Source organism: Enterobacter cloacae complex sp. IR53041 (genome assembly GCF_049238285.1).
Classification (GTDB): Bacteria; Pseudomonadota; Gammaproteobacteria; order Enterobacterales; family Enterobacteriaceae; genus Enterobacter; species Enterobacter roggenkampii.
Genome location: NZ_JBMKHB010000003.1, coordinates 55,355 through 112,112, shown reverse-complemented (window position 1 = coordinate 112,112; position 56,758 = coordinate 55,355). Strand labels below are relative to the sequence as shown.

The following is a 56,758-nucleotide window of genomic DNA, read 5'->3' as shown; positions in this document are numbered from 1 at the left end:
CACGCCCCAGGTACGCTGACGGGAGATACACCAGTCAGGACGGTTAGCCACCATGGATTCGATACGCGCCTGGCCCCAGTCCGGGATCCACTGCACGCCTTTGATCTCTTTCAGAGACTGCTCGCGCAGGCCCTTCTGATCCATGCTGACGAACCACTGCGGGGTCGCACGGAAGATGATCGGGGTCTTGTGACGCCAGCAGCACGGATAGCTGTGCTGCATTTTTTCAACGTGCAGCAGCGCGCCGCTGGTGCGCAGCATGTCGACGATAATGTCGTTCGCTTTGAAGACGTTGATACCGTCCAGCGCCGGGTAGGTGCCAGGCAGGTAAGAACCATCCGGGCCAACCGGGTTAGCGATTTCAAGACCGTACTTCAGGCTGATGTTGTAGTCGTCTGGACCGTGGCCACCGGCGGTATGTACCGCACCGGTACCCGCTTCCAGCGTCACGTGGTCGCCGAGGATCGCCGGAACGTCGAAGTCCAGGAACGGGTGTTTGAAGCGCATCAGCTCCAGGGCGTCACCTTTCACGGTGCCCAGCACGGTGTAGTCAGTGATATGCGCGCGCTTCAGCACGCTTTCAACCAGATCTTTCGCCAGGATAACCGCCTGACCGTCAATCTGCACCAGCGCGTATTCGAACTCACCGGACAGGGAGATCGCACGGTTGGCAGGCAGAGTCCACGGGGTAGTGGTCCAGATCACCAGAGAGATCGGGCCGTTTACCGAGGCGACGCCAAATTTGGCTTTCACCGCATCCTGATCCACCGCGTGGAAGGCCACGTCGATAGACGGAGAGGTTTTGTCGTAATACTCCACTTCCGCTTCTGCCAGTGCAGAACGGCAGTCCACGCACCAGTGCACCGGCTTAGCGCCTTTATGCAGGTGGCCGTTACCGATGATTTTGCCCAGCGCACGGATAATGTTGGCTTCCGTTTTGAAGTCCATGGTCAGGTACGGGTGCGACCAGTCGCCCAGTACGCCCAGACGGATGAAGTCAGCACGCTGACCGTCAACCTGCGTGGCTGCGTATTCGCGGCACTTCGCACGGAACTCGGCGGCGGTGAATTTCTCACCTGGTTTGCCGAACTCTTGCTCGACTTTCAGCTCGATTGGCAGACCGTGGCAGTCCCAGCCCGGAACGTAAGGCGAGTCATAGCCCGCGAGTCCTTTGGACTTCACGATAATGTCTTTCAGAATCTTGTTAACCGAGTGACCAATATGAATGCTGCCATTCGCATAGGGAGGGCCATCATGCAGAATGAAGGTTTTTTTGCCTTTTTTGGCTGCACGAATGATGCCGTACAGGTCATCATCGGTCCAACGCGCCAGCATTCCCGGTTCGCGCTTGGCGAGATCGCCGCGCATCGGGAACCCTGTTTCCGGCAAATTCAGGGTTGATTTATAGTCACTCATCAGATTCTCGGTTCCGTATTTATCACGTAGGCAGTTAAGCCGGGTTCAAAGCCCAAAAAACTCGCGGGCTGTTAATTCATCTCGCGCAATTTGCGCTTTGAGTTCATCCAGCGAACCAAATCGCTGCTCGTTGCGTATTTTTTTACGCAGTATTACATCTATATGGCGACCATACAGGTCCATTACAACGTCCAGCAGGTGCACTTCTAACTGTTGACGCACACCGGCGACGGTCGGACGCGTGCCAATGTTGGCGACGCCGTAAAACGGCTTATCGCCCAGTCCTGCCACTTCCACCGCATAGACCCCTTTAACCGGGGAAACCTGACGACGCAGCGGTATATTCGCCGTCGGGAAACCTATCGTGCGGCCCAGCGCATCGCCATGGACCACGCGGCCAGAGATGGTGAACGGATGCCCCAGCAGGGTTTCTGCCGTATCCAGTTCATCATCGGCCAGTGCCCGGCGTACCGCCGTGCTGCTGACGCGCACGCCGCCTTCACAGAAGGTCATCGCGCTGGTGACGTCAAAACCGTACTCCAGACCAGCCTTCTGTAATAGCAAGAAATCGCCCTGACGACCAGCGCCAAAGCGGAAATCATCGCCCACGGCAAGAAACTGCACGCCAAGACGCTTAACCAGCAGGTCGCTGACGAAATTTTGTGCTGTCAGCGCGGCAAAGCGGCGATCGAAACGTACGCACAATACGTAGTCCACGCCGGACTCAGCCAGATAGCGCAACTTCTCGCGCAGGCGTGTAAGACGGGCGGGAGATTTATCGCCCGCGAACAGCTCCAGCGGCTGCGGTTCGAAAATCATCACTACAACGGGCAGGCCGCGAGCCTCCCCTTCTTTACGCAATCCCTGCAACAGCGCCTGATGACCACGATGCACGCCGTCGAAATTACCAATGGTCAGCACGCACCCGTGCGGGGCTCTGCTGAGATTATGTATGCCGCGTATCAGCTTCATGTCTGGCTCAAAACAGTGAAAATCGCCAAAGTATACCTTGTACAGCGGTTAAGGTTAACCGGCGATTGTTCGTGCAAAACAGAAAGCCGTAATGATTTCATCAGGCTGACCTTTCGCAGCGAAAAAATCTGCTCGCGAACTGCGATTTTTATGCCGAAAAGCTGTATTCACGAACAACAAGCTGGTAGAATCCTGCGCCATCACTACGTAACGTAGCGTCGCCACATTAACGGCGCTTATTTGCACAAATCCATTGACAAAAGAAGGTATAGAGGGCATATTCCTCGGCCTTTGAATTGTCCACATAGATCATATTTGGGAGTTGGACCTTGGCTAATATCAAATCAGCTAAGAAACGTGCCGTACAGTCTGAGAAGGCTCGTAAGCACAACGCAAGCCGTCGCTCTATGATGCGTACCTTCATCAAGAAAGTATACGCAGCTATCGAAGCTGGCGACAAAGCTGCTGCGCAGAACGCATTTAACGAAATGCAACCAATCGTGGATCGTCAGGCTGCTAAAGGTCTGATCCACAAAAACAAAGCAGCGCGTCATAAAGCAAACCTGACCGCGCAGATCAACAAACTGGCTTAATCGCCGCTTGTTGTTGCTTGTTTTAAAAGAACCCGCTTAACGCGGGTTTTTTTATGTCTTCAGATTACCGGTGGCGTAAACAGCGCCGAGTAGTCACGGTTACAGATTCGCTGCACCGCAGGGTGCTGAATCATTCTTTCGGCAAATATGGCGTGATACTCCTCCATCACGTTATCCACTCTGCCTATCTCCGTAATCTTGTCATCCGAATAGAGATCGTGCGCGTAGAGCGTCGGCGCAACAAAGATGGCGTTATGCGCTTCACCAAAGGCTTTCATCAGCGCCGCATCGTCAAACTCACCGAGGATTTCCACCTTCAGCCCCTGGGAATTAAACCAGTTCAGCAGCTTGCGTCCGAGCATGGAACGCCTTCCCGGCACCAGCAGGCGACGTTCTTCCAGGCAGGCCGGGAAGGGTTTCTCCGGCGGCGGATTAATGCACCAGAAGCTCACGCCGCATTCACCAATCTTCACCGAGAACAGGCCTTCCTGCTGCGTGGAGTCAATCGGGCAGTCCGAGATAATCATGTCCAGCTTGTGCTGGCTTAGCTGTTCCAGCAGCATTTCGTGAGTGGATTCAAAGCAGCGAAGATGAATTTGTTCATCTTCAACCACCGCCGCGTCCAGCACGCCGCTCACCAGCCGTTTGGACAGCGCATCCGCCACGCCAACATCAAAGAGCAGGTTCGACTCTTTGCGATAGTTAACGATATCCAGCATCTCCTGGCTCAGGGTGAACATCTTGTCCGCGTAGCGGAAAACCAGTTCACCCAGTTCGCTGGGTTCAATCCCGCGCCCCTTACGCTTGAACAGCTTGCCCTGCAAACGCTCTTCCAGCGCCTTAATTTGCCCGGTGATAGTTTGCGGCGTCAGGTAGAGCGCCTCTGCTGCCCCGACCACCGATCCCTGTTTATAGACGTGCCAGAAGTAGTAAAGATGGTTGTAATTCAAATGAGACATCGCGTCTTCTCTCCCTGAGTGTGTATCGGGAGAAGGCTCGCCTCCTCCCGGTGTTCCGTTATGCCTGGACGGCCTGTCCGGACAATTTTACCTTCAGCAAGGTATAACCGATTACCGCGGCCAGTAATGACCCGATAAGAATGCCGAGTTTCGCCCAGACGATCAGCTCAGGCGCATGCGCGCCAAACGCCAGCGTCGAGATAAAGATCGACATCGTAAACCCGATACCACACAGCACGCCGACGGCCATAATCTGCTTAAACGTGGTGCCGTGCGGCAATGACGCCAGCTTCAGTTTCGTCGCCAGCCAGCAGAAAAGACTAATACCCAGCGGCTTACCGATAAACAGCCCGGCAATAATGCCCAGCGGCAGCACGGACGTTAGCCCGTCCAGCGTCACCCCGCCGAGGGAAACGCCCGCGTTGGCAAACGCAAACAGCGGCAGGATCATAAAGGCGACCCACGGGTGCAGCACATGCTCCAGCTGTTTGGCAGGCGACTTGCCGTCCTGCGGCTTCAGCGGCACGAAGAAGCCGACGATCACCCCAGCCAGCGTGGCATGCACGCCTGATTTCAGCACCGCCGTCCACAGCACCATCCCCACGAGGATGTAGATACCGATGCGGCGCACATTAAAGATGTTCAGCAGCGCCAGCACCGCAATCGCCCCGGCAGCCACGCTCAGAGACAGGATCGACAGATCGCTGGTGTAGAACAGCGCGATAATCACAATGGCGCCAAGGTCATCAATAATCGCCAGCGCCATCAGGAAGATTTTCAGGGCTACCGGCACGCGGCTTCCCAGCAAGGCCAGCACCCCGAGCGCAAAAGCGATATCCGTCGCAGCCGGGATTGCCCAGCCGTGACGTGCGATCGGATCCTGCCAGGTGAACGCCAGAAAGAGCAGCGCCGGCACCACCATCCCGCCGAGCGCAGCAATGACCGGGAACGCCGCACGCTGGCGGCTGGCAAGCGAACCCAGCACCAGCTCGCGCTTAACCTCAAGCCCCACAAGCAGGAAGAACACCGCCATCAGCGCATCGTTGATCCACAGCAGCATGTTCTTGTTGATTTCCAGCGCCCCGACCTTCAGTTCAACGGGCGTTTCCAGAAAAGCATGATACAGATCGCGGGTCATTCCGACGTTGGCCAGTACCATCGCGGCCGCAGCAGCCATAATCAGGATCACGCCGCCGGATGCCTCACTGCTAAAGAAACGGTGTAGTAATTTCACTTTAGTTCTCTCTTTTACAACAATACCTCGATAAAACCATAATACCAAGCCAGATAGCTCGGCAAAAACAGATTAATATTGAGTATAGGTTCAGTTTAACCGAGCAATACCGATAAAAAGAAAAAGCCCGGAATCGCTTCCGGGCTTTTGCGGATGAAAACCAGCTAGTCGATTAGCGGGTCAAATCATCGAAGAATTTTTTGACACCATCGAAGAAGCTTTTGGAGCGCGGGCTGTTTTTCTCGCCCGTCGGGCCACCGAAGCTCTCCTGCAACTCTTTCAGCAGCTGTTTCTGCTTGTCGTTCAGGCCAACCGGCGTTTCCACGACGACGCGGCACAGCAGATCGCCCTGTGCACCACCACGAACGGATTTAACGCCTTTACCGCGCATGCGGAATAGCTTACCGGTCTGGGTCTCGCCCGGGATCTTCAGATTGACGCGACCATCCAGCGTCGGTACTTCGATTTCGCCACCGAGTGCCGCCATCGCGAAGTTGATCGGCACTTCACAGTACAGGTTGTTCCCTTCACGCTCGAAAATCGCGTGCTGTTTCACCTGCACCTGAACGTACAGATCGCCTGCCGGTGCGCCGTGTTCACCTGCTTCACCTTCGCCCGCCAGACGGATGCGGTCGCCCGTATCGACGCCAGCTGGGATCTTAACGGACAGGGTCTTGGTTTTCTCAACGCGACCGTGGCCGTGGCACTTGGTGCACGGATCTTTAATCAGCGTACCGCGACCATGACAGTGCGGACAGGCCTGCTGTACCGCGAAAAAGCCCTGACGCATCTGCACCTGGCCGGAACCGTGACAGGTTGGACAGGTCTGCGGCTGCGTACCCGCTTTCGCACCGCTGCCATGGCAGACGTCACACTCTTCCAGCGTCGGAATACGGATCTCTTTGGTGACGCCGCGAACGGCCTCTTCCAGCGTCAGATCCATGTTGTAGCGCAGATCCGCGCCGCGCGCCGCGCGCTGACGACCACGACCGCCGCCGAAGATGTCGCCAAACACATCGCCAAAGATATCGCTGAAGTCAGCGCCGCCGCCAAAGCCGCCGCCACCGAATCCACCGCCGCCCATGCCGCCCTGTTCAAAGGCTGCGTGACCGTACTGGTCATAGGCCGCACGTTTTTGTGCATCGGTCAGGACTTCATAGGCTTCTTTGATCTCTTTAAATTTGGCTTCAGCCTCTTTGTCACCCTGATTACGGTCCGGGTGGAATTTCATGGCCAGGCGCTTATACGCCTTTTTGATTTCACGCTCTTCCGCAGTTTTCGGAACGCCTAAAATCTCGTAATAGTCTTGCTTTGCCATTGGTTTTTTTAAGCCCCTTAACATGCGAGCACGGGCGTGGAGAGTTCTCCTACGCCCGTGCCGATTAATTACCCTGCATCAGGGCGATTATTTTTTATCTTTAACTTCTTCGAACTCAGCGTCGACAACGTCGTCGTCTTTCGCATTGTTCGCCGAAGCGTCAGCGCCCGCCTGCTGTTGAGCGTGCTGCTGCTGAGCGATTTCCATTAGCTTCTGAGAAGCCTGTGCCAGTTCCTGCATCTTCGCTTCGATGTCCGCTTTATCTTCACCTTTCAGTGAGGATTCCAGCGCACTCAGTGCAGCTTCGATAGCAGTCTTGTCTTCCGCTGGCAGTTTATCGCCTGCTTCTTCAACCTGCTTACGGGTGCTGTGCAGCAGATGGTCACCCTGGTTACGGGTCTGAACCAGCTCTTCGAACTTACGGTCGGATTCCGCGTTAGCTTCGGCATCGCGAACCATTTTTTCGATTTCCGCTTCGTTCAGACCAGAAGATGCCTTGATGGTGATCTTCTGCTCTTTACCGCTGTTTTTGTCTTTCGCAGACACGTGCAGGATACCGTCAGCATCGATGTCGAAGGTGACTTCGATCTGTGGCATGCCGCGCGGTGCCGGGTTAATACCGTCCAGGTTGAACTGACCCAGAGATTTGTTATCCGCCGCACGCTTACGCTCACCCTGCAGCACATGGATGGTTACCGCAGACTGGTTGTCTTCAGCGGTAGAGAACACCTGGCTGTGCTTGGTTGGGATGGTGGTGTTTTTGTTGATGAGCGCAGTCATCACACCGCCCATGGTTTCGATACCCAGAGACAGCGGGGTAACGTCCAGCAGCAGTACGTCTTTCACTTCACCGGTCAGTACGCCACCCTGAACCGCAGCACCAATTGCCACTGCTTCGTCCGGGTTAACGTCTTTACGTGGCTCTTTACCAAAGAACTCAGCCACTTTCTTCTGCACCATTGGCATACGGGTCTGGCCACCAACGAGGATAACGTCGTTGATATCAGACACGGACAGGCCAGCGTCCTGCAGAGCAACTTTCAGCGGCTCGATAGAACGGTTCACCAGGTCTTCTACCAGGCTTTCCAGTTTCGCACGGGTCACTTTGATGTTCATGTGTTTAGGACCGGTCGCGTCTGCAGTGATGTACGGCAGGTTCACGTCGGTCTGCTGAGCGGAAGACAGTTCGATCTTCGCTTTCTCAGCGGCTTCTTTCAGGCGCTGCATAGCCAGCGGATCGTTACGCAGGTCAATGCCCTGATCTTTCTTAAACTCGTCAACGAGGTAGTTGATCAGACGGGTATCGAAGTCTTCACCACCCAGGTGGGTATCACCGTTGGTTGCCAGAACTTCGAAGGTCTTTTCGCCGTCAACTTCGTCGATTTCGATAATAGAGATATCGAAGGTACCACCACCCAGGTCGTAAACCGCGATAGTACGGTTGCCGACTTCTTTATCCAGACCGTAAGCCAGAGCAGCCGCGGTTGGTTCGTTGATGATACGTTTTACTTCCAGACCTGCGATACGGCCAGCATCTTTGGTTGCCTGACGCTGAGCATCGTTGAAGTATGCAGGAACGGTGATAACAGCTTCAGTTACCGGCTCACCCAGGTAATCTTCCGCGGTTTTCTTCATTTTTTTCAGCACTTCAGCAGAAATCTGCGGTGGTGCCGTTTTGGTGCCTTTCACATCAAGCCATGCATCGCCGTTATCTGCCGCGATGATTTTGTAAGGCATGATGGAAACGTCACGCTGAACTTCTTCGTCCTGGAAGCGGCGACCGATCAGGCGTTTAATCGCAAACAGAGTGTTTTGCGGGTTTGTCACTGCCTGACGTTTAGCCGGCTGACCAACCAGAGTTTCACCGTCCTGGGTATAAGCAATGATAGAAGGCGTGGTGCGATCGCCCTCGGCGTTCTCCAGCACGCGTGCAGTAGTGCCATCCATAATCGCTACACAAGAGTTGGTAGTACCCAGGTCGATACCAATAATTTTACCCATCTAAACGTCTCCACTAAAAATTCAGTCAACATGTGGTTGTGTACCTGTAATAAGGGCAGAACGTGCTTTTTCAACTGCCCAGATTTGATTTTTTTCAGGTCCACACACTGCGGTTGACTACAAGATGGGGTCGCGACGGCATCCATCAAGGGGCAAGCATAAAAAAAATTTTAATTTCACCCTGATGAGATCATAGACGTCATCGATTGCGCCCATTATGATGCCGCGCCCCGTCAGGGAGAACTGACGCGGGTTTAACCATTTCACCATATTAATGATGATTTTTTTGAGGACTTATGGGCAACACTAAGTTGGCTAATCCGGCTCCGCTGGGCCTGATGGGTTTTGGCATGACCACTATTCTGCTGAACCTGCACAATATCGGGATGTTCCCGATGGATGGCATCATCCTGGCGATGGGCATTTTTTATGGCGGTATCGCGCAAATCTTTGCGGGCCTGCTGGAATATAAGAAAGGCAATACCTTCGGCTTAACCGCCTTCACCTCTTACGGTTCTTTCTGGCTGACCCTGGTCGCCATTCTGCTGCTGCCTAAAATGGGCATGGCAGACGCGGCAAACGCCCACTTCCTGGGCGTCTACCTGGGCCTGTGGGGCGTCTTCACCCTGTTCATGTTCTTCGGTACCCTGAAAGGCAACCGCATGCTGCAGTTCGTCTTCCTGAGCCTGACCGTGCTGTTTGCCCTGCTGGCAATCGGTCACCTGGTGGATAACGAAGGCATCGTTCACGTTGCCGGCTGGATTGGTCTGGTTTGCGGCGCAAGCGCTATCTACCTGGCAATGGGTGAAGTGCTGAACGAGCAGTTTGACCGCACCGTGCTACCGATTGGTGAAAAACACTGATCCCTCTGTCGTGCCCGCCTCGCGGGCACGACATCCCCCCGCTTGACGAAGCCAAAATCCCAATACCAGCCCCATCACCGACAGCGCCAGCACGTACCAGGCCGGAGCCATGGGAGAGACGCTCATCAGGACCGTCACCGCAATCGGCGTCAGCCCACCGAAAATGGCATACGACACGTTGTAGGAAAATGAGATCCCGGTGAAGCGAACCTCCGGCGGGAACGCGCGCACCATGACGTAAGGCACCGCCCCGACAACGCCCACGCACAGCCCTACCACGCCGTACAGCAGGAACAACTGTTCAGGATGGCTGCCAGCCAGATGGTAAAACGCCCAGCTTGAAGCGGCCAGTAACAGGCTGCCGACAATAAAGGTAACGCTGGCCCCGAAACGATCTGCCGCCAGCCCGGCGGCCAGACAGCCAAAGCAGAGCATGATTGTCGCAATACTGTTTGCCTGTAGCGTCACGGCTGGGGCGAAACCGTACTGCTTTTGCAGCCACACCGGAGACATCAATATCACCACCACAATCCCGGCCGAGAGTAGCCAGGTGAGCAGCATCGACACCACCACCGCCTTTTTATGACGTACCACAACCGCCTTCACCGGCAGCTCCTGCGCCAGCGCTTTACGCTGCTGCATTTCGAGGAAAATCGGTGTCTCCTGCAGCCAGCGGCGCAGGTACATCGCCACCAGGCCAAACGCCCCACCCAGCAGGAACGGAATACGCCAGCCCCAGTCGTGTACGGCCTGCTGCGTCATGCTGGTATTCACAATGGTGGCGACCACCGAGCCGAGCAGGATCCCGACCGTCAGCCCCGCGGTTAAGGTTCCACAGGCGATACCAATCCGGCGCGCCGGAACATGCTCTGCGACAAACACCCACGCGCCCGGCACTTCACCGCCAATCGCCGCGCCCTGAAGCACGCGCATCAGCAACAGCAGCAGCGGCGCGAGAATGCCCATCGAGGCATAGGTGGGCAGCAGACCAATGGCCAGCGTGGGGACCGCCATCAGCAGGATGCTGAGGGTAAACATCTTTTTACGCCCGACCAGATCGCCAAAGTGGGCCATGATAATGCCGCCCAGCGGACGCGCCAGATACCCGGCAGCAAAAATGCCGAAGGTTTGCACCTGACGCAGCCACTCCGGTATATCTGCCGGGAAGAAGAGCTCCCCCACTACGGCAGCGAAGAAGACGAAGATAATGAAATCGTAAAACTCCAGCGCACCGCCTAAGGCCGCGAGCGTGAGGGTTTTGTAGTCCTGTCGATTCAGAGGTCGGGTGTTATGTGACATAGCGAACCATTATGCGTGTATTGTGGATTTATTTTTACAGCAATCGTAAAGAAAAAATTACTATACCGTAAAACCGTTACCACGCTATCGCCGCTTCAGCTTATGTCACATATTGATTAATTTCAGGAGATTGTTTCGCGACGCGCGTTTTTAGGACGAAAAGCTGCTACCACTTTCTCATCGGTTTCGACATACGGGCCATCAAGCAGCTGTATACAATACGGTACACTTGCAAAGATGCCGTGAACGATGACGCTGCCGTCTTCCGCTTTTAGCCCTTCCAGCGTCTCTTTGATCGACTTCGGCTGGCCCGGCAGGTTCAGAATCAACGCCTGCTTGCGGATCACCCCTACCTGGCGGGAAAGAATGGCTGTCGGGACAAAGTGTAGACTGATCTGGCGCATCTGTTCGCCGAAGCCCGGCATTTCACGATCGGCAATCGCCAACGTCGCGTCCGGCGTCACATCACGGCGCGCGGGCCCGGTTCCGCCGGTGGTTAACACCAGGTGACAGCTCATCTCATCCACCAGCTCACACAGGGTCTGCTCGATAATCGGCTGTTCGTCGGGAATCAGGCGAGTCTGGATCTCAAACGGGGTAGTCAGTGCACTGGCCAGCCACGCTTCCAGAGCGGGGATGCCTTTATCCTGGTAAACACCGCTGGAGGCGCGGTCAGAAATCGACACTAAGCCGATGCGTAAGGTATTCATATCCATTCCATTCAAAGAGTACTGATTAAAGGGAATGATACACGCAGAGAGGAAATTCAGACAGGGTACGAAAGCAGTCGCGTGACCGGGAGCCCGGTCACGCGGAATGATTACAGCAGGTCGCCGATCATTTTTTCCAGTTTTTCCTGGTCAACAGCAAACTTACGGATACCGTCCGCCAGTTTGTCTACGGCCATTGGATCCTGGTTGTGCTGCCACAGGAACTCGGATTCAGTGATGCGCTCTGGGCGTGCTTTCACTTCACCGGTGTAGGACAGTTTACGCTCCAGAGTACCTTCGCTTTCTGCCAGCTCTTTCAGCAGCGCTGGCGCGATGGTCAGGCGGTCACAGCCAGCCAGCTCGATGATTTCACCGACGTTACGGAAGCTTGCGCCCATAACCACAGTCTCATAGCCATGCTGTTTGTAGTATTCGTAGATTTCAGTCACAGAAATCACGCCTGGATCTTCAGCCGGTGCGTACTCTTTCTTATTGGTGTTGGCTTTGTACCAGTCCAGAATACGGCCCACGAACGGAGAAATCAGGTATACGCCAGCTTCTGCACATGCACGCGCCTGTGCGAAGGAGAACAGCAGGGTCAGGTTACAGTTGATACCCTCTTTTTCCAGCTGCTCTGCCGCGCGGATACCCTGCCAGGTAGAAGCCAGTTTGATCAGGATACGATCGTTGCTGATGCCCGCATCGTTGTACAGTTTGATCAGACGTTTTGCTTTCGCGATAGACGCTTCGGTGTCGTAGGAGAGACGCGCGTCCACTTCGGTAGAGATACGGCCCGGAACCAGTTTCAGGATCTCCAGACCGATGTTCACGGCCAGTTTATCAGTAGCGTCCACAACCTGCTGCGCGCGGTCGTTGCTCTGAGCTTTAGCCCAGGTCACAGCCTCGTCAATCAGTTTGCGATACTCAGGGATCTGTGCGGCGTTAAGGATCAGAGAAGGGTTAGTTGTGGCATCCTGCGGCTGGTACAGCTTCATTGCCGCGATATCTCCGGTGTCAGCTACGACAGTGGTGAACTGACGAAGGGAGGTCAATTTATCCGTCATGATAGTGTTTCTCTTTTAACGTGCCCTGGATAATTCACGCTACCGACAGCATGCCTGCAGCGGAAAAATGACAGGTTTACTTGTTAGGGGGATGTAACCGGTCTGCCCTGATGATAACACGACGGAGGGGTAGCGCAACCGCAGACAGTGCGCTTAGGCAGAGTATGATAAACTCAGAATATTAACAGGCTGCTAAGCAACAGCATGCCCAATCAGTGGTAGCGCTTACATATTCACGTTGGCATCAACAAGAGGGACGTTAATGCCTGATTTCTTTTTCTTTATTAACGAAGTCCTCTGGGGTTCGATAATGATTTACCTGCTTCTGGGAGCAGGTATTTGGTTTACGCTACGCAGTGGGTTTATCCAGTTTCGCTATATTCGCAAGTTTGGCAGAAGTCTGAAAAACAGCGTCACGCCCCAGCCGGGCGGATTAACGTCGTTTCAGGCGCTCTGTACCAGCCTTGCGGCACGCCTGGGCAGCGGGAATCTGGCGGGGGTAGCACTGGCCATCAGCGCCGGTGGGCCAGGCGCGGTCTTCTGGATGTGGATGACGGCACTTCTCGGTATGGCTACCTCCTTTGCCGAAAGTTCGCTTGCGCAACTCTACAAAGAGAAAGATAAGCGCGGCCAGTTTCGCGGTGGTCCAGCCTGGTACATGGCGCGTGGCCTGGGGATGCGCTGGATGGGCGTCCTGTTCTCGCTTTTTTTACTGCTCGCGTACGGTCTTATTTTTAATACCGTCCAGGCGAACTCGGTCGCCCATGCCATGCGCTATGCCTTCTCCTGCCCCGAGTGGCTCGCGGGTCTCGCTTTAGCTTCGATCGTTCTGCTTACCATTTCATTCGGTCTCAAGGGTATCGCTCGCCTGATGCAGTGGCTGGTGCCCATTATGGCGCTGCTCTGGGTTGCCGCGAGCCTGTTCGTCGCCGCACTGCATCTCGACCAGGTGCCGGGCGTGCTTGCCACTATCGTCAAAAGCGCCTTTGGCTGGCGCGAAGTGGCATCCGGCGCGCTGGGCTACACCTTCAGCCAGGCGCTGATGGCGGGTTTTCAGCGGGGCATGTTCTCCAATGAAGCCGGTATGGGGTCAACCCCCAATGCGGCAGCCGCCGCCTCTTCCTGGCCGCCACACCCGGCCGCACAAGGTATTGTGCAGATGATTGGCGTCTTTACCGATACCATTATTATCTGTTCCGCCAGCGCCATGATTTTGCTGCTGGCAGGCCCCGTACCCCACGCGTCGGGAACCGTCGGGATAAAGCTTCTCCAGCAGGCGCTGGTGACCCTGACCGGCGGCTGGGGAGCCGGATTTGTTTCTCTCATCCTGATCTTGTTTGCCTTCAGCTCGATTGTGGTGAATTACCTCTACGCCGAAAATAACCTTATTTTCCTGAAACTCGACTCCCGCGCCGCGATCGGAACCCTGCGTCTTGGGGTTATCCTGATGGTGGTAGCAGGCTCCCTGCTCAGTATGCCGCTGGTCTGGCAGCTGGCCGATATCATTATGGCGCTGATGGCGATCACGAACCTCACGGCGATCCTGCTGCTCTCGCCCGTGGTGACCCTGATTGCCAGAGACTATCTGCGTCAGCGCAAACTCGGCGTTCCGCCGGTCTTTGATCCCGCCCGCTATCCCGATATCAAGGCGCAGCTTGCCCCCGGCACGTGGGATGATTTGCCACGGCAATAACAGCTATCGATCAATTCAGGGCGATTTTTTGCTAAAGTCGCTCTAAATTTCCTGCAAGGACTGGATATGCTGATTCTGATTTCACCTGCAAAAACGCTCGACTACCAGAGCCCGCTCGCCACCGAGCGCTATACCCAGCCTGAACTGCTGGACTACTCGCAACAGCTGATCCGCGAAGCGCGTAAGCTCTCAGCGCCGCAAATCGCCTCACTGATGAGCATCAGCGACAAGCTGGCCGATTTGAACGCGACCCGCTTTCACGAGTGGCACCCGGATTTCACCCCGGCTAACGCTCGCCAGGCGATTCTGGCGTTTAAAGGCGATGTGTACACCGGCCTGCAGGCGGAAGATTTTAGCGAAGCCGATTTTGATTTTGCCCAGCAGCATCTGCGCATGCTGTCGGGCCTGTACGGCGTACTGCGCCCGCTGGATCTGATGCAGCCTTATCGTCTGGAGATGGGGATTCGCCTGGAGAATGCCAAAGGCAAAGATCTGTACCATTTCTGGGGCGATATCATTACCGATAAGCTGAATGCGGCGCTGCGCGCGCAGGGCGATAACGTGGTGATTAACCTGGCATCCGATGAATACTACAAGTCGGTGAAGCCGAAAAAGCTGGATGCCGACATCATCAAGCCGGTATTCCTCGACGAGAAAAACGGCAAGTTCAAAGTGATCAGCTTCTACGCCAAGAAAGCGCGCGGTCTGATGAGCCGCTACATTATCCAGAACCGCCTGACGAAGCCGGAGCAGCTAACCGCCTTCAACAGCGAAGGCTATTTCTTTGACGAAGAAGCGTCAGGGAAAGGCGAGCTGGTGTTTAAGCGCCACGAGCAGTAAAAACAACCCCCGCCAGCTGGCGGGGGTTGCATTAGTGGTGTTTCCAGTCCGGGCCCGGACGACGATCGTCATGGCGACGATCGTCATGATGATGGTCACGCTCGCGATGCTCATCGTGGGGACGCCAGCGGTTATCGCGCCAGTCATAATGCGCCTTCCACCAGTCATGGTCGCGCCAGCGGCCACCGTCCCAGTAGTGCCCGTTATTATCCCGGTCGCCAATCTGCAGTTTGACCGCGGGTACGAGGGTGATTTCGGATGCCTGTACCGCCATGGGAGCGACCAGCATCAGTGAAAGCGCAATCAGCATAGGTTTCAGTGTAGACATCGGTGACTCCTTATTATCTTTGCCCAACGTGGGCCGATGTAAGGAGAGTACGCGAGGGGAACGGGGGATGTTATTCTCTGCAATCCTAAACGCTAAGTGACCGCATTTATTGGGAATTTCTGCTTTTTCCCTGCTATTTTTCTCCTTAATTTCTTCACAAAAAAAGCCGGGTGGCGCTGCGCCTTACCCGGCCTATGTTCTGAGCCGTTGTCGTCGTTGTAGGCCCGGTAAGGCGTAGCCGCCACCGGGCAACACAATCCCGCACGCGTCATCATCAGTTGTAGGTCGGGTAAGGCGTAGCCGCACCCGACAAAAATCACGCGCGGGTCATCATCAGCTTACGCAGCGCCGCAAAGTCCGCCGGCAGCTCATGGGACAGCAGCGGCAGATCGGCACGCTCGGCCAGTTCTTTCGGCAGCGGCAGCGTTTCGCCCAGGATCGCCTCCACGCTCTCTTTGAACTTCGCCGGATGTGCGGTCCCCAGGAACAGGCCGTATTCACCCGGGTTAAGCTGGTCGCGCAGCGCACGGTAAGCAATCGCCGCGTGCGGTTCAGAGGTATACCCCACCGCCTTCAGCTCGCGCATGGTGGATTTGGTGGTCTCATCCGTCACCGCAGCATAGCCCAGGTCACCCAGGCGCCAGATCTTACGGCGGAACAGCTCTTCCACCCGCGGCCAGTTGTTCGGCTGAGACACATCCATCGCATTGGAGAGGGTCGCCTGCGTGGCGTTCGGCGCCCACTTCCCGTCTTTCAGGAAGCGCGGCACGGTGTCGTTGGCGTTGGTGGCGGCGATAAAGCGTTTCACCGGCAGCCCCAGGGATTTCGCCAGCAGGCCCGCCGTCAGGTCACCGAAGTTACCGCTCGGCACGGAGATCACCAGCTGATTGCGCGCGTCCTGCGGCAGCTGCGCCACCGCTTCGAAGTAGTAGCAGATCTGCGCCAGCAGACGGCTGATGTTGATGGAGTTGGCGGAGTTCAGACCCAGCGCCACCTTCAGCTCTTCGTCGTCGAAGGCCTGCTTGACCAGCGCCTGACAGGCATCGAAATCGCCGTCAATTGCCACGGTTTCAATGTTGCCGCCGAGGGTGCAGAACAGTTTCTCCTGCAGCGGGCTGATTTTGCCTTTCGGATAGAGGATCACCACGCGGACGTTTTTCAGGCCGTAGAACGCGTGGGCTACCGCCGCGCCGGTATCCCCGGAGGTCGCGGTCAGGATGGTCACCGGCTTGTCGCCACTGATGTGGGTCAGCATCTGCGCCATAAAGCGGCCGCCGAAGTCTTTGAACGCCAGCGTCGGGCCGTGGAACAGCTCCAGGCAGCCAACATCGGGCTCAACCTGCTGAACCGGCGCCGGGAACGCGAATGCCGCGCGTACGCGCTCTTCCAGCAGCTCCTGCGGAATTTCATCGCCGATAAACGCGGACAGAATTTTGGTGCTGCGGGTGACAAAATCCTGCTTCAGCAGGTCATCAATCTCGGTCAGCTGGAATTCCGGCAGGTCATGCGGGAAAAACAGCCCCTGATTTTTGCCCAGTCCCTGAGTCACCGCCTGCGCGAAGCTGACCTGCTCGTTATGATCTTTAAGGTTGTAGAGTTTCATTAATTATCCCAGTACTCGTGCGCCAGCCGTGTCCAGACGGCAAATATGAACAAAGCCTTCCTGATTTTGCAGGTAGTGTTTAGAGAGCCAGTCCGCCACGCGCTGCGCAGTGTCAGGCTTGTCGCACAGGGCGAACAGCGTCGGGCCGGAGCCGGAGATGCCGCACGCCTGCGCGCCGATATCCATGGACGCCTGTCGCGCCTCGTTAAAGCCGGGCAGCAGCTTCGTGCGGTACGGCTCGGCAATGACGTCCTTCATCAGTTTGGCCGCCAGCTGCGGCTGACGGGTGTAGCAGGCGTGGATAAAGCCCGCCAGATGACGCCCGTGGGCGATACAGTCCTGACGGCGATACTGCGCGGGCAGGATCGCACGCGCTTCCGCGGTTGATACCTTGATACCCGGATAGGCCAGCACCCACAGCCACTCATCAAACCCTGGCACCTGCTGGCTGATGATGCCATTTTCTTCGATCATCAGCTGCATGCCGCCGAGGAAGCATGGCGCGACGTTGTCATAATGAATGCTGCCGGAGATACGCCCTTCCAGCTCGCCCATTAAGGCAAGCAGGCGGTTGTTGTTCAGCGGCTTGCCGCAGTGCTCGTTCATCGCCACCAGCGCGGCGACCACCGAGCAGGCGCTGGAACCCAGCCCGGAGCCAATCGGCATACTTTTTTCCAGCGTCATGGCAACCGGCACGTTTTTACCGATCTCCTGACAGAAACGCTCCCAGCACTGATAGACGATATTCTCGCGTGGCTCAGACGGCAGTTTGCTGGCGAAGCGGCCTACGTTATTCAGGCTGAAGCTGTCTGCCGCTTCCACCGTCACCGTATCGCCCAGCAGCGAACCGTCCACCGGCGTCACCGCCGCACCCAGCACGTCAAATCCGACGCTCATATTCGCGCTGGAAGCCGGGGCATAAACTTTGACCATGTTAAACTCCTAACTTCCATGACAGGGTACGCAGCAGATCGGCAAAGACACCCGCCGCCGTAACATCGTTCCCTGCGCCATAGCCGCGAAGCACCAGCGGCAGTGGCTGATAATAGTGGCTGTAAAACGCGAGGGCGTTTTCGCCGTTTTTGACTTTGTACAGCGGGTCGTTGCCATCCACTTCGGCAATCTTCACCCGGCACACGCCATCTTCTTCAATGTTGCCAACATAGCGCAATACCTTACCTTCATCACGGGCTTTCGCCACGCGGGCGGCAAACGCGTCGTCAAGCTGCGGCAGCCTGGCCATAAAGGCGCTGACGTCACCGCTGCTGTCAAATTCTGCCGGCAGGACCGGCTCAATCACAATATCGGAAAGCTCAAGCTCACGGCCCGTTTCGCGCGCGAGGATCAGCAGCTTGCGCGCCACGTCCATACCGGAAAGGTCGTCACGCGGATCCGGCTCGGTATAGCCCAGCTCGCGCGCGGCGCGGGTGGCCTCCGAGAGGCTCATTCCCTCATCCAGCTTGCCGAAGATAAACGACAGCGAGCCGGAGAGAATGCCGGAGAAACGCTGCAGCTCATCGCCCGCGTTAAGCAGGTTCTGCAGGTTCTCGATAACCGGCAGGCCTGCCCCCACGTTGGTGTCGTAGAGGAACTTGCGGCGCGACTTGCTCGCTGCCAGACGCAGCTGGTGATAGTAATCCATCGACGAGGTGTTGGCCTTTTTGTTCGGCGTCACCACGTGGAAACCTTCGCGCAGGAAGTCCGCGTACTGGTCGGCCACTGCCTGGTTCGAGGTACAGTCGACGATGACCGGGTTAAGCAGGTGATACTCTTTTACCAGACGGATCAGGCGGCCCAGGTTGAACGGCTCTTTTGCCTCCTTCATCTCGGCCTGCCAGTTTTCCAGGTTCAGGCCGTGGACGTTGGTCAGCAGCGCTCTGGAATTCGCGATCCCGCAGACGCGCAGGTCGATGTGTTTCTTCTTAAGCCATTCCTGCTGACGCTTCACCTGCTCCAGCAGCGCGCCGCCGACGCCGCCCACGCCAATCAGGAACAGCTCGATGACCTGATCGGTGTTGAACAGCATCTGGTGAACCACACGAACGCCGGTGGTGGCATCGTCGTTATCCACAACAACAGAAATTGAACGCTCTGACGAGCCCTGGGCAATCGCCACGATATTGATATTGGCGCGCGCCAGCGCGGCAAAGAATTTGGCGGAGATACCGCGCAGGGTGCGCATACCGTCGCCCACCACGGAGATGATCGCCAGACGCTCCTGAATCGCGAGCGGCTCCAGCAATTCTTCTTTCAGCTCCAGATAGAACTCTTCCTCCAGCGCGCGGCGGGCGCGAAGGCAGTCAGCCTGCGGCACGCAGAAGCTGATGCTGTACTCGGAGGATGACTGGGTGATCAGCACCACCGAAATACCGTTGCGGGACATGGCCGCAAACACGCGTGCCGCCATGCCGACCATCCCTTTCATCCCCGGACCCGAGACGCTGAACATCGCCATGTTGTTCAGGTTGGAGATGCCTTTCACCGGCAGTCCGTCCTCATCGGTACTCGCGCCAATCAGCGTACCCGGCGCCTGCGGGTTACCGGTGTTTTTAATCAGGCAAGGGATCTGGAACTGGGCAATCGGGGAAATGGTACGCGGGTGAAGTACTTTGGCGCCGAAGTAGGAAAGCTCCATCGCTTCCTGGTACGACATCGACTTCAGCAGCCTGGCGTCCGGTACCTGGCGCGGATCGCAGGTATACACGCCGTCAACATCAGTCCAGATCTCACAACAGTCCGCGCGTAAGCAGGCGGCCAGCACGGCGGCGGAGTAGTCGGAACCGTTACGGCCCAGCACCACCAGCTCGCCCTTCTCGTTACCGGCGGTGAAGCCTGCCATCAGGATCATGTGGTCAGCGGGAATTTTGCTGGCGGCGATACGGCGGGTTGATTCGGCAATATCAACGGTGGATTCGAGGTAGTGGCCCACCGCCAGCAGTTTTTCAACGGGATCGATCACGGTCACGCTATGGCCGCGCGCTTCCAGCACGCCGGCCATGATGGCGATAGAGAGTTTTTCACCGCGACAAATCAGCGCTGCATTGATGCTGTCCGGGCACTGACCGAGAAGGCTGATGCCGTGCAGGACATGTTTAATTTGCGCGAATTCTTGTTCAACAAAAGACTTCAGCTGCGCATGCGGGAAGCCAGGCAGCGCTTCTGCCAGGCCTTGCAGTAAGTCAGCGAAGATACGCTCTGCGTCGCTGATGTTCGGAAGTGCATCCTGGCCACCGATGGTTTTTTCAATCATCGCCACCAGATGGTTCGTGATTTTTGCCGGGGCAGAGAGCACGGTCGCAACCTGCCCCTGCCTGGCGTTGCTTTCCAGGATATCGGCAACACGCAGAAAACGTTCTGCATTTGCCACTGATGTACCGCCGAACTTCAACACTCGCATGGTTCTACCTCGTTTCCTTTAGCCGAAAAAAAAGCCCGCACTGTTCAGGTGCGGGCTTTTTTCTGTTTTTCCTGTACGCGTCAGCCCGCATCGTTACCTGTGGTAATGATGATGGTTGTGGTAATGGTGGTGATGCTGATGCGTTTCATGGATGTTGTGTACTCTGTCATTATTATCTGTCTGTGCTGTATTCTTTTAGGGTTAAAGGATCGGGCCCCTTAAGTCAATGGATTTTTAATTTGATCACATTTTGGGAGACTCTCAGGTCCCGCTGCGTGCCGCTTTATTTTCATCCGATTACCCCAAACGCAACCCGTTCAGACAGACTTATTCGCCATAGTAAAAACTTATGGCAGTATTTTACTCGGCCAATTTTTTTTCAATATCGTGCAGCAAACGATGCAACATGGCGGTGTCCCGTTGCTCAAGACGACCAAGACGCTGCTGCAGCCAGTCGGCCATTTTCTGATCGTCCGCGACGCCAAGGCTTGATAACAGCCCCTGCACGCGAGTTCGCAGCGCGGCCAGCTGATTTTCATTTGCCGCTTCTGGCTGAGGTTGAGGGATTTGCATTAGGGAGGCTAATTGATAGCAATAGACCATGACCGCCTGGCCCAAATTCAGGGAAGGATAATCGGCCACCATCGGCGCACCGGTAAGAACGTCCGCCAATTCCAGCTCTTCGTTGGTTAATCCGGAATCTTCACGTCCAAATACCAGCGCGGCTTTCTCCAGCCACTGGCTTTTCTCTTCGAGCATGGGTACCAGTTCAGCAGGCGTGGCGTAATAGTGGAACTTCGCCCGGCTGCGCGCGGTGGTTGCAACGGTAAACGAAATGTCATGCAGCGCGTCGGCAAGCGTAGCGTAAGTGGTTATATTATCGAGAATATCTCCCGAACCGTGCGCCACCCACCGGGCGGCTGGCTCCAGATGGGCCGTGCTGTCCACAATACGTAAATCGGTAAAACCCATGGTCTTCATCGCACGCGCCGCTGCGCCTATATTTTCTGCTCTGGCTGGTGCAACCAGTACAATCGACAGATGCATTTATGCTCTCTTTTTAATCAGTTAGCCGGTAAAAATGTGATGCACTTCAACATATTACGCAGCGCGAATTTACAAAATTGCAACACAAATCACCGAAATAGCGTTTCATAACAAATTAAAAACGCTAAACTATTCTGTGTCTGAACAATCAGTTAGAATGTTAACAGAACACTATTATCCCTATGTTTTATAATGATAATAGTAACATGAATACTCTATTCTGATTGGATTCGCTTCGTTTATAAATCAATGTCCGCAACTAGTTGGTTTATTGAAAAATTGTGACAAAGGCTAGCATTCGGCTACGATGATTTCATCAAACTGTTAACGTGCTACAATTGAACTTGATATATGTCAACGAAGCGTAGTTTTATTGGGTGTCTGGTGTCACTTAGCCTGTTATGTTGCTGTTAAAATGGTTAGGATGACAGCCGTTTTTGACACTGTCGGGTCCAAAGGGAAAGTACCCAAGACCAAGCTAATGATGTTGTTGACGTTGATGGAAAGTGCATCAAGAACGCAATTACGTACTTTAGTCACGTTAAGCCGATCATGTTAATTTGCGACATGCATCAGGCAGGTCAGGGACTTTTGTACTTCCTGTTTCGATTTAGTTGGCAATTTAGGTAGCAAACATGCAGACCCCGCACATTCTTATCGTTGAAGACGAGTTGGTAACACGCAACACGTTAAAGAGCATTTTCGAAGCAGAAGGCTACGATGTCTTTGAAGCGACCGATGGCGCAGAGATGCATCAGATCCTTTCTGAAAATGATATCAACCTGGTGATCATGGATATTAACCTGCCGGGCAAAAACGGTCTTCTTCTGGCGCGCGAACTGCGCGAGCAGGCGAACGTCGCGTTAATGTTCCTGACGGGTCGTGACAACGAAGTTGATAAAATTCTTGGCCTGGAAATCGGTGCGGATGATTACATCACCAAGCCGTTCAACCCTCGCGAGTTAACCATTCGTGCACGCAACCTGCTGTCCCGCACCATGAACCTGGGCACGGTCAGCGAAGAGCGTCGTAGCGTCGATAGCTACAAATTCAACGGCTGGGAACTTGATATCAATAGCCGTTCGCTGATTAGCCCGAACGGCGAGCAGTATAAACTGCCGCGCAGTGAATTCCGCGCGATGCTGCACTTCTGCGAAAACCCGGGCAAGATCCAGTCCCGTGCAGAGCTGCTGAAGAAAATGACCGGCCGTGAGCTGAAGCCGCACGACCGTACCGTAGACGTCACCATCCGTCGTATTCGTAAGCACTTCGAATCTACGCCAGATACGCCGGAAATCATCGCCACGATCCACGGCGAAGGGTACCGTTTCTGCGGTGACCTGCAGGAGTAATCCCGCAGTTAACGCATTAAAAAACGGCGCATTTGCGCCGTTTTTTTATTTCCAGATCCGCATCGTGTCGTTATCAGGCTCTGCCGGAGGTTCAGGCCGCTTTGGCTGAGAGAGCGAGTACCAGTCGAAATGCCGGGTCAGGTACATCACGGCGAACAGCGCCAGCGCGAGAACCGCTGACCCCAACAGCAGCGCGCTGTCCTCCGAGCGCAGCAGGAACCACATCACGACATCCAGCCCGAGTAGCGCCAGCACAAACAGCCCGCTGCGCTTCCAGCTTTTCATCACGGCCTGCAGGTACATTACGTTCATCGCTGCACCAACCAGACTTGCAACAACCCAGGCGGGGGTAAACCCGACGTGTTCAGACAGCGCCAGCAGCACCAGATAGAACAGGATCAGCGACAGCCCCACCAGCAGATACTGCATCGGGTGAAGGCGTAATCCGGTTAAGGTTTCGAAGACAAAGAAGGCCATAAACGTCAGCGCAATCAGCAAAATGGCGTACTTGATCGCACGGTCAGTCAGTTGATACTGATCGGCAGGCGTGGCTACCGTAACGCTAAAAGCAGGGATTGATTCCCACTCTGGCGATTCACTGCCGTTAAACCAGCTCTCAAGATTGTTCGCAAACCAGCTGCTCTGCCAGTTCGCCTGAAAGCCAGAATCACCAATTTTATGCTTTACCGGCAGATAGTTACCCATAAAGCCCGGATGTGGCCAGTTGCTGTTGAGCGTCATTTCACTGTTGCGTCCCACAGGAACCACGGCAAAACTCCCCGTTCCGGCCAGATTCAGGGACATCTCCAGGGCAAACGTTTTTGACTCCAGCGTTTTGTCAGTCAGCGGAATATGAATACCGGAAAGCGCACCATACACACCCGACCCCGGCTCGACGCTCAACGCCTCGCCATTGATGCTGGAGACTTTCACCGTGCCAATGCCCCGCGCATCCCCCACGCCGACAACGATAAACGGTTGCCCAAGGGTCATCGTTTCCCCTTTAAGCTGCGCCATTTTCTCGGTGCTGAACCGCACTTTTATCCTGAGATCAGTGTTCCAGATTTGTCCGTCATAGATCCCGATATTTCGGGACTCAACGTGCTGGCTACCTTCAACAACCAGTGACTCCGGCAGAATAAAATGCATATAGCTTTTCTTGTACTCGACTTTCTTCTCATCCTCTACCTTGTAAAAAATCTCCGTTACCGGGATAGCAATCAGCGGCCCGACCAGTTTTTGCGGCCCGCTGGTACTCTGACGCAGCGTATTTTCAACATCATTGCGGTAGCTCTCTCGCTCTGATATCAGGTTACTGACCATAAAAAGCGGGACTAACAGCAGCAGGATGCACCCCAGCAGGGTGCTAACTTTCCAGAACAGGGGGGATTTCATCATTACGTCTCCTTTGTGATGAGGAGAGCGTAACCAGGCTATGTGGGGCCAGTTTGAAGTTATGTGAAGGGACGGTGAAGTGTCAGCGTGGCCATCACGCCACCTTCATCACGATTACGCAATGTAATCTCTCCCTGATGCAGACGCGCCACCTCCTGAACAAACGCCAGCCCGAGCCCGCTGCTCTTTAACCCGTTCTCGCGCGGAAGGGAATAAAAGCGCTCAAAAATACGCTCCAGCGCGTAATCCGGGATCCCGCTTCCGCTGTCGGTGACGATCAGCTCTACCTGCCTGCGATCTTCACGGGCCGCCAGCGCAATGGCGCCACCCTGCGGGGTGAAATCGATAGCGTTATCCAGCAAATTGCCGAGCGCCTGTTCGAGAAGGTCGGGATCGCCCGCCACGTAAAGCGATGTCGGCTGAAGGGTCAGCACAATTTCTTTCGCTGCCAACAGCGTCGCTCGCGCGTCTGCAAGCCGAGTGAAGAGCGAGTCAACGCTGACAGCCTCAGGCGTAATCTCGACACGATTTTCAAGCCGCGCCTGAGTGAGCAGCTTTTCAACCAGCGACTGCATGCGCGCATTTTGCACCAGAATATTATCGATAAACCGCGTGGCAACCTGCGGCGGCGGCTGCTCGGAGAGAATTTCTGCAGCGCCGCGTATAGCGGCGATGGGGCTTTTCAGCTCATGGGTCAGCGCATGGACATAGCGTTCAATGTAGTTTTTTCCTTCAAGGCGAATACGCATATTTTCCAGCGCCTGTGCCAGCTTTTGCAGCTCGCTACTGCCTGGATTAGGCAATGGGAGAGGCGTATCCGTGGTCACCGAGTCGGCATAGCGCGATAACGTACCGATAGATCGATTGATCCACCATGCCACAACGAGGCCAATCAGCAGGGCAATGCCGAGCAGCGCCCCGCCTGCCCACAGTATCCGTCGCTCGCTGCGGTGAATCACCGGCGCCATCGCGCTGTTCGGTTTCCCCACAGACAGCACGCCGATAATCTTGCCCTGATCCACAACCGGCGCGGCAACATACATCACCGTGCTCTCCGGATCGTCGGGATGGCTCTGGGTACTGCGCGCGCCGTATTCGCCGCGAAGCGTCAGCCAGACATCGTTCCAGCGCGAGTAATCTTGCCCCACGGCCAGACCGGCGGAATCAAACACGACGCGGCCCTGCGCATCGGTCATGTAGACGTGATACTCGTTACGCACTTTATGGATCCCGCCGATATTGGCGCGGAAAGGGCGCTGATGAAGCTGGGAAAAGGCCTGTGCCAGCTTGCCCTGCTGCGCATGACCCGAAAGCAAATCATCACGTCCGATTTCGGCCAACAGGGTCGCGGTATCGATTAACGTGCCCTCGGTTGCCCTGCGCACGCCGGGCTTCACTTCCTGAACAAAGATAGACAGCACAAACCACGCGGCAATGGCCACGATGAGGAAATATCCCAGCAACAACCGCATCCCAATGCGCATCAGTAAAGGCCCAGACTGTAGCCCATACCGCGATGGGTGCTGATGGGGGACAGTTCCTCGTTCACCGCCCGCAGCTTGGCGCGCAGGGTTTTGATGTGGGTGTCCACGGTACGATCGAAGCTGTCGCCGTCTTCACCCCATACCTTGTCCATGAGCTGCTGACGCGAAAAGACCCGCCCGGGTGCCTGTAACAAGGTTTTGAGCAGCAAGAATTCGTAGCGGGTCAGGGGCAATGTTTCCCCGCACCAGCTGATTCGCGCGGCAGGCTCGTTCAGTTCAAACTGCCCGATACGCAACGTTTCTGACGGTGCGGCGGATTTTTGCATGCGCCGTAAAACAGTCCGCACCCGCGCGCAGACTTCGCGAGGGGAGAAAGGCTTCGCAACGTAATCATCAGCGCCCATTTCCAGGCCAAGCAGCTTATCGACTTCATCACTGCGCGCCGTCAGAAACAGCACAGGCAGCGAGGGATGCTGCGCCAGCAGCCGACGGCAAAGCTCAAACCCGCTGATGTCGGGCAGTCCGACATCCAAAATGGCGAGCGCCGGAACCTGCCGCCGCGCCTCCTCCAGCACGGGTAAACCGCGTTCAAACGCCTTTACCGCGAATCCTTCCTGCTGAAGCATGTAGATCAGCGTATCGGCGATACTGGTTTCGTCTTCAACCAGCCAGACCACAGATTGTTGCATGACTCATCCCTGAATTACTGCCACGGCATAATCGGCACCGCGCTGATCGCGTTTTTCGGTGAACCTTCTACCACTTTATCGGAATAGGCCAGGTAAGCCAGCGTATTGCGTTTGGCATCATAGAAACGCACAACCTGCAGCTTTTTGAACACCAGCGAGGTTCGTTTCTGGAATACCACGTCGCCCTGCGCTTTGCCGTTTTTAATTTTATCGCTCAATTCAACCGGGCCCACCTGCTGACAGGAGATCGCCGCATCGGAGGTGTCTTCCGCCAGCCCCAGACCGCCCTTGATACCGCCCGTTTTCGCACGGCTGACATAGCAGGTGACGTTTTTCACGTCCGGATCGTCAAACGCCTCCACCACGATTTTGTGGTCCGGGCCAAACATTTTGAACACGGTGTCGACAGAACCAATCTGTTCCGCCTGTGCGACGCGCCCGGCCATCAACATCAGCGCGGTGAAGAGCAAAGTCTTGTATTTCATATTGTTACCATTCTTTAAAATTACACTGAGCGATTATTCAACACTTTAGACAAAAATGTAGCAAGATCACAGGATTAGAATATATTTGCCCATAATGCCCTACAAAAAGCATGAATGCGCAAAAAAAACACTGAATGCTAAAACATCAAAAAATGCTATTATCCGCTAACCTGTTATCAGGCACCTGCTGTTTTAAGGATGAGGATAGTATATGGATCAGGCTGGAATTATTCGCGACCTGCTCACCTGGCTGGAAGGTCATCTCGACCAGCCTTTGTCACTGGATAATGTGGCGGCTAAAGCAGGCTATTCCAAGTGGCATCTGCAAAGGATGTTCAAGGATGTCACCGGTCATGCTATCGGGGCCTATATTCGCGCACGTCGTTTATCGAAATCTGCTGTGGCTCTGCGCCTGACCGCGCGCCCGATTCTGGATATTGCCCTGCAATATCGTTTCGATTCGCAGCAGACCTTCACCCGCGCCTTTAAAAAACAGTTCTCGTTGACGCCAGCGCTGTATCGTCGCTCGCCTGACTGGAGCTCGTTTGGCATGCGTCCGCCGCTGCGTCTGGGCGAGTTCGCGATGCCGAAGTATGAAATTATTACCCTGCCGGAAACCCATCTGATCGGCACGACGCAGAGCTACTCCTGTTCGCTGGAGCAGATTTCCGAGTTCCGTCATCAGATGCGCGTCCAGTTCTGGCGCGACTTCCTGAGCCACGCACCGGCGATCCCGCCTATTCTGTATGGTCTCAACGAAACGCACCCGAGCCAGGAAAAGGACGACGAGCAGGAGGTGTTCTACACCACCGCGCTGACGCCAGAGATGGCCAATGGCTACATTCAGGGTTCAAAACCTGTCGTGCTGGAAGGCGGTGAATACGTGATGTTCGCCTATGAAGGGCTGGGAACGGGCGTTCAGGAGTTCATCCTGACCGTTTACGGAACCTGCATGCCGATGCTGAATCTGAATCGCCGTAAAGGTCAGGACATTGAGCGCTACTACCCGGCGCAGGATGCCAAACCGGAAGAAGGCCCAATCAATCTGCGTATGGAATTCTTGATTCCGATACGTCGTTAACGCTGCAGTTCGTCAAGCGCAGGGGCATCGAGATGCGAAATGTCCCCTGCCATCTCCACCACCCAACCTGACGCCAGCCACGCGCTCTCCTGATAATCAATTCGGGAAATAGAGCAGTTGCGCAGACGCAAACGGCGCTCAGCGTAAGCCGGTAGTCCCAGAATGGTGCTCACCAGGCATCCCAATGCAATCCCATGACTCACCAGCAGCGGACGGCTTCCCGCCGGGAGCTTCAGGCATTCCGCCAGGGCGGCATGCATACGTACGCTGAGCTCCTGCATGGATTCGCCCTCAGGAATACGGCCATCTTCGGTACCGTTCACCAGCGTGCGACGCCAGCCCTCTTCCGTTTCCGTCAGCGTATCGATATGGCGTTTTTCCAGCACGCCCATATCCAGCTCGCGCAGGCGCGGCTCAAGCATGACGTCACAGCCGCAGGCGTCTGCGATGATGCGCGCCGTCTGCTGTGTGCGACCTAAATCGCTGGTAATCACGTGGGTAATGCCCAGCGTTCTGGCGCGTTCCGCCACCTGCCACGCTTGCTGCACCCCCTTCTCAGTGAGAGGACTGTCTGACTGGCCTTGAATACGTCGCTCGGCGTTCCACTGCGTTTCACCGTGGCGAACAAGGTATACCTGTAACATGCTTTTTTTCCGTTATACTGCGATGAGTTTTTTTTGAATCGAGCTTAATTATGCACCATGTTGTCTCTGCTACCACTAATCCTGCCAAAATTCAGGCAATTCTAAGGGCATTTGAAGAGATCTTCGGCGCAGGATCCTGCCATATTGAGGCCATCGGCGTCGAGAGTGGCGTTCCTGAACAGCCGTTTGGCAGCGAGGAAACGCGCGCTGGCGCACGAAATCGCGTGGCAAATGCCAGAGCTGCGGCCCCGGATGCGGACTTTTGGGTGGCGATTGAAGCCGGTATCGACGAAGGCGCAACCTTTAGCTGGGTGGTGATCGAAAGCCGCGAGCAGCGCGGCGAGGCGCGTTCGGCCACCCTGCCCCTGCCGGAGATCATTCTGGAAAAAGTGCGTGCGGGTGAAGCGCTTGGGCCGGTGATGTCGCAGTACACCGGCATTGATGAGATTGGCCGTAAAGAAGGGGCGATTGGCGTCTTTACCGCAGGCGCGCTGACGCGTTCAGGCGTTTACCATCAGGCGGTGATCCTGGCGTTAAGCCCGTTCCATAACGCGATCTATCGTTAGGCGTTTTTCAACAACACCGCTTCCAGCCACTGGCGCAGCTCAACGGGCGCCGACTTCAGGCTGTTCGATCCGCGGGTAATCGTCGCAATGCCCGCGCCGAGCTCATTTTTCAGCTCGCGCTGGCTCATCTCGCCGCGCAGCAGCTCTTCAATGATCCGCACGCGCGTGCCCAGCGCCTCACGCTCGTCTGGCGTGAGCATTAGCTGCATCAGGGGTAAATGCAAATCCTGCTCGTAAGACTGGCGAAGCAGCTCCACAAAACGAAGCCACTCCTGATGACGTTGTTCGGCCATTGCCGAGGAATACGGGGAATGCTGGGTCATGTTATGCTGCCTCTTGTACTCATTAGCGAGTACAGCATAACACAACCCACGCCGATCAGTAACGTCTCTGCCACTCGGCATCGCTCATCAGGGTATCTTTCTGCCCCATGAAGTAGCGATAGTAGGCGTCATAAGCCAGCACGTTCTTCACGTAGCCGCGCGTTTCCGAGAACGGGATGCTCTCGACAAACGCCACGGCGTCGATGCGTCCGGCGCTGTTGCCGAGCCAGGTGCGCACGCGACCCGGCCCCGCGTTGTATGCCGCCGACGAGAAGATGCGGTTGTTGCCGAACTGCTGGTACACATACTGCAGGTAGCTGGTACCGATGTTGATGTTGGTATCCGGATAGAGAAGCTGTGACGGGCTAGTGTATCCAGGGATGTTAAACATCTTCACCGTGTGCGTCGCCGTGCCCGGCATGATCTGCATCAGGCCGCTGGCGCCCACCGGGGAACGGACTTTCGGGTTCCAGGCGCTTTCCTGACGGGCAATCGCCATCGCGTAACTTTGCGGGATATCTTTGCCGCTGGTGTAGCGATCGAACAGATCCTTGTAAGCCAGCGGGAAACGCTCTTCGAGATGATCCCACAGCTTACCGGCGATCGTCGCCTGCACGCTCAGATCCCACCAGTGGTTATCAAACGCATAGCGGGCAAGCTGAGCTTTTTCATCGGTGGTGCGGCTGGTCACCAGATTCGCCCACTCGCTGCGCGCGGTGTTGTCCATATTCCAGTACATCAGCTCGCGAACGCGCGCCATTTCTGGCCCCTGGGTCAGCGCCGGATTCGCGTTAGCGGGCGCTTTATCGATGCGGAAGGTGTACTCCTCGCCCAGGCGCTGCGCGGCCGCCATCGGGTAGAACCCGCGCTGCTGCATCAGCGTATGAAGAATGTCTTTGGCCTCATCATCACGACCGCGCTCCAACAGCAGATCGGCCTGCCAGTAGCGCCATTCGTCTTTCTCCTTGGCCTCCATAGGCAACCGCGCAAGCCAGGTATTCAGTCCACGGCGATCGCCCGTGCCCAGCGCCATGCGCACGCGGCGCTCCACCAGCGACGTGGAGTTCGAACGCATAATGGCATCGTCTCGCCAGCGCGCCTGCTCGTCGGTCACATCGGTGCCCATCAGTCGCCACGCCACGATATCGCGCAGCTCCTGCGTTTGCTCCTCATTAAGCTGCTGCGCCTGCACCAGCTGCGGGATCATCAGCCGCGCGTTTTCCACATCGTCACGCGCCACGCTGGCAAAAGCCACCGCCGCCATCTGGCGGGTAAAATCGGTCGCGCCCGTACTGCGGGCAAAGGTCAGGACGCTGTTGGGATCGTTTGCCAGCGAGATAACCGCCGTGGAGATCGTCTGGTAATCGGACGGCATCTGCCCCGCCAGCGCAGTCACCAGACGCGTATTACCGGCTTTCATCGCCAGGCGGATACGCTCGAGGTAGGACAGCGGATCCTGCTTGCCGGAAGCACGCCACGCGCCGAACAGGGAATCACAGGCGTTCGGCTGGTTTTTCCCGGTCAGCCAGAGCTCTTTCGCCCCGGCCCAGGCCTCTTCCTGCTGGCCGGTCGCCCATTTTGCGTAGTAGTAGTTACACTGCGCTTCGGTGGTATTCGGCTTTTCAGGGCTAAACGCCAGCAGCCCGCGCCAGTCTTCGCGACGCGCCAGTTCGTTCACAAAACGAGACTGAAGATTCCGGGCTGGCGGCAGGGTCGGGTTCGCCTGAATGAAGTTATTCACGGTAACGGTGGGTTGATTCATGAGATCGTCCGTAATTTGACGATACTCCAGATACGGATACAGCGGATAATCCTTGAGCGTCGGCATCAGCGCCTGCACGGTATCCATCTGCTTGTTGTCCCATGCCTGCTTAATCTGGGCATACCGGCTACGTTGTTCATCCAGTGAATCGGCATGCACCGCCTGGCTTACCGCCATTACGCATACGCTGGCAGCCAGCAGACGCCAGACCACCCGTTTGGCTTTTTCCACAAGCTCTTCCTCATTGTTTTTTCGTCAATTGCAGCGTCTTGCCACGTCAAAGTCTCATTAACTTATGCTAACCAGGCATCCTGCAACACGCCACGTCATGGACACTTTTTTACCTTTCTTGCGCGTTTTAACACTCCCGACGTTCCTGGCTGGGATTAGGGCGGGAAAAAGGCTACACTTCGAGGCTGAAATTCCTTCTCATTACGATAAAAGAGGCGAAGTCCAACGTGGCTCAATTCGTTTATACCATGCATCGTGTCGGCAAAGTTGTCCCGCCGAAACGTCATATTCTTAAAAATATCTCGCTGAGCTTCTTCCCGGGCGCAAAAATCGGTGTTCTGGGTCTCAACGGTGCCGGTAAGTCCACCCTGCTGCGCATCATGGCCGGCATTGATACAGACATCGAAGGTGAAGCCCGTCCGCAGCCTGGCATCAAGATTGGCTACCTGCCGCAGGAACCTCAGCTGAACCCGGAACACACCGTTCGCGAATCCGTTGAAGAAGCGGTGTCCGAAGTGGTTAACGCCCTGAAAGGTCTGGATGAAGTGTATGCCAAATATGCCGAACCGGATGCGGACTTCGACAAGCTGGCCGCACAGCAGGGCAAGTATGAAGAGATCATCCAGGCGCACGACGGTCACAACCTGAACGTGCAGCTGGAGCGCGCGGCGGATGCCCTGCGTCTGCCGGACTGGGATGCAAAAATCGCGAACCTCTCCGGTGGTGAACGCCGCCGCGTGGCGCTGTGCCGCCTGCTGCTGGAAAAACCAGACATGCTGCTGCTCGACGAACCGACTAACCACCTGGATGCGGAATCCGTGGCGTGGCTGGAGCGCTTCCTGCACGACTTCGAAGGCACCGTTGTGGCGATTACCCACGACCGTTACTTCCTCGACAACGTCGCCGGCTGGATCCTGGAGCTGGACCGCGGTGAAGGTATTCCGTGGGAAGGCAACTACTCCTCCTGGCTGGAGCAGAAAGATCAGCGTCTGGCTCAGGAAGCGTCTCAGGAAGCGGCGCGCCGTAAGTCTATCGAGAAAGAGCTGGAGTGGGTGCGTCAGGGCGCGAAAGGCCGTCAGTCTAAGGGCAAAGCCCGTCTGGCACGCTTCGAAGAGCTGAACAACACCGAATACCAGAAACGTAACGAAACCAACGAACTGTTTATTCCACCTGGAGCTCGTCTGGGGGATAAAGTGGTTGAAGTGACCAACCTGCGTAAGTCCTACGGCGACCGCGTGCTGATCGACGATCTGACCTTCTCCGTACCGAAAGGCGCTATCGTGGGCATCATCGGTCCGAACGGCGCGGGTAAATCGACCCTGTTCCGCATGATGTCCGGTCAGGAACAGCCAGACAGCGGCTCTATCACCCTGGGTGAGACCGTGAAGCTGGCCTCCGTCGACCAGTTCCGCGACGCGATGGATAACAGCAAAACCGTGTGGGAAGAAGTTTCCGGCGGTCTGGATATCATGCGTATCGGCAACACCGAGATGCCAAGCCGCGCCTACGTTGGCCGCTTTAACTTCAAAGGCACCGACCAGGGCAAACGCGTGGGCGAGCTGTCCGGCGGTGAGCGCGGTCGTCTGCACCTGGCGAAGCTGCTGCAGGTGGGCGGTAACGTTCTGCTGCTCGATGAACCAACCAACGACCTGGATATCGAAACCCTGCGCGCGCTGGAAAACGCCCTGCTGGAGTTCCCGGGCTGCGCGATGGTTATCTCGCACGACCGCTGGTTCCTCGACCGTATCGCGACCCACATTCTGGACTACCAGGATGAAGGTAAAGTGGAGTTCTTCGAAGGTAACTTCACCGAATACGAAGAGTACAAGAAACGCACGCTGGGCGCCGACGCGCTGGAGCCGAAGCGTATTAAGTACAAGCGTATTTCTAAGTAAGTGCCCAAAAGCCGGGTGGCGCTCACGCTTACCCGGCCTACGGTTCTGCGCTGTTTGTAGGCCGGGTAAGGCGAAGCCGCCACCCGGCTTTTTTATTTACCCACGTAATACCGCTTCACCTCATCAAACTGCATTGCAAAGTCGATATAGCTCATCAGCGCGGGTGAGTTGAGCTTACGGCTCGGATAGGCCAGCCACAGGTCGTTTCCTTCAACGTTCCACTCCGGCAGTACCTGCACCAGCGCCCCTTTCTCGACCTTATCTTCCAGCAAAAAAGCCGGAAGGAGAGTAATCCCCGCACCGGCAATCGCACATTCGCGGGCGTATACCAGGTTATCGGTCATGTGCGCGTTATCCGGCAGGTAGCGGTAATCCTCGCTCTCGCTTCGCAGAAGCCACTCCGACCAGGCTCTGTGCGTAATGCTGCGGTGCTCCACCAGCTGACGGGGATGCGTTAGCGGCCCACGGCGCGCCAGATAGTCCGGCGAGGCCAGCATGTAGCGCGGGCAGTGCCCGATCATGCGGCCAATCAGGGAGGAGTCCTGCGGCTTGCCGGTACGCAGCGCCACGTCAAAGCCGGCCTCGACCAGATCCACCACGTCATCAGAGATCGACACGTCCAGCGAAACCTCGGGATAGCGAAGCTGGAACTCGGCATTCATATGCGCCAGCAGCGTCGCGCCAATCCCCGCCGGGCAGGTGATGCGCAGCCGCCCGCTGGGGTTTTCGCGCAGGCGCTGGATGGCGTACTCCGCCCGCTCGCTGGCCGCCAGCATCTCCCGGCAGTGGACAAGATAGTGTTCACCCGCAAACGTCAGGTTCAGCCTGCGCGTGGTGCGGTTAAGCAGGCGAATGCCCACCTGCTGCTCCAGCTGGCTAATCCGCTGGCTCACGCTGGATTTTGGCAGCTCCGCCTTCTGGGCTGCCGCGGTAAAGCTGCCCATCTCGGCCACCAGCGCGAATAGCGCCATATCCTGCAGCTGTTTAAACATGATTGTTCATCCTGTACGAACGCTGAGTTCTTAATTGTCCATCTTATCACGCTGATGGCCACTTAATAGACTAGCCTCAACAAAACGCATGCCATTGAGGAGCACACCATGTCAGTTAAAGCCATCGCCGTTAACCCTGAAAATCCCTCTACTTTCATTGAAATCACTCCACCGATGCCGCAGCCCGGCGAGCACGATCTGCTGGTGGAGGTGAAAGCCGTCTCCGTTAACCCGGTCGATACCAAAGTCCACGCGGGCATTGCTAAAAGCGGGCTGAAGGAGCCGCGCGTGCTGGGTTGGGATGCCAGCGGGATCGTCAAAGCCGTTGGGGCTGGCGTCACCGGATTCAAACCGGGAGATGAAGTGTGGTACGCAGGCGACATCACCCGTCCGGGCAGCAACACCACACATCAGCTGATCGATGCGCGCATTGCCGGGCACAAACCGTCAAGCCTCGGCTGGGCGGCTGCCGCCGCGCTGCCCTTGACCGCGCTCACCGCGTGGGAAGGCCTGTTTGAACGGCTGAACATTCAGGACGCCGGTGCGGACAAAACCCTGCTGATCATCGGCGGTGCGGGCGGCGTGGGATCGCTGGCGATCCCGTTTGCGAAGCACAACAGCAAGGTAAAAGTGATCGCAACCGCGTCCCGTGAAGATTCCGCCCGGTGGTGCCGCGATCGCGGTGCAGATGTGGTGGTGAACTACCGCGATCTGAAAGGCGAACTGGCGAAGCACGGGCTGACCTTTGTGGATTACATTTTCATCCTCAACGACACCGACGGGCACTGGGCTGCGGTCAGCGACCTGATTGCACCGCAGGGGCATATCTGTTCTATCGTGGAGAATGAACACCCGCTGAACCAGGACAAGCTGAAGTCCAAATCCGCCGCCCTGCACTGGGAATTTATGTACACCCGCAGCATGTACCAGACCGCTGATATGGCGCGTCAGGGTGAGATCCTCAATGAGGTCGCGAAGCTGGTGGATAACGGCGTGGTGGAAAGCTCACTGAGTGAAACGCTGCACGGGCTGAGCGTGGAGAGCATTACCGAGGCGCACCGCAAGGTGCTGGACGGGCATATGCGAGGGAAAGTGGTGGTTGAGTTCTGAGTGGACTGATTCCCTCACTCCGGCCCTCTCCCAAAGGGAGATTAAAGTCCCCTCTCCCTTTGGGAGAGGGTTAGCGTGAGGGGAAAGTTATTAACCCTGCTCCCCCATCATCTCCTTCACCAGTTCGACGCAGCGCAGGAAACGGGAGTCGTAGTCTGACTCTTCAACGTGCACAAACTCAACGTTGTTTTCGTTGAGCATCTCCACCAGCATGGACTGGAATTCCCGCCTGTCCACCGAGCTGCCGAGGCTGCGCATGCCGTCGGCCACCCACGGGGTGTTGTTTTCCAGCAGAATCACCAGGTCAAAGCGATATTCGTCAATCAGCGCCTGCACGAACGGGTGCTCGCGCCCTTCGTATTTTTTGCAGAACGCCTGGGTGGTGACAAAATCGGTATCGATGAACGCCACCTTGTTGGCGTATTTCACCGCGAAATCAATGTACTGAGCGTGACCGAGCGCGATTTTGTCGTAGTCGGAATACTGCAGCGCCATCTCGTCGCCGCCCAGGTGCGAGAAGACATAGTCACGGCCGTACTCCCACGCGCTGGTCGTGTTGAAGATGTTAGCGAGCTTGTTGACCAGCGTTGATTTACCGCTCGACTCGCCGCCCAGAATAGCTACCGTGCGCACGAAGAACGGCTTCACTTCGGTCGGGATGTAATCCCAGTAGCGGAACGGGTTTTCGCGGATCTGCGCCCCGCTGATGTTCATAAAGGTGCGTTTCGGATCGATCAGCACCGTCTCGATGCCCAGATGCTCGCGGAACTGCGGCGCGTCGGACTCTTCAGAGGTGTAGATCCAGTTAGGCGCAATGCCCTTCTCTTCCATAAACGCTTTGATGCCGTTGCTCCACACGTCCCAGCCGTGCGGGTACGGCTCCATACCCTCTTCGTTAAAGGCATGAATGCGAATGTTTTTCTGGTACTTGAAGGTCTGAAGCAGCCAGCGCAGACGGTCCGGCACGGTCGGCTGCTGCGACATGGCGCTGTCTTCAAACAGCTGACGATCGCGGGTTTCGTCGTACCCCATGATGATGTGCAGCTCGTCCACCTGGCTACAGGCGCGCTGGATCAGATAGATATGCCCGGTATGCAGCGGGTAAAACTTGCCAAACACCACGCCGATGTTCTTTTGCATACGCGGGAATTCCAGCCCCAGAAAGCGGTGCAGCGCTTCCAGCTTCTGCGCGCTGGGGCTTTTGATTTTGGCGTTCAGCAGTTGGCTCAGGTAGCCTTTGGTCATGCCGCTGGCGTCTGCCACCTGCTGCAACGTGCAGCCTTTCTGGCGGATAGCGGTCTTGATGTAGTCAAATGATGACATAAATTACGGTGCCTCCTGCAAAATCGAATACGTAATTATAAGTCGTCAAAGACATTTAACGCATCTGCGAGTTTCTTCACGCCAAAGACCTGCATCCCTTCCGGGATTTTTTTCGGCACGTTGGCAGCGGGAACGATAGCCCGACGGAAACCGTGTTTTGCCGCCTCGGAGATACGCTCCTGGCCGCTCGGCACCGGACGGATTTCCCCGGCAAGGCCCACTTCGCCGAAGACGACCAGATCCTGCGGCAGCGGTCTGTCGCGCAGGCTGGAGACCATCGCCAGCAGCAGCGCCAGGTCTGCGCTGGTCTCGGTGACTTTGACGCCGCCGACCACGTTCACGAAGACGTCCTGATCCGCCATCTGCAGCCCGCCGTGACGGTGCAGCACCGCCAGCAGGATTGCCAGGCGGTTCTGTTCCAGACCGACCGCCACGCGCCGCGGGTTGCCCATCATCGAGTGATCCACCAGTGCCTGAATTTCGACGAGCAGCGGGCGCGTCCCTTCCCACAGCACCATCACCGAACTGCCGGAGGTGATCTCATCTCCCCGGCTCAGGAAGATGGCCGACGGGTTGCTGACTTCGCGCAGCCCCTGTTCGGTCATGGCAAACACGCCCAGTTCGTTAACCGCCCCAAAGCGGTTTTTATGGCTGCGCAGGGTACGGAAGCGAGAGTCCGCGTCGCCGTCGAGCATTACCGAGCAGTCGATACAGTGTTCGAGCACCTTCGGTCCCGCCAGCGAGCCGTCTTTGGTCACGTGACCCACCATCACAATCGCCACGCCGCGCGTTTTGGCAAAGCGCGTCAGGTAGGCCGCGGTTTCACGCACCTGCGCGACGCTGCCCGGCGAGGACTGGATGTCCGCCATGTGCATCACCTGGATGGAGTCGATCACCATCAGCTTCGGCTGCTCTTCTTCGGCGATCATGCAGATCTGCTCGATGCTGGTTTCCGACAGCATATTCAGGTTGCCGGTCGGCAGGCCCAGGCGGTGCGCGCGCATCGCCACCTGCTGGAGTGATTCTTCGCCCGTGACGTACAGGGTTTTCATCTGTTCGGCGAGCTTGCAAAGCGTTTGCAGCAGCAGAGTCGATTTACCCGCGCCCGGGTTACCGCCGATCAGGATCGCGCTGCCCGGCACCACGCCGCCGCCGAGCACGCGGTCAAATTCCTTGAAGCCGGTGGAGAAGCGCGGCAGCGCCTCCAGGCTGATGTCTGAAAGTTTTTGTACCTTCGACACGCCTGCATTGCCCGCATAGCCACTCAGGCGTTCATTGCGCGCCACGCTCGGCGAAGCCGCCACACCACGCACTTCGGTGATGGTGTTCCAGGCATGGCAGGCGCTGCATTGCCCCTGCCAGCGCGGATAATCCGCACCACATTCATTACAGACAAATGCGCGTTTTGGAGCTTTCGCCACGGTTTACCTCGTTATTTCTCTGCGGCCTGCATGCCGGGTGGCGCTTACGCTTACCCGGCCTACAAAGCAGACCGTTATTTCTGATTAAGGCTGCCGGAGAGAATGCAGAACACCCCCATCAGGTCAGCGTGACGGATAGTCACTTCCGTCTTTTCATTCACTTTTGGCTTGGCATGGTAGGCAATGCCCAGGCCGGCCGCTTTGATCATCGGCAGGTCGTTCGCGCCGTCACCGATGGCGACGGTCTGGACAACCGGAATTTCATATTTTTCCGCGAGGCGCGTCAGCGTATTGGCTTTGTACTGGGCATCCACAATATCGCCGATCACCTGGCCGGTCAGCTTGCCGTCCATGATCTCCAGCTCGTTGGCCACCACGGTGGTCAGATGCAGTTTTTCCCGCAGATAATCCGCGAAGAAGGTGAAGCCGCCGGAGGCAATCGCCACCTTCCAGCCGAGGGACTGCAGCTTCAGCACCAGCTGCGTCAGCCCGGGCATCAGCGGCAGCACGTCGCGCACCTGACGCAGAATGTTGGCATCGGCCCCTTTCAGGGTCGCCACGCGCTGTCGCAGGCTGGCGGTGAAATCCAGCTCGCCGCGCATCGCACGCTCGGTGACTTCAGCCACCAGCTCGCCGCTGCCCGCCAGCTTCGCAATTTCGTCGATACACTCGATCTGAATGGCGGTAGAATCCATGTCCATGACCAGCAGGCCAGGCGTTTTCAGGTGCGGAATTTTACCCAGCGGTGCGACATCCAGCCCTGCGTCATGCGCCAGGCGCGTGGCGCGCTGGGTCAGAGAGCCCGCCAGGCGAATGACCTGGTAGTCTTCCACGCACCAGGCGGCGACGATGACCATCGCGGCCCCCAGTTTGGTTTGATACTGGGTCAGGCGTTGCTTATCCAGACCGCGTCCGTACAGCAGCCAGCCGCTACGACCGGCGTGGTAATCCAGAGGCATCACCTCATCGCCACTTAAAGAGAGCGGCAATCCTGGCCATAAAGAGACATCCGTTGGCAGGTCACACCAGGTAATGTTCGGCATTAAAGCTCCTGTAATTTCGTTCGCGCCGGAAGGTTGCAGAGGGAAAATAACGCATGAGGCTACCCTGTAACCATCACTTCTGGCAACATTAAGCCGTAAATTTTCAGCAGGTGGAATATGGCTCGCGCAAAACTGAAATTCCGGCTCCATCGCGCCGTGATTGTCCTTTCCTGTCTCGCACTCTTAGTGGTGCTGATGCAAGGGGCATCGTGGTTTAGCCAGAACCATCAACGGCAACGCAACCCGCAGTTTGAAGAGCTGGCCCGCACGCTGGCACGCCAGGTCACGCTCAACGTCGCGCCGTCCATGCGTAACGAAACGCCTGACGAGAAGCGGATAGGCCAGGTTTTACGCCTGCTCACGGAGAACAGCCGCATTCTTGATGCCGGTGTCTATGATGAGCAAGGCAACCTGATTGCCCGCGCGGGTGAGCACGTCGACGTGCGAGACAGGCTGGCGCTGGACGGCAAAAAAGCCGGCGGCTACTTCAACCAGCAGCTTGTTGAACCTATTCAGGGGAAGAATGGCCCGCTGGGCTATCTGCGCCTCACCCTTGATACCCACACCCTGCCCACTGAAGCCAAACAGGTCGATAATACCACCAATATTCTGCGCCTGATGCTGCTGCTTTCACTCGCCATCGGCGTTGTGCTGGCACGCACCCTGCTTCGCGGCAAGCGCACGCGCTGGCAGCAATCCCCGTTCCTGCTGACCGCCAGCCGGTCAGTCCCCGAAGACGAAGAGAGCGAGAAGAAAGAATAGTGATAAAGTAGGCGGATGATTCGGAAAAGGAACTCTGCCATGTCGACGTTACGCCTGCTTGTCTCTGACTCTTACGATCCCTGGTTTAACCTGGCAGTGGAGGAGTGCATCTTCCGCCAGATGCCTGCCACCCAGCGCGTACTGTTTCTCTGGCGCAATGCCGATACGGTGGTTATTGGTCGTGCGCAAAACCCGTGGAAAGAGTGCAACACCCGCCGTATGGAAGAGGACAACGTCCGTCTGGCGCGCCGCAGCAGCGGCGGCGGCGCGGTATTCCACGATCTGGGCAATACCTGCTTTACCTTTATGGCGGGCAAACCGGAATACGACAAAACCATCTCAACGTCCATCGTCCTCAACGCGCTCAATTCGCTCGGCGTGACGGCTGAAGCCTCCGGACGTAACGATCTGGTGGTCAAAACGCCCGATGGCGACCGCAAGGTATCCGGCTCTGCCTATCGCGAAACGATGGATCGCGGATTCCACCACGGCACCCTGCTGCTGAACGCCGATCTCAGCCGTCTGGCTAACTACCTTAATCCAGATAAGAAAAAGCTACAGGCTAAGGGCATCACCTCCGTGCGCGGGCGCGTGGCGAATCTGGTGGAACTGCTGCCCGGGATTACTCACGAGCAGATTTGCGATGCGATTCGTGAAGCCTTCTTCGAACATTACGGCGAGCGGGTAGAAGCTGAAGCGATCTCCCCTGACAAAACACCGGACCTGCCCAACTTCGCGGAAACCTTTGCGCGCCAGAGCAGCTGGGAGTGGAACTTCGGTCAGGCCCCTGCCTTTTCCCATCTGCTGGACGAACGGTTTACCTGGGGCGGCGTGGAGCTGCACTTCGACGTGGAGAAAGGCCATATCACCCGCACGCAGGTCTTTACGGATAGTCTCAATCCGGCACCGTTAGAGGCGTTAGCCGCTCGTCTGCAGGGCTGTTTGTATCGGGCGGATATGTTGCAGCAGGAGTGTGATGCGCTGATCGGCGATTTTCCGGAGCAGGAAAAAGAGTTAAGGGATTTGTCAGCATGGGTTGCACAGGCCGTGCGCTAGTAAAAAAGCCCGCTTGCGCTGCGCTTAGCGGGCTTACAAAACCGTAGGCCGGGTCAGGCGAGGCCGCCACCCGGCACAACAGCTCTTACTCTTTATCGCCCAGCAGAACGGATTCCAGCGCGATTTTGATCATGTCGTTGAAGGTGGTCTGACGCTCGGCAGCGGTAGTCTGCTCGTGGGTACGGATATGGTCAGATACGGTGCAGATGGTCAGCGCTTTCGCACCGAATTCAGCCGCTACGCCGTAGATACCGGCCGCTTCCATTTCCACGCCCAGGATGCCGTATTTTTCCATCACGTCGAACATGTCGCCTTCTGGCGAGTAGAACAGATCGGCAGAGAACAGGTTGCCCACGCGCGCGTCAACGCCCAGCGCTTTTGCCGCGTCAACCGCGTTACGCACCATGTCAAAGTCAGCGATGGCTGCAAAGTCATGATCCTTAAAACGGATGCGGTTGACTTTAGAGTCGGTACACGCGCCCATGCCGATCACCACGTCACGCAGCTTAACGTCCATACGCACCGCACCGCAGGAGCCTACGCGGATGATTTTCTTCACACCGAAATCGGTGATCAGCTCTTTGGTGTAGATGGAGCAGGATGGGATACCCATGCCGTGGCCCATAACGGAGATTTTGCGGCCTTTATAAGTACCCGTGAAGCCCAGCATGCCGCGAACGTTGTTCACTTCACGCACGTCTTCCAGGAAGGTTTCTGCAATGTGCTTCGCGCGCAGCGGGTCGCCCGGCATCAATACGACGTCAGCGAAATCACCCATTTCTGCATTAATGTGAGGAGTTGCCATCTTCAGTTCCTTTTAACTTGTTGTTTTTGCCGGGTGGCGGCTACGCCTTACCCGGCCTACAAAACCGTAGGCCAGGTAAGCGAAGCGCCACCGGGCAATGACATCAGAACATGGCTTTGCCATATTCCATGTCAGACGTACCAAAGTATTTCGCCAGGGTCTGGCCGATGTCCGCGAAGGTTTCACGGTGACCCAGCGAACCTGGCTTCACTTTCGGACCGTACACCAGCACCGGAATGTGCTCACGGGTGTGGTCGGTACCGGTCCAGGTCGGATCGCAGCCGTGGTCCGCGGTCAGGATCAGAATGTCATCTTCACCCACCAGCTCCATCAGCTCCGGCAGGCGGCGGTCGAACAGCTCAAGACCCGCAGCATAACCCGCTACGTCGCGACGGTGACCCCAGGAGGAGTCGAAGTCGACGAAGTTGGTGAAGACAATGGTCTTGTCGCCCGCTTCTTTCATCTCTTTGATGGTGGCATCGAACAGCGCATCGAGTCCGGTCGCTTTGACCTTTTTGGTGATGCCGCAGTTAGCGTAGATATCCGCGATTTTACCTACAGAAACCACGTGACCGCCTTTCTCATCAACCAGTTTCTGCAGTACGGTCGGTGCCGGCGGCTCAACGGCCAGATCGTGACGGTTACCGGTACGCTGGAAGTTACCCGCTTTGTCGCCAATAAACGGACGCGCGATCACGCGGCCGATGTTGTAGCCGCCTTCGGTCAGCTCTTCACGGGCGATTTCACACAGCTCGTACAGTTTATCCAGGCCAAACGTCTCTTCGTGGCAGGCAATCTGGAACACGGAGTCAGCAGAGGTGTAGAAAATCGGCTTGCCGGTTTTCATGTGCTCTTCGCCGAGCTGGTCCAGAATCACGGTACCGGAGGAGTGGCAGTTGCCGAGATAGCCCGGCAGGTTGGCACGCTTCACCAGCTTATCGAGCAGTTCCTGCGGGAAGCTGTTCTCGTGATCGGAGAAGTAACCCCAGTCGAACAGCACAGGCACACCGGCGATTTCCCAGTGTCCAGACGGGGTGTCTTTACCGGAGGAGAGCTCGTGCGCCCAGGCGTAAGCGCCCACCACTTCCGCGTTGCCGTCCATACCGGCTGCGATTTTACCGGTAGAGCCTTCATGCGCTTTCACCAGCCCGAGGCGGGTCAGGTTAGGTAGAGTCAGAGGGCCTTTACGACCGTTGTCCGCTTCGCCTTTCGCACAGGCTTCCGCGATGTGACCCATGGTATCGGAACCCACGTCACCAAAACGTTCCGCATCTTCGGTTGCGCCGATGCCGAATGAGTCCAGCACCATAATAAATGCACGTTTCATAATTGTTCTCCGTACGTAGTGCTTCAAAAATTATCGATCAGATCAGTATACCGCTATTCGGTGATACGGCGATAGACAGTCGGTGTGGTTTCCGGCGCTTTATTGTCAAGCGTAATAGCCGCCTTCACCGCTTTCGCCGCTTCCTGCCAGCTGGCTTCATCTTTGGCGTGGATCACCGCCAGCGGACGTTGGCCGTCAACGCTGTCGCCCAGACGGGCCATATCGGTGAAGCCGACGCTGTAATCAATGGTATCTGACGCCTGACGACGGCCGCCGCCCATAGACACGACCGCCATACCCAGCGCGCGGGTATCCATTGCCGAGACAAACCCTTCGCTGTCGGCATACACCGCTTTGCTGAGCGTCGCGGTCGGCAGGTACTTCGCATAGTTTTCGACGAAGTCGGTCGGGCCTTTCTGCGCCGCAACCATGCGGCCAAAGATCTCCGCCGCTTTGCCGTTGTCCAGTACCGCCTGTAGCTTCGCGCGGGCGTCGGCGTCGTCTTTGGCCAGCTTGCCGGAGATTAACATCTCCACGCACAGCGCCATGGTGACATCGAACAGACGCGGGTTGCGGTATTCGCCTGTCAGGAACTGGACGGCTTCGCGCACTTCGACGGCGTTACCGGCGCTGGAAGCCAGCACCTGGTTCATGTCGGTGAGCAGTGCGGTAGTGCGCACGCCCGCGCCGTTGGAGACGCCAACGATCGCTTCGGCCAGCGCCTCAGAGAGTTCATAGGTTGGCATAAACGCGCCGCTGCCTACCTTCACGTCCATCACCAGCGCGTCCAGCCCTTCTGCCAGCTTCTTCGCCAGGATAGAGGCGGTGATCAGCGGGATGGAGTCAACGGTCGCGGTGATGTCGCGGGTCGCGTAGAAACGCTTGTCTGCCGGAGCAAGAGAGCTGGTCTGGCCGATAATCGCCACACCAACGTCTTTAATAATGTCGCGGAAGCGGTTGTCATCCGGGAAGATATCGAAGCCCGGAATGGCTTCCAGTTTGTCGAGCGTACCGCCGGTGTGGCCCAGGCCGCGCCCGGAGATCATCGGGATATAACCGCCACAGGCTGCCACCATGGGGCCAAGCATCAGGGAGGTCACGTCGCCCACGCCGCCGGTGGAGTGTTTATCCACAATCGGGCCGTTAAGGTTGAGGCTTTTCCAGTCCAGAACGGTTCCTGAATCTCGCATCGCCATGGTCAGCGACACGCGCTCAGGCATCGACATATCGTGGAAGAAAATGGTCATCGCCAGAGCCGCAATCTGCCCTTCAGAGACGGTGTTATCACGAATGCCGTTGATGAAGAAGCGGATCTCTTCGTCGCTTAATGCATGACCATCACGTTTTTTACGAATAATTTCTTGTGCGAGAAACACGGTAACCCCCATGAGGAATCGGGTGAATGGTGGCGGGTACGGTTTACCCGACCACGATCCGGGTAGGCCGGGTAAGCGTAGCGCCACCCGGCAATTCAAACTTAGTAGCTGCTTGCGCTCTTACCGTCGCCGTGACCCAGCGCTTTCAGCAGGCTGGCCAGCAGGCTGGAGGCGCCGAAGCGGTAGTGACGGGAATCGGCCCAGTCGGCGCCAAACAGCTCGTCGGCAATCGCCAGGAACTGCTGCGCGTCTTCCGCGGTACGCACGCCGCCCGCAGGTTTGAAGCCCACGGTTTTAGACACGCCCATGTCGCGGATCACTTCCATCATGATGCGCGCGCTTTCCGGGGTCGCATTTACCGGTACTTTACCGGTAGAGGTTTTAATGAAATCCGCACCGGCTTTGATGGAGATTTCAGAGGCTTTACGAATCAGCGCCTCTTCTTTCAGCTCGCCGGTTTCGATGATCACTTTCAGGAGCACGTTTGCCGCCGCACACGCGTCTTTACAGGCCTTCACCAGGTCAAAACCGACCTGCTCGTTGCCGGCGATCAGCGCGCGGTACGGGAACACCACGTCAACTTCGTCTGCGCCGTAGGCAATCGCCGCGCGGGTTTCTGCCAGCGCAATCTCGATATCATCGTTGCCATGCGGGAAGTTAGTGACGGTTGCAATGCGCACGTCCGGGGTGCCCTGCTCTTTCAGCGTCTTACGGGCAATCGGGATAAAGCGCGGGTAGATACAGACGGCTGCGGTGTTGCCCACCGGCGTTTTCGCCTGATGGCACAGGGCGATGACTTTCTCATTGGTGTCGTCATCGTTCAGGGTGGTCAGGTCCATCAGTTTCAACGCGCGCAGGCTGCTTGCAGTTAAATCGGTCATAACATTCTCCAACGGCAGTGCCGTATAAATTTTACCTTGCGGGTCTGTGAGTATTCTAACATCCACCCGCATCCACACTTCGACATTCATCACAGTTAATGAAAACTGCGTGCAAATTTGCATTACTGTAATGAGATCTTCTTCAAACTTTAGCGTGCACATTGCCGACTAAAGCAGCGATACCCCCTGTCGGATCAAAAGTGCCGACAGGCAGGCTTTCTACAATCCGTTCATCATCCGCAGAACACTCAAGGAAGCGAACATGTCCCACTCCAGCCCCGACGCCCTGCAGCAACGTTGCCAGCAGATTGTGACAAGCCCGGTGTTATCCCCGGAACAAAAACGTCATTTTCTGGCGCTGGAAGCGGAAAACAACCTGCCGTATCCGGCACTTCCTGAAGCTGCGCGCGCCGCGCTGGACGAGGGGTTCATCTGCGACATGTTCGAAGGCCATGCGCCTTACAAACCCCGTTACGTTCTGCCGGATTACGCAAAATTTCTGGCTAATGGTTCAGAATGGCTGGAGCTGGAAGGGGCAAAAGATCTCGACGACGCCCTCTCACTGTTAACCATCCTCTACCACCATGTTCCGTCCGTCACATCGATGCCGGTCTATCTCGGTCAGCTTGATGCGTTGCTGCAACTTTATGTTAGAATTCTAACACAAGAAGAAATCAATAGCCGAATAAAACGTTTCTGGCGCTATCTCGACCGTACGTTGCCCGATGCCTTTATGCATGCCAATATCGGGCCGGAAGATACCCCCGTCACGCGCGCCATTCTGCGTGCCGATGCAGAGCTGAAGCAGGTCGCGCCGAACCTGACCTTTATTTATGATCCAGCGATCACCCCGGATGATTTGCTGCTTGAGGTGGCGAAAAACATATGTGAATGCAGTAAACCGCATATTTCTAATGGCCCGGTGAATGATAAAATTTTCACAAAAGGCCATTACGGCGTAGTGAGCTGTTACAACTCCCTGCCTCTGGCAGGCGGTGGCAGCACCCTGGTGCGCCTCAACCTCAAGGCCATCGCCGAACACAGTACGTCAATGGAAGACTTCTTCAGCCGCGCCCTCCCGCATTACTGCCAGCAGCAAATGGCCATCATCGATGCCCGCTGCGATTTCCTGTATCAACAATCCGGCTTCTTTGAGAATAGCTTCCTGGTGAAAGAGGGGCTGATTGATGCCGATCGGTTTGTGCCTATGTTTGGCATGTACGGCCTGGCAGAAGCGGTAAACGTGCTCTGTGAGAAAGCCGGGATGACTGGGCGTTACGGCAAAGACGAGCAGGCCAACGCGCTGGGCTATCGCATCAGCGAACAGCTTGCGGCGTTTGTCGAAAACACGCCGGTGAAACACGGCTGGAAGCAGCGCGCGATGCTGCATGCGCAGTCGGGGATCAGCTCTGACTCGGGCACCACGCCGGGCGCGCGCCTGCCCTACGGCGACGAGCCGGATCCCATCAGCCACCTGCTGGCGGTGGCGCCGCACCACAAGCACTACGCTTCCGGGATCAGCGATATTTTGACGCTGGATGAGACGGTAAAACGTAACCCGCAGGCGGTGGTCCAGCTCTGTCTCGGCGCGTTCAGGGCGGGGATGCGCGAGTTTACCGCCAACGTCGCGGGTAACGATCTGGTGCGCGTCACCGGTTATATGGTGCGGTTGTCGGATCTGGAGAAGTACCGGGAAGCCGGATCGCGCACCAATACCACCTGGCTGGGTGAAGAAGCCGCGCGCAATACCCGTATTCTGGAACGTCAGCCGCGCGTGATAAGCCATGAACAGCAGATGCGCTTTAGTTAGTCAGGTCATCCCTTTTTCCTGCGTGGACGGGCCGGGCAGCCGCCTGGCCCTGTTCCTGCAGGGCTGCAACCTGCGCTGTAAAACCTGCCACAACCCGTGGACGATCGGCCGCTGCAACGACTGCGGGGACTGCGTGCCCCACTGCCCGCACGACGCGCTGACCATACAGGCGGGACGCGTCTGGTGGCAGGAGAGTGACTGCCAGCAGTGCGACACCTGCCTGCACCTGTGCCAGCAGCAGGCAACGCCTATGGCGCACCGCCTGAGCGTGGAGGAGATCCTTTCAAAGATCCGCAAATCCGCACCGTTTATCGAGGGGATCACCGTGAGCGGCGGTGAGGCCACAACGCAATTACCGTTTTTAGTGACGCTATTCTCAGCGATCAAAGCCGATGCCGCCCTGAATCATCTGACCTGCCTGGTCGACAGCAACGGTTTGTTAAGCGAAACCGGCTGGCAAAGGCTGCTGCCGGTACTGGATGGCGCGATGCTGGACCTGAAAGCATGGGGGAACGAACACCACCGCTTCCTGACCGGGCGCGAAAACCCGCAGATCAAGCAGAGTATCCGCTGGCTGGCAGATCGTAATCGTTTAACGGAGCTCCGCCTGCTGGTGATTCCGGAACAGTGTGATTATCTGGAACATCTGAAGCCGCTGACGGCGTTTATCCACGGGCTGGGAAACGTGCCGGTGCGCCTCAACGCGTTTCATGCGCATGGCGTGTACGGCGAGGCGGCGTCATGGCGCAGCGCCACGCCGGAAGACGTTGAACCGCTGGCGCGGGCGCTGGAAAAACAGAAGATAACGGTGATCCGCCCGGCGCTTTATCTATAGCGTGATGCCAAATACCGAACGCGTATTTTCCAGCAGCGCACCGGCTATGGCCTCTTCAGTCTCTTTTCGCAGTTCGCACAGGGTGGCAAATACGCGCGCCGCCTGTTCCGGACGATTCGGCTGGCCCTGAAAACCGTTCAGCGGCATGTCCGGCGCGTCGGTTTCCAGCAGAAGCGCCGACAGCGGCAGCTGTGCCATCACGTCCCGGGTTTTGCTGGCGCGCGGATAGGTGATGGTGCCCCCAACGCCGATTTTGTAGCCCAGCTCGATAAAACGCTGCGCCTGCTGCAGGCTTCCTGAGAAACCATGCACGACGCCCTTACGCGGCAAATCGATACGCTTCAGGTGCATTGCCAGCTTATCGTGCGTGCGTCTTGAATGAAGGATCACCGGCAGATCGTGACGCTTCGCCAGCCTGAGCTGCGCGTCGAGGATCGTCTGCTGGCGCTCAAAATGCGGCTCCTCGCGATAAAGATCGAGGCCGATCTCACCGATGGCGACAAGCTTGTCGCCTGCGGTCTGCACTATCTCATCAAGTCGCTCAATGTCCTCATCCCGATGCCGCTCAATCACGATCGGATGCAGGCCAAGCGCCGCATAGAGCGCGGGGTGCTGTGCAGCAAGATCCAGCACCCGGGAAAAGTAAGCCGCTTCCACTGAAGGCACAATAATGGCCTGAACGCCTGCCTCGGCCGCTTTCGCAATGCTTTGCTCTTCATCTCCCGTAAACGGCGGGAAATCAAAGTGGCAATGGGTATCGACAAAGCGGTGCATCACGCCAGATCCTCGTTATCCAGTAAAGCGTCATTCGCCTGCGGAATGTCCACCAGCGGCACCGTCAGGGCGTCGTTGGCGACAATCGCAGGCGGCGTAATAATGCTTTTATGGCGATGAAGCGGCGGCTGCTCCGCCAGCATTTTCCCCACCGTCGCCAGGAAGTAGCGCCCACACAGCCGCCCCGTTTTGTAATCCATGCGCAGCGCAGGAACGCGGCTGCCCAGCGCCATGCTCAGCAGCGGCTTAGGCGGATAAATTTCAAAAATACGCAGCTTGCCCGGCGGTTTCTCAATGAAGCGCTGCATCGCGCCGTAGGTGGTTTCATGCTGCTTCGCGATGTTCACCAGCGGCTGCAGGCTGCTGTCGCCCAGCCAGCGCTCCATCCGCTTAAACCACTGCGGGGTGTAATACATTTGCGACGGTACGGTACGGATCACCACAATGGTTTTCGCCCCGCGACGGGCGGCTTCCTGCACCGGCACCGCGTCACTGATCCCCCCGTCCAGATAGCTAATACCGTCCAGCAGGGCGCCGGTACGATAAAAGCCGGGGATCGCGCTGGAGGCGCGGATGATGTCCAGCCAGTTCTCTTTCTGAGGCGAAAAATAGCCCGGCGAATAGTCATCGCCCCGGCTGGCACACATCCAGAATTCTTTACCGCTATCAAACAGACGGGCGGCAGTATCCATGGCCAGCGGCATCTGGCTGGAGGTTGACTCGAGCAGCCAGTCGAGATCGATCAGGTTGCCGCCGCGCACAAACCGCACCGGGTTAAAAAATTCTTTCGCCGTGGTGTAGCGCATGATGACCTTTCGCGCGTAGCCGGGCTGGTTACAGACATAGGCAGAGAGGTTCTGCGCTCCGGCAGAGGTGCCGAAGTACAGGTCAAAAGGATTGAACTGCGCGCGCATAAATTCGTCCAGCACGCCAGCGGTGAAAATGCCGCGCTGTCCGCCACCCTCGCAGACCAGCGCGAGTTGACCCGCGCGAAACGGTTTTAACGTCAGCGGCGCAATATTGCCGAGCGTAACGGGAATTCGTTGCCCCACCTCTGCTTTCCTGTTTTGATTATTTTATAACACCACAGTAACGCACCCGACCTGTTACGCAAATAAGAAAAAGCCAGTCACAGTGACTGGCTTTATTTTGTTGAAGGAATATTGCGTTTGCTACGGACGTCTACGACCCGTAAACAGGCTGACCAGGAACAGAATAATACCCACAACGAAGACAATTTTAGCTGCCCATGCCGCTGTACCTGCCAGTCCACCAAAGCCCAATGCGGCGGCAATTAACGCGATAACCAGAAATATAATGCCCCAACGAAACATAAGCTTCTCCTTTACCATAGTTAATGTCGGCCGCTAAACGTGAGCGCTCAGGTCACTCACCGGCGTTTTTCCAGAGTCGTTCTTATTTCGCCCGCAGGGTTTAGCCAGACGGGCGAATGGTCGAGATTTACTTCGTTTTCAGATCGTTTTTAACGCTTTTCACACCATCAATCGCCTTCGCGATGGACTCGGCACGTTCACTTTGCGCCTGCGAATCTACCGTACCGGAAAGCTGAACCACGCCATCGGTGGTTTCCACTTTCACCTTACGGGACGGCACGATGTCATCTGCTAAAAGTTTAGCTTTGATTTCGCTGGTGGTGGCTGCATCACCGGCATAACCTTTCACCGACGCGTTTTTGCCATCACGCACGTGCAGCTTATCGCTGACGGAGGCGACGCCTTCGACGCCTTTCGCCACTTTCACCGCCTGTTCAGCCTGAGCCTGGCTTTCAACAAAGCCGCTCAGCGTGACCACTTTCTTGTCGGTCTTAACGGAAATATCGGTGCTCTTGATGGCTTCATCATCCACCAGTGCGGCCTTCACTTTTGCTGTGATAGAGCTGTCATCCATGAAATTGCCGACTTTATTCATAGAGCTATCGATTTTTTGCCCTGCGCTATCGGCCGTGGATTGTGCTTTATCCATGGTGCTGCTTTCCGCCAGGGCGGAGCCGCTCACCAGAACGCTACCCAGTGTTACAGCCAGCAGAGTTTTAGAAATCTTCAGTCTTGTCATATTCATCGATCTATTCCTGTGTTGACCCGTTATTCGGGCTACATACTTCCTTAGTAGTGATATATATTGCGAATAAACACACGAGCAAAATGGATAACCTAAAGTCATGCATTGAACAGTTAATTTATCCACGCCCGGTGTTAAACACTGAGTTAAATATAGATCACTCTCACAGAGCCGCTTTCAGAATTGGGTAAAAAATGGGCGAATAGCGTGAAATTGCGTTGAATTAAGAACATTCCGCAAGGGATTAATAAGACAGGAAATAAAGAAGAGCACGGCGAATGCCGTGCTCTGAGAGGGGATTAGTGCTCGCGGGTTTTACGGAACTGAACGTCCGGATAACGTTCCTGCGTCAGGTTCAGGTTGACCATCGTTGGCGCGATATAGGTCAGGTTATCGCCGCCATCCAGCGCCAGCTGAACTTCATTCTTACGCTTGAATTCTTCGAATTTCTTCACGTCAGAACACTCAACCCAGCGCGCGGTCGCGACGTTCACCGATTCGTAAATCGCTTCTACGTTGTATTCGCTCTTCAGGCGCGCAACGACCACGTCAAACTGCAGCACGCCGACCGCACCCACGATCAGATCGTTGTTCGCAATCGGGCGGAACACCTGCACGGCGCCCTCTTCGGAGAGCTGAACCAGGCCTTTCAGCAGCTGTTTCTGCTTAAGCGGATCGCGCAGACGAATGCGGCGGAACAGCTCCGGCGCGAAGTTCGGAATACCGGTGAACTTCATCATTTCGCCCTGGGTGAAGGTATCACCGATCTGGATGGTGCCGTGGTTGTGCAGACCGATGATGTCGCCCGGATACGCCTCTTCAACGTGCGAACGGTCGCCCGCCATAAAGGTCAGCGCGTCGGAAATCACGACATCTTTACCGATGCGCACCTGGCGCAGCTTCATGCCCTTCTCATACTTACCGGACACCACGCGCATGAAGGCCACGCGGTCGCGGTGTTTCGGGTCCATGTTGGCCTGAATCTTAAAGACGAAGCCGGTAAACTTCTCTTCCTTCGCTTCCACTTCACGGGTGTCGGTTTTGCGCGGCATCGGCTGCGGCGCCCACTCCACCAGACCGTCGAGCATGTGGTCAACGCCGAAGTTACCCAGTGCGGTACCGAAGAAGACCGGGGTAATTTCGCCGCTCAGGAACAGCTCTTTGTCGAATTCGTGAGACGCGCCCTTGACCAGCTCCAGCTCGTCGCGCAGCTGCGCGGCCAGCTCTTCGCCGACCGCCGCGTCCAGATCCGGGTTGTCCAGACCTTTCACGATGCGCACTTCCTGAATGGTGTGGCCTTTACCGGTCTGATACAGGTAGGTTTCGTCTTTATAGAGGTGATAAACGCCCTTGAACAGCTTACCGCAGCCAATCGGCCAGGTGATAGGCGCACAGGCGATCTTCAGCTCGTTTTCCACTTCATCCATCAGCTCCATCGGATCGCGGATGTCACGGTCGAGTTTGTTCATAAAGGTGAGGATCGGCGTATCGCGCAGACGGGTGACTTCCATCAGCTTACGGGTACGATCTTCTACACCTTTCGCGGCGTCGATCACCATCAGACAGCAGTCCACCGCCGTCAGGGTACGGTAGGTATCTTCGGAGAAGTCTTCGTGGCCCGGGGTGTCCAGCAGGTTCACCAGGCAGTCATGATACGGGAACTGCATCACGGAGGTGGTAATCGAAATACCACGCTGCTTTTCCATCTCCATCCAGTCGGATTTTGCATGCTGGCTGGAGCCACGGCCTTTAACGGTACCCGCAGTCTGAATCGCCTGTCCGAACAGCAACACCTTCTCAGTGATGGTCGTTTTACCGGCATCCGGGTGCGAGATAATGGCAAAAGTGCGGCGCTTGGCCACCTCTTGCAGATAAGGAGACAACGTCATAATTAAATCTTCTTTTATAAGCGCGGCAGCACGCCACGCATCATGGAATACAAAATTGCGGCTATTTTACCCATCAACGGGGGGCAGGCAATCATTGTTTACACAGGAGTTGCTCCAGTTCGTTCAACGACGTCACGGTCCAGGTCGGCTCGATGCCTTCAGGCTTCACGCGGCCATGTGCATTGAGCCAGACGGTCGACAGACCAGCCTTCATGCCGCCCAGAATATCTGACTCTGCGGTATCCCCCACCATCAGGACACGATCGCGGTCGGGATTGCCGGCCTGCGCCAGCGCGTAGTCGAAAATTCGCGGATCCGGCTTCGGCACGCCAACCTCTTCCGAGATCACCAGCGCGTCAAAATGATCGCGCAGGCCGGTGCGCTCAAGGCGGATCTGCTGCAGGGCGGTAAAACCGTTGGTGATGATCCCCAGTTTCACCTTACCTTTCAACGCATTCAGCAGGGAAACCGCGCCCGGCAGGGGCGCACAAATATCGGCCATGGCGTTGAGAAAAGCCTCGTTCAGCGTTCCCGGACTGACCTTTAAGCGTTCCGCCCAGACGTCAAAGCGCTGGTGCTGAAGCTGTAACGCGGTGATGGCACCGTTCTGGTAATCCACCCACAGCGGTTTGTTGACCGCCTGATAGTCCTGAAAATCTTCAGCGGTGAAGGTTACGCTATAGTCGAGAAACATCCGCTGCAGGCCGCCGAACGAGTCGAACGTAAACAGCGTTTCGTCGGCATCAAAGAAAATCCAGTCCCATTTCATCGTTACAACCTTATTTTTTATTATCCAATCGGCAGAGCCATTATGATGGCGTCTTCACGTCCCTCTGCGGTGGGGTAGTAGTTACGGCGGATTGTCGCCTCGTTAAAGCCTAAGCTTTCATAGAGCGCGATGGCGGCGACATTCGACGCGCGCACCTCCAGCCACAGGGTGAAAACGTCACGGGTTTCGAGCTCACGGATGAGGTGCACAAGCAGTTCTCTTCCCAGCCCGCGGCGCTGAAACGCGGGATCAACCGCGATATTAAACAGCGTCGCCTCATCAAGAACAACCTGCGTGATCGCGAAAGCGGCCATGGTGCCGTCAACGTCCAGGCGGTAGTTCAGATACCGTTCGCCCTGATTGCTGGCGAAGGTTTTTTCGCTCCACGGAAACGCGTGGGCGCGTGTTTCAATCGCGAACGCGGTGGACAGGTCAGGCGTCGTGAGGGAAGAAATCGTGTTCATATTCGCAGATTTGTTGCCATAGCGCGCTGCGCGCTTTTGGGTTGGCTTTCAGTTCGTCCAGCGCTGGCGTGCAGATCTGGCTCCCCTGAAGAGAGATCTCATTTGCCTCTCCGATACGCCAGCTGTTACAGCGGCTATCAGGAGGCAGCATCGCGACACGCTCTGGCGTCAGCGGTAAAACCTGGTCGGCCGTCAGCTTCAGGCTGCGAAGAACATCACCGATCAGGGGGTCATTCAGGGCAGGCAGTGCTTCCGCCACCATCACCAGGCGAACGTGCGCCGGGATGGAGATAGCGATTTCGCCCTGCAACGCCGTCGGGCGACGCAAAGCCCACTGGGTAATGCCCAGCTGCTGCAACTGCCAGTCTCGTCGGGATGTCATAGGGAAAACTCCTGTCTCTCAGGCGCGCAAATATAGCAAATGTGTCGAAACTGCGCCATCTACCTACTATAATCCCCGCCTGAGTTTATTGAGGAACAATTCATGTCTGCATTTACCCCGGCAAGTGAAGTCTTGCTGCGTCACAGTGATGATTTCGAAGAAAGCCGTATTCTGTTTGCCGGAGATATGCAGGATGACCTGCCCGCGCGTTTCGACTGTGCTGAAAGCCGTGCCCACACCCAATACTACCACCACTGGCAGGTGCTGAGCCGCCAGATGGGCGAGCGCGCGCGCTTTAGCCTGGTGGCAGAGCAGAGCGATATCGCCGACTGCGATACGCTGATCTACTACTGGCCGAAGAATAAACCGGAAGCCCAGTTCCAGCTGATGAACCTGCTCTCCCTGCTGCCGGTCGGCTGCGATATTTTCGTGGTCGGTGAAAACCGCAGCGGCGTGCGTAGCGCGGAACAGCTGCTGGAAGGCTACGCGCCGCTGAACAAAGTCGACAGCGCTCGCCGCTGTGGTCTGTACCATGGCCGTCTGGAAAAACAGACAACGTTTGATGCGCAGGCATACTGGGACGAGTACCAGCTTGACGGCCTGACCATCAAAACCCTGCCGGGCGTGTTCAGCCGCGATGCGCTGGATACGGGCAGCAAGCTGCTGCTTTCCACCCTGACGCCGCACACCAAAGGCAAAGTGCTGGACGTGGGCTGCGGCGCGGGCGTGCTCTCTACCGTGCTCGCCAGCCATTCGCCAAAGGTGCGCTTAACCCTGTGTGACGTGAGCGCCCCGGCGGTTGAAGCCAGCCGCGCAACGCTTGCCGCAAACGGCATTGAAGGCGAGGTGATTGCGAGCAACGTCTTCTCCGACATCACCGGTCGCTTCGACATGATCATCTCTAACCCGCCGTTCCACGACGGTATGGAGACCAGCCTGGAAGCGGCACAAGCGCTGATCCGTGGCGCAGTTCGTCACCTCAACAGCGGCGGTGAGCTGCGTATCGTCGCGAACGCCTTCCTGGCGTACCCGAAAGTGCTGGATGAAACTTTTGGCTTCCACGAAGTTATCGCCCAGACCGGCCGCTTTAAGGTCTACCGCACCGTAATGACGCGTCAGGCCAAAAAGTAATCGCCTCCCCTGTAGGCCGGATAAGCGAAAGCGCCATCCGGCTATACACGGCGCGTCCATCGGCCATTTTTGCATCAATCAAGGCATCACGCGCACTTTTCTGTTGACGTAAAGCTGAAAACATCTAGAATGCGCCTCCGTGGTTACGATACTTTTACAGTATCGATGGTATGCGAAGGTGGCGGAATTGGTAGACGCGCTAGCTTCAGGTGTTAGTGTCCTTACGGATGTGGGGGTTCGAGTCCCCCCCCTCGCACCATAAATCACGATGATATTGCTCGCACTGGGCGAAGGTGGCGGAATTGGTAGACGCGCTAGCTTCAGGTGTTAGTGTCCTTACGGATGTGGGGGTTCGAGTCCCCCCCCTCGCACCAACGAGGCGATATCAACATAGCAATAAAGAGTAAGATGACTGTGCGAAGGTGGCGGAATTGGTAGACGCGCTAGCTTCAGGTGTTAGTGTCCTTAGGATGTGGGGGTTCGAGTCCCCCCCCTCGCACCAATTATCTTACAACCCCTCTGAATTTCTTCTTTTTCCCTGTTATTTCAAACTCATCAGTATCACCAGAATTCCACTGACCAGCGCGACACAGGATGGCAGTAAAACAAAGTGACGTAGTTGCTTATGCCAGATCATGCCTGACGTGGCTAACAGTCCTGACGCGATGATGACTTTCCAGGTATCAAGAGAGAGATCGGCAAACGTCAAACCGCCGAGAATGGCTCCCGGTAGCAGTACCCCCCAACCACTGCCCAGCGCTCTGTTCAACATGCTTCCCCTCTATCAACGATAATGATAACCAATATCATATAACAAAAATTATCATTTGCCAGCTGAATGAATCAAAATCCATCGACCTTTACCTTTCCCGTAATGACAGGAATTGTCTAAGGTGATAAATTGCGCACCTGTTAACAACGTCTAAAGATTTTCTGATAATTACTCTTTGAGTTTTTTGCATATTTTATTGCGAAATAACACCTATTTATCTGTTTTAATTAAATTTTAATAAAAACACGCGACTATGACATCACAATCCTGGCGGTCTTTGGTTCACAGAAAATATCAATTATCGTTACGTTTATTTTTATTTCTGAACGCAACCTCGGCAGTGTTCTCGGTAACAAATCCGCTCAATTCTGTACGCCTGTTTTCTGCCCCTCTGATTGCTATTTTCGCCATCAGTACTGGCCTGTTCGTCTGGCACTGGAGAAAGCGCGCGCGGAAGATAAATATTCCTGTCGTTTCAGCGATCTTCGGTATTTTATGGGCCTGGCAAATTGT

55 protein-coding genes, 3 tRNA genes, 1 pseudogene and 1 other annotated feature (2 of these 60 cut by a window edge) are annotated in these 56,758 nt (G+C 56.4%); of the genes and pseudogenes, 18 read left to right on the top strand and 41 right to left on the bottom strand.

Annotated elements, in window-relative coordinates:
- From ileS to ACOTXF_RS03395, 3 genes and pseudogenes are all read right to left on the bottom strand, one after another.
- Nucleotides 1–1,416, bottom strand: the 5' portion of a protein-coding gene (gene ileS, locus ACOTXF_RS03405; protein WP_047746182.1) for an isoleucine--tRNA ligase. 1,401 nt of this gene lie to the left of the window's left edge; the window shows 1,416 of its 2,817 coding nt (coding positions 1–1,416); the start codon lies at nt 1,414–1,416; the stop codon falls past the left edge of the window.
- 45 nt (nt 1,417–1,461) lie between these two features.
- A complete protein-coding gene (ribF, locus tag ACOTXF_RS03400) occupies nt 1,462–2,388 on the bottom strand; it encodes a bifunctional riboflavin kinase/FAD synthetase (protein ID WP_045907763.1) in 927 nt (308 codons plus the stop codon).
- A 7-nt stretch (nt 2,389–2,395) separates the two neighbouring features.
- Nucleotides 2,396–2,602: pseudogene (locus ACOTXF_RS03395) on the bottom strand (DUF2575 domain-containing protein); the annotation flags it as partial.
- 115 nt (nt 2,603–2,717) lie between these two features.
- Between ACOTXF_RS03395 and rpsT the strand changes: the two are divergent.
- The gene (gene rpsT, locus ACOTXF_RS03390; protein WP_003856458.1) at nt 2,718–2,981 is read left to right on the top strand and encodes a 30S ribosomal protein S20; all 264 of its coding nucleotides are present in this window, start codon (nt 2,718–2,720) and stop codon (nt 2,979–2,981) included.
- 59 nt (nt 2,982–3,040) lie between these two features.
- Here rpsT and nhaR read toward each other — a convergent pair whose 3' ends face one another.
- The 4 genes from nhaR to dnaK form a co-directional block, all read right to left on the bottom strand.
- Nucleotides 3,041–3,940, bottom strand: coding sequence for a transcriptional activator NhaR (gene nhaR / locus ACOTXF_RS03385; protein WP_048225603.1), 900 nt, complete (start codon nt 3,938–3,940; stop codon nt 3,041–3,043).
- 58 nt (nt 3,941–3,998) lie between these two features.
- The gene (nhaA, locus tag ACOTXF_RS03380) at nt 3,999–5,174 is read right to left on the bottom strand and encodes a Na+/H+ antiporter NhaA (RefSeq protein ID WP_047746184.1); all 1,176 of its coding nucleotides are present in this window, start codon (nt 5,172–5,174) and stop codon (nt 3,999–4,001) included.
- 172 nt (nt 5,175–5,346) lie between these two features.
- Entirely contained in the window at nt 5,347–6,492 is a 1,146-nt protein-coding gene (gene dnaJ, locus ACOTXF_RS03375) for a molecular chaperone DnaJ (RefSeq protein ID WP_008502040.1), read from the bottom strand.
- Between the two features lie 87 nt (nt 6,493–6,579).
- Nucleotides 6,580–8,493 (bottom strand): molecular chaperone DnaK, encoded by a 1,914-nt coding sequence (gene dnaK / locus ACOTXF_RS03370; protein WP_008502041.1) that lies wholly within the window; start codon nt 8,491–8,493, stop codon nt 6,580–6,582.
- Between the two features lie 296 nt (nt 8,494–8,789).
- Here dnaK and satP point away from each other — a divergent pair, with 296 nt between their 5' ends.
- Nucleotides 8,790–9,356 carry an acetate uptake transporter gene (gene satP, locus ACOTXF_RS03365; protein ID WP_008502042.1) on the top strand — a complete coding sequence of 189 codons (567 nt, stop codon included), beginning with the start codon at nt 8,790–8,792 and terminating at the stop codon, nt 9,354–9,356.
- Here the strand turns inward: satP and ACOTXF_RS03360 are convergent.
- The 3 genes from ACOTXF_RS03360 to tal form a co-directional block, all read right to left on the bottom strand.
- On the bottom strand, nt 9,333–10,655 hold the full coding sequence (locus ACOTXF_RS03360; protein ID WP_045406393.1) for an MFS transporter: 1,323 nt from the start codon (nt 10,653–10,655) through the stop codon (nt 9,333–9,335). The two genes, satP and ACOTXF_RS03360, sit on opposite strands and share 24 nt — an antisense overlap.
- 122 nt (nt 10,656–10,777) lie before the next feature.
- Nucleotides 10,778–11,365, bottom strand: coding sequence for a molybdopterin adenylyltransferase (mog, locus tag ACOTXF_RS03355; RefSeq protein WP_008502044.1), 588 nt, complete (start codon nt 11,363–11,365; stop codon nt 10,778–10,780).
- Nucleotides 11,366–11,475: 110 nt separating this feature from the next.
- On the bottom strand, nt 11,476–12,429 hold the full coding sequence (tal, locus tag ACOTXF_RS03350) for a transaldolase (RefSeq protein ID WP_048961795.1): 954 nt from the start codon (nt 12,427–12,429) through the stop codon (nt 11,476–11,478).
- Between the two features lie 262 nt (nt 12,430–12,691).
- Between tal and ACOTXF_RS03345 the strand changes: the two genes are divergently transcribed.
- Together ACOTXF_RS03345 and yaaA are read left to right on the top strand one after the other, a co-directional pair.
- A complete protein-coding gene (locus ACOTXF_RS03345) occupies nt 12,692–14,122 on the top strand; it encodes an alanine/glycine:cation symporter family protein (RefSeq protein ID WP_048961794.1) in 1,431 nt (476 codons plus the stop codon).
- A 66-nt stretch (nt 14,123–14,188) separates the two neighbouring features.
- Entirely contained in the window at nt 14,189–14,962 is a 774-nt protein-coding gene (gene yaaA / locus ACOTXF_RS03340) for a peroxide stress protein YaaA (protein WP_021240562.1), read from the top strand.
- 31 nt (nt 14,963–14,993) lie between these two features.
- Here yaaA and ACOTXF_RS03335 read toward each other — a convergent pair whose 3' ends face one another.
- The 7 genes from ACOTXF_RS03335 to yjjY form a co-directional block, all read right to left on the bottom strand.
- A complete protein-coding gene (locus ACOTXF_RS03335; protein ID WP_048961793.1) occupies nt 14,994–15,290 on the bottom strand; it encodes a DUF2502 domain-containing protein in 297 nt (98 codons plus the stop codon).
- 316 nt (nt 15,291–15,606) lie between these two features.
- Nucleotides 15,607–16,893: a threonine synthase gene (thrC, locus tag ACOTXF_RS03330; protein WP_023345407.1), complete on the bottom strand. Its 1,287-nt coding sequence runs from the start codon at nt 16,891–16,893 to the stop codon at nt 15,607–15,609.
- A 3-nt stretch (nt 16,894–16,896) separates the two neighbouring features.
- Complete coding sequence (gene thrB / locus ACOTXF_RS03325; RefSeq protein WP_021240567.1) at nt 16,897–17,826, bottom strand: homoserine kinase; 930 nt, start codon at nt 17,824–17,826, stop codon at nt 16,897–16,899.
- A gap of 1 nt (nt 17,827) precedes the next feature.
- Complete coding sequence (gene thrA / locus ACOTXF_RS03320) at nt 17,828–20,290, bottom strand: bifunctional aspartate kinase/homoserine dehydrogenase I (RefSeq protein WP_048961791.1); 2,463 nt, start codon at nt 20,288–20,290, stop codon at nt 17,828–17,830.
- Between the two features lie 24 nt (nt 20,291–20,314).
- Nucleotides 20,315–20,432 (bottom strand) — a sequence feature (Thr leader region).
- Entirely contained in the window at nt 20,371–20,439 is a 69-nt protein-coding gene (gene thrL / locus ACOTXF_RS03315; protein WP_015572623.1) for a thr operon leader peptide, read from the bottom strand. (Overlaps the previous feature by 62 nt.)
- Nucleotides 20,440–20,650: 211 nt before the next feature.
- Nucleotides 20,651–21,337 (bottom strand): tRNA/rRNA methyltransferase, encoded by a 687-nt coding sequence (locus ACOTXF_RS03310; protein ID WP_008502053.1) that lies wholly within the window; start codon nt 21,335–21,337, stop codon nt 20,651–20,653.
- A 399-nt stretch (nt 21,338–21,736) separates the two neighbouring features.
- Complete coding sequence (yjjY, locus tag ACOTXF_RS03305; RefSeq protein ID WP_085928893.1) at nt 21,737–21,877, bottom strand: protein YjjY; 141 nt, start codon at nt 21,875–21,877, stop codon at nt 21,737–21,739.
- Between the two features lie 95 nt (nt 21,878–21,972).
- Between yjjY and arcA the strand changes: the two genes are divergently transcribed.
- Nucleotides 21,973–22,689, top strand: coding sequence for a two-component system response regulator ArcA (gene arcA, locus ACOTXF_RS03300; protein ID WP_003856501.1), 717 nt, complete (start codon nt 21,973–21,975; stop codon nt 22,687–22,689).
- A gap of 45 nt (nt 22,690–22,734) precedes the next feature.
- Here the strand turns inward: arcA and creD are convergent, their stop codons facing one another.
- Genes creD through creA form a run of 4 tightly spaced genes read right to left on the bottom strand, consistent with a single transcriptional unit; the run spans nt 22,735 to nt 26,742 of the window.
- Nucleotides 22,735–24,087: a cell envelope integrity protein CreD gene (gene creD, locus ACOTXF_RS03295; protein ID WP_047746223.1), complete on the bottom strand. Its 1,353-nt coding sequence runs from the start codon at nt 24,085–24,087 to the stop codon at nt 22,735–22,737.
- A 56-nt stretch (nt 24,088–24,143) separates the two neighbouring features.
- Entirely contained in the window at nt 24,144–25,568 is a 1,425-nt protein-coding gene (creC, locus tag ACOTXF_RS03290; protein ID WP_048961790.1) for a two-component system sensor histidine kinase CreC, read from the bottom strand.
- Nucleotides 25,568–26,257 carry a two-component system response regulator CreB gene (gene creB / locus ACOTXF_RS03285; protein WP_047746220.1) on the bottom strand — a complete coding sequence of 230 codons (690 nt, stop codon included), beginning with the start codon at nt 26,255–26,257 and terminating at the stop codon, nt 25,568–25,570. Before creB ends, creC begins: the two co-directional genes overlap by 1 nt.
- 14 nt (nt 26,258–26,271) lie before the next feature.
- Entirely contained in the window at nt 26,272–26,742 is a 471-nt protein-coding gene (gene creA / locus ACOTXF_RS03280) for a protein CreA (protein WP_021240573.1), read from the bottom strand.
- Between the two features lie 211 nt (nt 26,743–26,953).
- Here creA and robA point away from each other — a divergent pair, with 211 nt between their 5' ends.
- Complete coding sequence (robA, locus tag ACOTXF_RS03275; RefSeq protein WP_008502056.1) at nt 26,954–27,823, top strand: MDR efflux pump AcrAB transcriptional activator RobA; 870 nt, start codon at nt 26,954–26,956, stop codon at nt 27,821–27,823.
- Here the strand turns inward: robA and gpmB are convergent.
- Nucleotides 27,820–28,467 (bottom strand): 2,3-diphosphoglycerate-dependent phosphoglycerate mutase GpmB, encoded by a 648-nt coding sequence (gene gpmB / locus ACOTXF_RS03270; protein ID WP_008502057.1) that lies wholly within the window; start codon nt 28,465–28,467, stop codon nt 27,820–27,822. The two genes, robA and gpmB, sit on opposite strands and share 4 nt — an antisense overlap.
- Nucleotides 28,468–28,517: 50 nt before the next feature.
- Between gpmB and yjjX the strand changes: the two genes are divergently transcribed.
- Nucleotides 28,518–29,033, top strand: a complete 516-nt coding sequence (yjjX, locus tag ACOTXF_RS03265; protein WP_048961786.1) for an inosine/xanthosine triphosphatase — start codon at nt 28,518–28,520, stop codon at nt 29,031–29,033.
- On the opposite strand, the gene trpR is transcribed toward yjjX, so the two are convergent.
- Nucleotides 29,030–29,356, bottom strand: a complete 327-nt coding sequence (trpR, locus tag ACOTXF_RS03260; protein ID WP_021240574.1) for a trp operon repressor — start codon at nt 29,354–29,356, stop codon at nt 29,030–29,032. The two genes, yjjX and trpR, sit on opposite strands and share 4 nt — an antisense overlap.
- 55 nt (nt 29,357–29,411) lie before the next feature.
- On the bottom strand, nt 29,412–31,349 hold the full coding sequence (gene sltY / locus ACOTXF_RS03255) for a murein transglycosylase (protein WP_048961785.1): 1,938 nt from the start codon (nt 31,347–31,349) through the stop codon (nt 29,412–29,414).
- 227 nt (nt 31,350–31,576) lie between these two features.
- Between sltY and ettA the strand changes: the two genes are divergently transcribed.
- A complete protein-coding gene (gene ettA / locus ACOTXF_RS03250; RefSeq protein ID WP_032654944.1) occupies nt 31,577–33,244 on the top strand; it encodes an energy-dependent translational throttle protein EttA in 1,668 nt (555 codons plus the stop codon).
- 92 nt (nt 33,245–33,336) lie between these two features.
- On the opposite strand, the gene ACOTXF_RS03245 is transcribed toward ettA, so the two are convergent.
- A complete protein-coding gene (locus ACOTXF_RS03245) occupies nt 33,337–34,236 on the bottom strand; it encodes a LysR family transcriptional regulator (protein ID WP_021240577.1) in 900 nt (299 codons plus the stop codon).
- A gap of 108 nt (nt 34,237–34,344) precedes the next feature.
- On the opposite strand from ACOTXF_RS03245, the gene ACOTXF_RS03240 reads away from it, so the two are divergent.
- Complete coding sequence (locus tag ACOTXF_RS03240) at nt 34,345–35,346, top strand: zinc-binding alcohol dehydrogenase family protein (RefSeq protein ID WP_048961784.1); 1,002 nt, start codon at nt 34,345–34,347, stop codon at nt 35,344–35,346.
- A 90-nt stretch (nt 35,347–35,436) separates the two neighbouring features.
- Here the strand turns inward: ACOTXF_RS03240 and nadR are convergent, their stop codons facing one another.
- From nadR to serB, 3 genes are all read right to left on the bottom strand, one after another.
- Nucleotides 35,437–36,669, bottom strand: a complete 1,233-nt coding sequence (gene nadR, locus ACOTXF_RS03235; RefSeq protein ID WP_006810194.1) for a multifunctional transcriptional regulator/nicotinamide-nucleotide adenylyltransferase/ribosylnicotinamide kinase NadR — start codon at nt 36,667–36,669, stop codon at nt 35,437–35,439.
- Nucleotides 36,670–36,704: 35 nt separating this feature from the next.
- Nucleotides 36,705–38,090, bottom strand: coding sequence for a DNA repair protein RadA (gene radA / locus ACOTXF_RS03230; protein ID WP_003856523.1), 1,386 nt, complete (start codon nt 38,088–38,090; stop codon nt 36,705–36,707).
- A gap of 74 nt (nt 38,091–38,164) precedes the next feature.
- A complete protein-coding gene (gene serB, locus ACOTXF_RS03225; protein ID WP_008502066.1) occupies nt 38,165–39,133 on the bottom strand; it encodes a phosphoserine phosphatase in 969 nt (322 codons plus the stop codon).
- 117 nt (nt 39,134–39,250) lie between these two features.
- Here serB and ACOTXF_RS03220 point away from each other — a divergent pair, with 117 nt between their 5' ends.
- Nucleotides 39,251–39,895, top strand: a complete 645-nt coding sequence (locus ACOTXF_RS03220) for a YtjB family periplasmic protein (RefSeq protein ID WP_008502067.1) — start codon at nt 39,251–39,253, stop codon at nt 39,893–39,895.
- A gap of 39 nt (nt 39,896–39,934) precedes the next feature.
- Nucleotides 39,935–40,951: a lipoate--protein ligase LplA gene (lplA, locus tag ACOTXF_RS03215; RefSeq protein WP_047746209.1), complete on the top strand. Its 1,017-nt coding sequence runs from the start codon at nt 39,935–39,937 to the stop codon at nt 40,949–40,951.
- 85 nt (nt 40,952–41,036) lie between these two features.
- Here lplA and deoD read toward each other — a convergent pair whose 3' ends face one another.
- From deoD to deoC, 4 genes are all read right to left on the bottom strand, one after another.
- The gene (gene deoD, locus ACOTXF_RS03210; RefSeq protein WP_003856538.1) at nt 41,037–41,756 is read right to left on the bottom strand and encodes a purine-nucleoside phosphorylase; all 720 of its coding nucleotides are present in this window, start codon (nt 41,754–41,756) and stop codon (nt 41,037–41,039) included.
- Between the two features lie 103 nt (nt 41,757–41,859).
- The gene (gene deoB, locus ACOTXF_RS03205) at nt 41,860–43,083 is read right to left on the bottom strand and encodes a phosphopentomutase (protein WP_025912138.1); all 1,224 of its coding nucleotides are present in this window, start codon (nt 43,081–43,083) and stop codon (nt 41,860–41,862) included.
- 53 nt (nt 43,084–43,136) lie between these two features.
- The gene (gene deoA, locus ACOTXF_RS03200; RefSeq protein WP_021240582.1) at nt 43,137–44,459 is read right to left on the bottom strand and encodes a thymidine phosphorylase; all 1,323 of its coding nucleotides are present in this window, start codon (nt 44,457–44,459) and stop codon (nt 43,137–43,139) included.
- 101 nt (nt 44,460–44,560) lie between these two features.
- Entirely contained in the window at nt 44,561–45,340 is a 780-nt protein-coding gene (gene deoC / locus ACOTXF_RS03195) for a deoxyribose-phosphate aldolase (RefSeq protein WP_003856543.1), read from the bottom strand.
- Between the two features lie 262 nt (nt 45,341–45,602).
- Here deoC and ACOTXF_RS03190 point away from each other — a divergent pair, with 262 nt between their 5' ends.
- Complete coding sequence (locus ACOTXF_RS03190) at nt 45,603–47,150, top strand: YjjI family glycine radical enzyme (RefSeq protein WP_421635254.1); 1,548 nt, start codon at nt 45,603–45,605, stop codon at nt 47,148–47,150.
- Nucleotides 47,125–47,985 (top strand): YjjW family glycine radical enzyme activase, encoded by an 861-nt coding sequence (locus ACOTXF_RS03185; protein WP_232926653.1) that lies wholly within the window; start codon nt 47,125–47,127, stop codon nt 47,983–47,985. Before ACOTXF_RS03190 ends, ACOTXF_RS03185 begins: the two co-directional genes overlap by 26 nt.
- Here the strand turns inward: ACOTXF_RS03185 and ACOTXF_RS03180 are convergent.
- The 8 genes from ACOTXF_RS03180 to ACOTXF_RS03145 all read right to left on the bottom strand — a co-directional run bounded on the left by ACOTXF_RS03180 (nt 47,980) and on the right by ACOTXF_RS03145 (nt 54,342).
- Nucleotides 47,980–48,762: a TatD family hydrolase gene (locus ACOTXF_RS03180; RefSeq protein ID WP_074172811.1), complete on the bottom strand. Its 783-nt coding sequence runs from the start codon at nt 48,760–48,762 to the stop codon at nt 47,980–47,982. The genes ACOTXF_RS03185 and ACOTXF_RS03180 overlap by 6 nt on opposite strands.
- Entirely contained in the window at nt 48,759–49,811 is a 1,053-nt protein-coding gene (locus ACOTXF_RS03175) for a patatin-like phospholipase family protein (protein WP_126287596.1), read from the bottom strand. Before ACOTXF_RS03175 ends, ACOTXF_RS03180 begins: the two co-directional genes overlap by 4 nt.
- A 120-nt stretch (nt 49,812–49,931) precedes the next feature.
- Nucleotides 49,932–50,093, bottom strand: coding sequence for a DUF1328 domain-containing protein (locus ACOTXF_RS03170; protein WP_003856556.1), 162 nt, complete (start codon nt 50,091–50,093; stop codon nt 49,932–49,934).
- A gap of 127 nt (nt 50,094–50,220) precedes the next feature.
- A complete protein-coding gene (gene osmY, locus ACOTXF_RS03165; protein ID WP_008502075.1) occupies nt 50,221–50,838 on the bottom strand; it encodes a molecular chaperone OsmY in 618 nt (205 codons plus the stop codon).
- A 299-nt stretch (nt 50,839–51,137) separates the two neighbouring features.
- Complete coding sequence (prfC, locus tag ACOTXF_RS03160; protein ID WP_008502076.1) at nt 51,138–52,727, bottom strand: peptide chain release factor 3; 1,590 nt, start codon at nt 52,725–52,727, stop codon at nt 51,138–51,140.
- Nucleotides 52,728–52,818: 91 nt separating this feature from the next.
- Nucleotides 52,819–53,496, bottom strand: a complete 678-nt coding sequence (gene yjjG, locus ACOTXF_RS03155) for a pyrimidine 5'-nucleotidase (protein WP_008502077.1) — start codon at nt 53,494–53,496, stop codon at nt 52,819–52,821.
- 20 nt (nt 53,497–53,516) lie between these two features.
- Nucleotides 53,517–53,960 carry a ribosomal protein S18-alanine N-acetyltransferase gene (rimI, locus tag ACOTXF_RS03150; protein WP_039265274.1) on the bottom strand — a complete coding sequence of 148 codons (444 nt, stop codon included), beginning with the start codon at nt 53,958–53,960 and terminating at the stop codon, nt 53,517–53,519.
- A complete protein-coding gene (locus tag ACOTXF_RS03145; protein WP_039265275.1) occupies nt 53,929–54,342 on the bottom strand; it encodes a DNA polymerase III subunit psi in 414 nt (137 codons plus the stop codon). The genes rimI and ACOTXF_RS03145 overlap by 32 nt, the downstream gene beginning before the upstream one ends.
- 102 nt (nt 54,343–54,444) lie before the next feature.
- On the opposite strand from ACOTXF_RS03145, the gene rsmC reads away from it, so the two are divergent.
- The 4 genes from rsmC to ACOTXF_RS03125 all read left to right on the top strand — a co-directional run bounded on the left by rsmC (nt 54,445) and on the right by ACOTXF_RS03125 (nt 55,975).
- Entirely contained in the window at nt 54,445–55,473 is a 1,029-nt protein-coding gene (rsmC, locus tag ACOTXF_RS03140; protein WP_008502080.1) for a 16S rRNA (guanine(1207)-N(2))-methyltransferase RsmC, read from the top strand.
- A 172-nt stretch (nt 55,474–55,645) separates the two neighbouring features.
- Nucleotides 55,646–55,732, top strand: a tRNA-Leu gene (locus tag ACOTXF_RS03135).
- A gap of 28 nt (nt 55,733–55,760) precedes the next feature.
- Nucleotides 55,761–55,847, top strand: a tRNA-Leu gene (locus ACOTXF_RS03130).
- Between the two features lie 42 nt (nt 55,848–55,889).
- Nucleotides 55,890–55,975 (top strand) — tRNA-Leu (locus tag ACOTXF_RS03125).
- A gap of 39 nt (nt 55,976–56,014) precedes the next feature.
- Here ACOTXF_RS03125 and ACOTXF_RS03120 read toward each other — a convergent pair.
- On the bottom strand, nt 56,015–56,245 hold the full coding sequence (locus ACOTXF_RS03120; RefSeq protein ID WP_025912133.1) for a DUF1435 domain-containing protein: 231 nt from the start codon (nt 56,243–56,245) through the stop codon (nt 56,015–56,017).
- 253 nt (nt 56,246–56,498) lie between these two features.
- Between ACOTXF_RS03120 and ACOTXF_RS03115 the strand changes: the two genes are divergently transcribed.
- Nucleotides 56,499–56,758: the 5' portion of a GGDEF domain-containing protein gene (locus tag ACOTXF_RS03115; RefSeq protein WP_232926655.1), read on the top strand. 805 nt of this gene lie beyond the right edge of the window; 260 of the gene's 1,065 nt are visible here — the first part of the coding sequence; the start codon lies at nt 56,499–56,501; its stop codon lies off the right edge, out of view.

Coding starts and splice junctions, on each gene's coding strand:
- ribF (WP_045907763.1), bottom strand. CDS start 2,388: ATGAAGCTGATACGCGGCATACATAATCTCAGCAGAGCCCCGCACGGG.
- nhaR (WP_048225603.1), bottom strand. CDS start 3,940: ATGTCTCATTTGAATTACAACCATCTTTACTACTTCTGGCACGTCTAT.
- dnaJ (WP_008502040.1), bottom strand. CDS start 6,492: ATGGCAAAGCAAGACTATTACGAGATTTTAGGCGTTCCGAAAACTGCG.
- dnaK (WP_008502041.1), bottom strand. CDS start 8,493: ATGGGTAAAATTATTGGTATCGACCTGGGTACTACCAACTCTTGTGTA.
- satP (WP_008502042.1), top strand. CDS start 8,790: ATGGGCAACACTAAGTTGGCTAATCCGGCTCCGCTGGGCCTGATGGGT.
- ACOTXF_RS03360 (WP_045406393.1), bottom strand. CDS start 10,655: ATGTCACATAACACCCGACCTCTGAATCGACAGGACTACAAAACCCTC.
- mog (WP_008502044.1), bottom strand. CDS start 11,365: ATGAATACCTTACGCATCGGCTTAGTGTCGATTTCTGACCGCGCCTCC.
- tal (WP_048961795.1), bottom strand. CDS start 12,429: ATGACGGATAAATTGACCTCCCTTCGTCAGTTCACCACTGTCGTAGCT.
- ACOTXF_RS03345 (WP_048961794.1), top strand. CDS start 12,692: ATGCCTGATTTCTTTTTCTTTATTAACGAAGTCCTCTGGGGTTCGATA.
- yaaA (WP_021240562.1), top strand. CDS start 14,189: ATGCTGATTCTGATTTCACCTGCAAAAACGCTCGACTACCAGAGCCCG.
- ACOTXF_RS03335 (WP_048961793.1), bottom strand. CDS start 15,290: ATGTCTACACTGAAACCTATGCTGATTGCGCTTTCACTGATGCTGGTC.
- thrC (WP_023345407.1), bottom strand. CDS start 16,893: ATGAAACTCTACAACCTTAAAGATCATAACGAGCAGGTCAGCTTCGCG.
- thrB (WP_021240567.1), bottom strand. CDS start 17,826: ATGGTCAAAGTTTATGCCCCGGCTTCCAGCGCGAATATGAGCGTCGGA.
- thrA (WP_048961791.1), bottom strand. CDS start 20,290: ATGCGAGTGTTGAAGTTCGGCGGTACATCAGTGGCAAATGCAGAACGT.
- ACOTXF_RS03310 (WP_008502053.1), bottom strand. CDS start 21,337: ATGCATCTGTCGATTGTACTGGTTGCACCAGCCAGAGCAGAAAATATA.
- arcA (WP_003856501.1), top strand. CDS start 21,973: ATGCAGACCCCGCACATTCTTATCGTTGAAGACGAGTTGGTAACACGC.
- creD (WP_047746223.1), bottom strand. CDS start 24,087: ATGATGAAATCCCCCCTGTTCTGGAAAGTTAGCACCCTGCTGGGGTGC.
- creC (WP_048961790.1), bottom strand. CDS start 25,568: ATGCGCATTGGGATGCGGTTGTTGCTGGGATATTTCCTCATCGTGGCC.
- creB (WP_047746220.1), bottom strand. CDS start 26,257: ATGCAACAATCTGTGGTCTGGCTGGTTGAAGACGAAACCAGTATCGCC.
- creA (WP_021240573.1), bottom strand. CDS start 26,742: ATGAAATACAAGACTTTGCTCTTCACCGCGCTGATGTTGATGGCCGGG.
- robA (WP_008502056.1), top strand. CDS start 26,954: ATGGATCAGGCTGGAATTATTCGCGACCTGCTCACCTGGCTGGAAGGT.
- gpmB (WP_008502057.1), bottom strand. CDS start 28,467: ATGTTACAGGTATACCTTGTTCGCCACGGTGAAACGCAGTGGAACGCC.
- yjjX (WP_048961786.1), top strand. CDS start 28,518: ATGCACCATGTTGTCTCTGCTACCACTAATCCTGCCAAAATTCAGGCA.
- trpR (WP_021240574.1), bottom strand. CDS start 29,356: ATGACCCAGCATTCCCCGTATTCCTCGGCAATGGCCGAACAACGTCAT.
- ACOTXF_RS03245 (WP_021240577.1), bottom strand. CDS start 34,236: ATGTTTAAACAGCTGCAGGATATGGCGCTATTCGCGCTGGTGGCCGAG.
- ACOTXF_RS03240 (WP_048961784.1), top strand. CDS start 34,345: ATGTCAGTTAAAGCCATCGCCGTTAACCCTGAAAATCCCTCTACTTTC.
- nadR (WP_006810194.1), bottom strand. CDS start 36,669: ATGTCATCATTTGACTACATCAAGACCGCTATCCGCCAGAAAGGCTGC.
- serB (WP_008502066.1), bottom strand. CDS start 39,133: ATGCCGAACATTACCTGGTGTGACCTGCCAACGGATGTCTCTTTATGG.
- ACOTXF_RS03220 (WP_008502067.1), top strand. CDS start 39,251: ATGGCTCGCGCAAAACTGAAATTCCGGCTCCATCGCGCCGTGATTGTC.
- lplA (WP_047746209.1), top strand. CDS start 39,935: ATGTCGACGTTACGCCTGCTTGTCTCTGACTCTTACGATCCCTGGTTT.
- deoD (WP_003856538.1), bottom strand. CDS start 41,756: ATGGCAACTCCTCACATTAATGCAGAAATGGGTGATTTCGCTGACGTC.
- deoB (WP_025912138.1), bottom strand. CDS start 43,083: ATGAAACGTGCATTTATTATGGTGCTGGACTCATTCGGCATCGGCGCA.
- deoC (WP_003856543.1), bottom strand. CDS start 45,340: ATGACCGATTTAACTGCAAGCAGCCTGCGCGCGTTGAAACTGATGGAC.
- ACOTXF_RS03190 (WP_421635254.1), top strand. CDS start 45,603: ATGTCCCACTCCAGCCCCGACGCCCTGCAGCAACGTTGCCAGCAGATT.
- ACOTXF_RS03185 (WP_232926653.1), top strand. CDS start 47,125: ATGAACAGCAGATGCGCTTTAGTTAGTCAGGTCATCCCTTTTTCCTGC.
- ACOTXF_RS03170 (WP_003856556.1), bottom strand. CDS start 50,093: ATGTTTCGTTGGGGCATTATATTTCTGGTTATCGCGTTAATTGCCGCC.
- osmY (WP_008502075.1), bottom strand. CDS start 50,838: ATGAATATGACAAGACTGAAGATTTCTAAAACTCTGCTGGCTGTAACA.
- prfC (WP_008502076.1), bottom strand. CDS start 52,727: ATGACGTTGTCTCCTTATCTGCAAGAGGTGGCCAAGCGCCGCACTTTT.
- yjjG (WP_008502077.1), bottom strand. CDS start 53,496: ATGAAATGGGACTGGATTTTCTTTGATGCCGACGAAACGCTGTTTACG.
- rimI (WP_039265274.1), bottom strand. CDS start 53,960: ATGAACACGATTTCTTCCCTCACGACGCCTGACCTGTCCACCGCGTTC.
- ACOTXF_RS03145 (WP_039265275.1), bottom strand. CDS start 54,342: ATGACATCCCGACGAGACTGGCAGTTGCAGCAGCTGGGCATTACCCAG.
- rsmC (WP_008502080.1), top strand. CDS start 54,445: ATGTCTGCATTTACCCCGGCAAGTGAAGTCTTGCTGCGTCACAGTGAT.
- ACOTXF_RS03120 (WP_025912133.1), bottom strand. CDS start 56,245: ATGTTGAACAGAGCGCTGGGCAGTGGTTGGGGGGTACTGCTACCGGGA.